36 protein-coding genes and 2 pseudogenes (1 of these 38 running past the window's edge) are annotated in these 55,984 nt (G+C 51.6%); 23 read left to right on the top strand and 15 right to left on the bottom strand.

The window, feature by feature from the left end; translation table 11 throughout:
- Positions 1 to 506: 506 nt before the first annotated feature.
- Both ABY42_RS18780 and ABY42_RS18770 read right to left on the bottom strand, forming a co-directional pair.
- A complete protein-coding gene (locus ABY42_RS18780; protein ID WP_156224487.1) occupies positions 507 to 3,692 on the bottom strand; it encodes a hypothetical protein in 3,186 nt (1,061 codons plus the stop codon).
- Between the two features lie 77 nt (positions 3,693 to 3,769).
- Positions 3,770 to 4,183 (bottom strand): helix-turn-helix domain-containing protein, encoded by a 414-nt coding sequence (locus ABY42_RS18770; protein ID WP_050460486.1) that lies wholly within the window; start codon positions 4,181 to 4,183, stop codon positions 3,770 to 3,772.
- A 960-nt stretch (positions 4,184 to 5,143) separates the two neighbouring features.
- On the opposite strand from ABY42_RS18770, the gene ABY42_RS18765 reads away from it, so the two are divergent.
- The 5 genes from ABY42_RS18765 (at position 5,144) to ABY42_RS20190 (ending at position 10,214) form a co-directional block, all read left to right on the top strand.
- Complete coding sequence (locus ABY42_RS18765; RefSeq protein ID WP_050460485.1) at positions 5,144 to 6,523, top strand: AAA family ATPase; 1,380 nt, start codon at positions 5,144 to 5,146, stop codon at positions 6,521 to 6,523.
- Positions 6,524 to 7,132: 609 nt separating this feature from the next.
- A complete protein-coding gene (locus tag ABY42_RS18760) occupies positions 7,133 to 7,990 on the top strand; it encodes a ParA family protein (protein ID WP_050460484.1) in 858 nt (285 codons plus the stop codon).
- On the top strand, positions 7,990 to 8,427 hold the full coding sequence (locus ABY42_RS19935; protein ID WP_050460483.1) for a hypothetical protein: 438 nt from the start codon (positions 7,990 to 7,992) through the stop codon (positions 8,425 to 8,427). The genes ABY42_RS18760 and ABY42_RS19935 overlap by 1 nt, the downstream gene beginning before the upstream one ends.
- 108 nt (positions 8,428 to 8,535) lie before the next feature.
- A complete protein-coding gene (locus ABY42_RS18750) occupies positions 8,536 to 9,933 on the top strand; it encodes an ATP-binding protein (RefSeq protein ID WP_050460482.1) in 1,398 nt (465 codons plus the stop codon).
- A gap of 128 nt (positions 9,934 to 10,061) precedes the next feature.
- Positions 10,062 to 10,214, top strand: coding sequence for a DUF7837 family putative zinc-binding protein (locus ABY42_RS20190; protein WP_439331326.1), 153 nt, complete (start codon positions 10,062 to 10,064; stop codon positions 10,212 to 10,214).
- A 10-nt stretch (positions 10,215 to 10,224) separates the two neighbouring features.
- On the opposite strand, the gene ABY42_RS19270 is transcribed toward ABY42_RS20190, so the two are convergent.
- Both ABY42_RS19270 and ABY42_RS18740 read right to left on the bottom strand, forming a co-directional pair.
- Positions 10,225 to 10,710, bottom strand: a complete 486-nt coding sequence (locus ABY42_RS19270; RefSeq protein ID WP_082220749.1) for a hypothetical protein — start codon at positions 10,708 to 10,710, stop codon at positions 10,225 to 10,227.
- Between the two features lie 5 nt (positions 10,711 to 10,715).
- Complete coding sequence (locus ABY42_RS18740) at positions 10,716 to 11,261, bottom strand: DUF7342 family protein (RefSeq protein ID WP_231608428.1); 546 nt, start codon at positions 11,259 to 11,261, stop codon at positions 10,716 to 10,718.
- 248 nt (positions 11,262 to 11,509) lie between these two features.
- On the opposite strand from ABY42_RS18740, the gene ABY42_RS18735 reads away from it, so the two are divergent.
- Together ABY42_RS18735 and ABY42_RS20185 are read left to right on the top strand one after the other, a co-directional pair.
- Positions 11,510 to 11,833, top strand: coding sequence for a hypothetical protein (locus tag ABY42_RS18735; protein WP_050460492.1), 324 nt, complete (start codon positions 11,510 to 11,512; stop codon positions 11,831 to 11,833).
- A 257-nt stretch (positions 11,834 to 12,090) separates the two neighbouring features.
- Positions 12,091 to 12,207 (top strand): annotated as a pseudogene (locus ABY42_RS20185) (DUF7342 family protein); the annotation flags it as partial.
- A 493-nt stretch (positions 12,208 to 12,700) separates the two neighbouring features.
- On the opposite strand, the gene ABY42_RS18730 reads toward ABY42_RS20185, so the two are convergent.
- The 4 genes from ABY42_RS18730 to ABY42_RS19605 form a co-directional block, all read right to left on the bottom strand.
- Positions 12,701 to 13,543 carry a DUF6036 family nucleotidyltransferase gene (locus tag ABY42_RS18730; protein ID WP_050460479.1) on the bottom strand — a complete coding sequence of 281 codons (843 nt, stop codon included), beginning with the start codon at positions 13,541 to 13,543 and terminating at the stop codon, positions 12,701 to 12,703.
- Positions 13,540 to 14,466, bottom strand: coding sequence for a MarR family transcriptional regulator (locus ABY42_RS18725; protein ID WP_050460478.1), 927 nt, complete (start codon positions 14,464 to 14,466; stop codon positions 13,540 to 13,542). Before ABY42_RS18725 ends, ABY42_RS18730 begins: the two co-directional genes overlap by 4 nt.
- Positions 14,467 to 14,875: 409 nt before the next feature.
- Positions 14,876 to 16,357: a hypothetical protein gene (locus ABY42_RS18720; protein ID WP_156224485.1), complete on the bottom strand. Its 1,482-nt coding sequence runs from the start codon at positions 16,355 to 16,357 to the stop codon at positions 14,876 to 14,878.
- A complete protein-coding gene (locus ABY42_RS19605) occupies positions 16,350 to 17,714 on the bottom strand; it encodes a hypothetical protein (RefSeq protein ID WP_156224483.1) in 1,365 nt (454 codons plus the stop codon). The genes ABY42_RS18720 and ABY42_RS19605 overlap by 8 nt, the downstream gene beginning before the upstream one ends.
- A 105-nt stretch (positions 17,715 to 17,819) precedes the next feature.
- On the opposite strand from ABY42_RS19605, the gene ABY42_RS18710 reads away from it, so the two are divergent.
- The 8 genes from ABY42_RS18710 to ABY42_RS19600 all read left to right on the top strand — a co-directional run bounded on the left by ABY42_RS18710 (position 17,820) and on the right by ABY42_RS19600 (position 35,464).
- Positions 17,820 to 21,914, top strand: coding sequence for an ATP-binding protein (locus ABY42_RS18710; protein ID WP_050460475.1), 4,095 nt, complete (start codon positions 17,820 to 17,822; stop codon positions 21,912 to 21,914).
- Positions 21,911 to 23,371: an AlbA family DNA-binding domain-containing protein gene (locus ABY42_RS19260; RefSeq protein ID WP_082220747.1), complete on the top strand. Its 1,461-nt coding sequence runs from the start codon at positions 21,911 to 21,913 to the stop codon at positions 23,369 to 23,371. The genes ABY42_RS18710 and ABY42_RS19260 overlap by 4 nt, the downstream gene beginning before the upstream one ends.
- A gap of 727 nt (positions 23,372 to 24,098) precedes the next feature.
- On the top strand, positions 24,099 to 27,392 hold the full coding sequence (locus ABY42_RS18700; protein ID WP_050460473.1) for an ATP-binding protein: 3,294 nt from the start codon (positions 24,099 to 24,101) through the stop codon (positions 27,390 to 27,392).
- A complete protein-coding gene (locus tag ABY42_RS18695; protein WP_050460472.1) occupies positions 27,389 to 28,006 on the top strand; it encodes a DUF7680 family protein in 618 nt (205 codons plus the stop codon). The genes ABY42_RS18700 and ABY42_RS18695 overlap by 4 nt, the downstream gene beginning before the upstream one ends.
- A gap of 9 nt (positions 28,007 to 28,015) precedes the next feature.
- Positions 28,016 to 30,877, top strand: coding sequence for a DUF1156 domain-containing protein (locus ABY42_RS18690; RefSeq protein WP_050460471.1), 2,862 nt, complete (start codon positions 28,016 to 28,018; stop codon positions 30,875 to 30,877).
- Positions 30,877 to 34,506, top strand: a complete 3,630-nt coding sequence (locus ABY42_RS18685) for a DEAD/DEAH box helicase (protein ID WP_050460470.1) — start codon at positions 30,877 to 30,879, stop codon at positions 34,504 to 34,506. The genes ABY42_RS18690 and ABY42_RS18685 overlap by 1 nt, the downstream gene beginning before the upstream one ends.
- 129 nt (positions 34,507 to 34,635) lie before the next feature.
- Positions 34,636 to 35,055: a MarR family transcriptional regulator gene (locus tag ABY42_RS19255; protein ID WP_082220746.1), complete on the top strand. Its 420-nt coding sequence runs from the start codon at positions 34,636 to 34,638 to the stop codon at positions 35,053 to 35,055.
- 43 nt (positions 35,056 to 35,098) lie between these two features.
- Positions 35,099 to 35,464, top strand: a complete 366-nt coding sequence (locus ABY42_RS19600; RefSeq protein ID WP_156224481.1) for a type II toxin-antitoxin system PemK/MazF family toxin — start codon at positions 35,099 to 35,101, stop codon at positions 35,462 to 35,464.
- A gap of 117 nt (positions 35,465 to 35,581) precedes the next feature.
- Here the strand turns inward: ABY42_RS19600 and ABY42_RS19595 are convergent, their stop codons facing one another.
- Positions 35,582 to 36,598: a DUF6735 family protein gene (locus ABY42_RS19595; protein WP_156224479.1), complete on the bottom strand. Its 1,017-nt coding sequence runs from the start codon at positions 36,596 to 36,598 to the stop codon at positions 35,582 to 35,584.
- A gap of 347 nt (positions 36,599 to 36,945) precedes the next feature.
- Between ABY42_RS19595 and ABY42_RS19250 the strand changes: the two genes are divergently transcribed.
- Positions 36,946 to 38,295, top strand: a complete 1,350-nt coding sequence (locus tag ABY42_RS19250) for a restriction endonuclease (RefSeq protein WP_082220745.1) — start codon at positions 36,946 to 36,948, stop codon at positions 38,293 to 38,295.
- 16 nt (positions 38,296 to 38,311) lie between these two features.
- Here ABY42_RS19250 and ABY42_RS19590 read toward each other — a convergent pair whose 3' ends face one another.
- Positions 38,312 to 38,911 (bottom strand): hypothetical protein, encoded by a 600-nt coding sequence (locus tag ABY42_RS19590; RefSeq protein WP_156224477.1) that lies wholly within the window; start codon positions 38,909 to 38,911, stop codon positions 38,312 to 38,314.
- A gap of 527 nt (positions 38,912 to 39,438) precedes the next feature.
- On the opposite strand from ABY42_RS19590, the gene ABY42_RS18660 reads away from it, so the two are divergent.
- Positions 39,439 to 40,725, top strand: a complete 1,287-nt coding sequence (locus ABY42_RS18660) for a Cdc6/Cdc18 family protein (RefSeq protein ID WP_050460468.1) — start codon at positions 39,439 to 39,441, stop codon at positions 40,723 to 40,725.
- Positions 40,726 to 40,982: 257 nt separating this feature from the next.
- Here ABY42_RS18660 and ABY42_RS19245 read toward each other — a convergent pair.
- Positions 40,983 to 41,488 (bottom strand): annotated as a pseudogene (locus ABY42_RS19245) (transcription initiation factor IIB); the annotation flags it as partial.
- A gap of 121 nt (positions 41,489 to 41,609) precedes the next feature.
- On the opposite strand from ABY42_RS19245, the gene ABY42_RS18655 reads away from it, so the two are divergent.
- Positions 41,610 to 42,509 (top strand): hypothetical protein, encoded by a 900-nt coding sequence (locus tag ABY42_RS18655; RefSeq protein WP_156224475.1) that lies wholly within the window; start codon positions 41,610 to 41,612, stop codon positions 42,507 to 42,509.
- A 34-nt stretch (positions 42,510 to 42,543) separates the two neighbouring features.
- Here the strand turns inward: ABY42_RS18655 and ABY42_RS19240 are convergent, their stop codons facing one another.
- On the bottom strand, positions 42,544 to 44,544 hold the full coding sequence (locus ABY42_RS19240; protein ID WP_082220744.1) for a hypothetical protein: 2,001 nt from the start codon (positions 44,542 to 44,544) through the stop codon (positions 42,544 to 42,546).
- 65 nt (positions 44,545 to 44,609) lie between these two features.
- Here ABY42_RS19240 and ABY42_RS19585 point away from each other — a divergent pair, with 65 nt between their 5' ends.
- Positions 44,610 to 45,560, top strand: a complete 951-nt coding sequence (locus ABY42_RS19585) for a hypothetical protein (RefSeq protein ID WP_156224473.1) — start codon at positions 44,610 to 44,612, stop codon at positions 45,558 to 45,560.
- Positions 45,561 to 45,647: 87 nt separating this feature from the next.
- Here the strand turns inward: ABY42_RS19585 and ABY42_RS18645 are convergent, their stop codons facing one another.
- Positions 45,648 to 46,457 carry a hypothetical protein gene (locus tag ABY42_RS18645; protein ID WP_050460465.1) on the bottom strand — a complete coding sequence of 270 codons (810 nt, stop codon included), beginning with the start codon at positions 46,455 to 46,457 and terminating at the stop codon, positions 45,648 to 45,650.
- A gap of 169 nt (positions 46,458 to 46,626) precedes the next feature.
- Between ABY42_RS18645 and ABY42_RS18640 the strand changes: the two genes are divergently transcribed.
- The 4 genes from ABY42_RS18640 (at position 46,627) to ABY42_RS19575 (ending at position 53,142) form a co-directional block, all read left to right on the top strand.
- Positions 46,627 to 48,042: a DUF5677 domain-containing protein gene (locus ABY42_RS18640; RefSeq protein WP_231608426.1), complete on the top strand. Its 1,416-nt coding sequence runs from the start codon at positions 46,627 to 46,629 to the stop codon at positions 48,040 to 48,042.
- 241 nt (positions 48,043 to 48,283) lie between these two features.
- The gene (locus tag ABY42_RS18635) at positions 48,284 to 49,915 is read left to right on the top strand and encodes a hypothetical protein (protein WP_050460464.1); all 1,632 of its coding nucleotides are present in this window, start codon (positions 48,284 to 48,286) and stop codon (positions 49,913 to 49,915) included.
- Positions 49,916 to 50,119: 204 nt separating this feature from the next.
- Positions 50,120 to 50,851, top strand: a complete 732-nt coding sequence (locus ABY42_RS19580; RefSeq protein ID WP_156224471.1) for a hypothetical protein — start codon at positions 50,120 to 50,122, stop codon at positions 50,849 to 50,851.
- 59 nt (positions 50,852 to 50,910) lie between these two features.
- Positions 50,911 to 53,142: a DEAD/DEAH box helicase gene (locus ABY42_RS19575; protein ID WP_156224469.1), complete on the top strand. Its 2,232-nt coding sequence runs from the start codon at positions 50,911 to 50,913 to the stop codon at positions 53,140 to 53,142.
- A 140-nt stretch (positions 53,143 to 53,282) separates the two neighbouring features.
- Here ABY42_RS19575 and ABY42_RS20020 read toward each other — a convergent pair whose 3' ends face one another.
- Complete coding sequence (locus ABY42_RS20020; protein WP_231608424.1) at positions 53,283 to 54,815, bottom strand: hypothetical protein; 1,533 nt, start codon at positions 54,813 to 54,815, stop codon at positions 53,283 to 53,285.
- 192 nt (positions 54,816 to 55,007) lie between these two features.
- Positions 55,008 to 55,984 carry the 3' portion of a tyrosine-type recombinase/integrase gene (locus ABY42_RS18620; protein WP_050460489.1) on the bottom strand. It continues 223 nt past the right edge of the window, so 977 of the gene's 1,200 nt are visible here — the last part of the coding sequence; its start codon lies beyond the right edge, outside the window; the stop codon is at positions 55,008 to 55,010.

The raw sequence follows: 55,984 nt of genomic DNA, 5'->3' as shown, positions 1-55,984 counted from the left end.
TGGAGAATCTCTCCTCTCACTTTGACTGAGAATTCTTGTTTGGGGCACACCACCTCTCCATCGAGTTCGGGCGTGCGGCTCTGCTCCCATCCCGCCAACGGTTCAATATGTGGGGTGAAAGCGCAGACTCTAAAACTACAAATTGCGTTTCTAAGTATTATACGAATCTGCCAATTTAGAAAGATTGCTGAGATACACTCTGGGGGCGGGGTGATAGAAGGGAAATGCCACATCACTTCTGTTCGATTTCACTGTAAGTTCTTGGCTTCCAATTGCCGATGTTCGCCACCGATTTAGTGGGGGGTCTCGGTGGCCATCAGTCTGAAAAAATTTTCAACCACGACGCATCTGCTATAGCCAACAAAAAAATTTCCACCCCTTGTCGTGGATGGCCGTTTGGATGCTCCCCTGCCTCGGTTGGGTATGATTTCTGTTGCTCCCTGTGCGTTGGGCGACATCAGAAAATAATGGTCTGGAAGTTGATGCTTCAGTGGGAAACTACTAACCTATTCCTCACCCTCTCGGAACATCTCGTACAACTTCCACCCGGAGTTCGTGAGGGTCGCACCGTCGAAGATTGGCCGCGCGTCTTCTTCCCCGATTCGACGCCGACTCTTTTCTGACCCTGCCGCTTCGATCATCTCCCCAATGTTCCACATCCCGTATGCCTCAACATCGTTCGCCTCACAGAACGCTTGGTATGCTTCGTGGGCGACCGTCGTCTTCACGTAGAGGAAGTCCACAGGGCTATCCTCTGGAACCTCTTTCTCATCAGTAATGTGATACTCGGCGAACCGCTCCATCGAGTTCTCTTTGGTGAGTCCGTCGACGACGAAATCTTCCTTCGTAACGATGCGGCTGTACCCGGAGTCAACTCCGTACGTGGAGGGGAACTGTTCGACCGTTTCGTTCCACAGTTCGACGGGCAACTCTTGGCGCGTGTAGGTACTCCCACTGCGCGTCTCACGAGTGACCGTTTCGATGTCGTCGGCGGTCGCAATCCCCATGTCTTTGGCGGCGTAGATGAACGCTCCTCGCGGCACTCGATCATCCTCAGAGATGAAGTTGTGTTTGTCCTTGACGCGCACCCACGTCTGGAGGATTTCCTCGTCGGTAAAGGGTCCTTCAATATTGTTGTCTCCGCGCACTTTCGTCAGGTGTGCGAAGTAGGTCAAAGCGTTGAATGTGGCCTTCCGTTTGTGGTCGTAGGCGACCTCGTTCGAGAGCATCACGAAGTAGTTCTCGGAGTCACCGAAGTGCTTGTGCGGGTGGGGTCCACGGTAGCCTTTCGTCTTGCCCGTAATCTCTGCGAGCGAGTATCCGAACAGGTCACTTGGTCCTCCACTCGTGCTCGAACTCGCTGCGTCTGTGCCGGCGTCACCGAAGCCTTCGTCGCCCCACTCGTCTTGGCGACTGGCCACGTCGCGCTGTCGCATCCCTGCGACCGTCTGGGCGTAGTCGGGGTGCGAACGTGGGTCGAACATCGTGAGGCCCTCGAACAGCGGCGTGACGCGAGAGAGAGCGCCCTCGTCGTCGCCCACCCAGTAGGTCTCGGCGGCACGCGACTGGCTGGCGTCTCCATAGACGTCCTCGACGGCGGCGACGTGGTGGCCGAGGAGCGGGAAGCGACCGAGGCCGAGTTCGACACCAAGCGTCAGTGGGTCGGTCTCACCAACGTCGGCGTCCTTCGCGGCGAACGTACCCGCCGAGAGCGCCCCGGTCTTCTTCGAACGCCACTCGTTGTAGAGTGGGTAGGACGTGTGACCCTTGTCGCGGAGGATGAACGCCCAGTGGAGCAAGTCGTCGAACATGAAGTACATCTCTTCGGAGAGTTCGTCCGACTCCTCACGGGTGAGGTCTTCCTCTGAGGTGGGCGAGATTGGGTCGATACTCACGTCGCCGTCTGCTTCGTGCCACTCGTCGTCGCCTGCGGATGGTGGGCCGGCGGTGAACCAGTCTGGGTAGGCGTAGTCAACGTAGCCGTCGTGCCATGCAATCGACTCGTTAATCCACTGCAGGACGGGTCGCTCGTCGGGGTGGTTCGTAATTCCATCGAGGTAGTCAGCGGGGGCTTGTGGCCCCGTCTCTGCTTCGAGACGCCACGTATCAAGCAGCGTCGTCAGGCCGGGCGACGGTGGGGCTACCTCGTACAGTCGGTCGGTCAGATAATCGTCGAGGTCCACTTTGCGACCGGCAATGCGTGGGAGTTCGACCATGATACAGTCCACCCCACGCTCGGTGAGGTACGCCGCCGTCGCGAGCGCTCCTTGTTCGCCGGGGCCACCGTAGCCAATCTCCAGGGCCTCGCCGATGGGACCGCGACGAGACGCCCCTTCGTCTCGCTGGTCGCGGATGTACTCACGGAGGTCCTCACCAGACAGTTCGTTGCGAGCGACCATGCGCTCGGTAAGGTCGTCCACGTCGATGTCGGATTCATCGAGCAGGTTGAACGACGCCGCTTCGTTGTCCTGTATGAGGAGTGTCGTGGACACATCGTGTTCGGCAAGGATATCCAACAGGCGGAACTTGACGGCGTCTTTGAACTGCGTCGTCACCGGGGAAATCGCGGGCAGCCCGATTTCGTGAGCTGCGATTGCGTCGGCAATTCCCTCGGTGATAATGACTGGCTGGCCGTCCTCGATGGTTTCCACACCGAAGATGGGTTCCTCGCAGTAGTTCGCGTCGGTGAGTTTCTGCTTGAGGTACTTCGCGTCACTGCGGTAGTCGTTGGGGTGTGGGCGTCCCTTCTGGGTTCGAGACATACAGTAGCGAACCTGCCCGTCTTCGTCGTGGTACGGGAACAGATAGCGGCCACGCCACACACTGCGCACCTTCTCACGGTCGGGGACTTCCGAGAGGTCGTACTCGGGGAGGTCTTCCATCTCGACCGTCGTCTCGTGCTCGTCGCTCAGGTAGCGTGCGATACGCCCGTAGTCGGGTCGGAACAGGCCGGTCGCGATGAGTTGTTCGGGCGTGTAACCTTCATCGAGAAGGTGGTCAACACCGGCTCGCCATTTGCCGGGAATCCAGCCGAGTTTCTTCTGGTCGGCAGTGTGGTCGGTCCATCCACGTCCGATGCTGTCTCGGTCCCCAAGGTGTCGGTGGGCGCTGTGTGATTCGAGGTCCGACGTAACGAGGTCGGTTGCCTCGTCCAAATCACCGGGGAGTCCACGGGCAGGGTCCGCTCGCTGTGGCCAGTCGGGGCCGGCGTAGTATTCACGGGGCGTCTCGGGGAGTCGGAGTAACGGCGTCAGGTACGTGTTCGTCTCGCACCAGCGACACTCAGCGCTCTCGTCGGTCCATCCACGGTGGTCTCTGCAGCCGACGTGCTCGACGACGGTGACGTCCTCGGGCACGGCGCCGTGTTCGTCTTCACCGTCCGTTGCGACGTCGGCGCACTCCGCGCAGGTCACGACTTCGGCACAGTGGTCGCATCCGGGTTCGACCGCGTAGTGGTAGGTGTAGTCCTCGTCGTTGTCGTTGACGCAGGGCCGCCACTCCACGCGAGCGATATGTGTCTCGTCGCCGCATTCATCACATGGGCCAACCATGACGCAGTCGGCACACCCCTCGACGTAGGTGGGATGTGCCTCACACGCTTCGGTGTATTCGTCTCGAAGGTGGTCCAAGAGGTCGTTGAACGCGGCGTTCTTCGGGATGGGCGCATCAATCTGGTCGTGGTAGTAGTCCACTGCCGCCGTGAACGTCTTGTTTTGATGAAGGTTGTCTTGCCAGTCATCGAGACCGGGAGCTTGACCGGGGGGTTCAATTAGTGCTGTTCTGGACGGGGCGCGTTCTCGTACTTGACCATCTTCTCGGGTTTGTCGGAGATGGTCTCGTAGATCTGCTGGAGCGTCTCCTCAGCGGCGAGCAGATTGTGTCCCTCAAGGAATGTTCGACCTTCCTCGGTCAGGCCGTAGAACTTCCAAGGGTAGCCCTGTCGGCGCTGGTCGCCGTCAAGTGCGACTTCCTTGACGATGCCGGCGTCGATCAACTTCTGGATGTGCTTGTAGACGGTGGCATCGCTGACGCTGGGGTTGAGCTCCTCGAGTTCGTACATCGAAGGCAACTGCTCGGGGTGCTGGAGGATGTTGTTGACGAGCGCGAACCGCGTCTGCTGGGTGACAAAGTGGACGAGCTCGCGGGACCTCTCTCCGCCAGCGGTTCCCAGATCGGTACTCATACATCACAGTTCATAATCTGACGCAAAGTAGTTTACTCTTGAGTAAATTACTCTCGAGTAAAATTGGGGCAATAAACAATCGACGGTAGTCGAAGTTCCCGAGACGAATGGCCGTGTCGTCTTTTGGGAACCATGCGTACCAGGAAATCACGACACCCCCTCCCCGGATTTCAGATGAATTCAGCTCCAAGAGAAGTGGGGGGTCTGTCCGTGAACACTTGCAACTACAGAGTCTGAGATGGTCGATTTGCTGTTAACAGAGCGTCTCCCGTGTGAATAGTCGATGTTACTGTTCTCATGGAAAACGGATGTGTATTCCTGTTATAATATAATTAACTGTATCGGTAAAGTAGTAGTAGTAATAAGTGGCTTAGAGTCCAAATTTCAGCCAATACAGCAAATTTCTACAAAAGAGATCTTGGGTTCCTAATTGCCTTTATATACTAACCGCGAGTTTGTAAGTGGATACCAACGTAAATGTCCCATGTAGTCTCGCTTGGCCAAACTGAACACCACATTTCAGATGATTTCTCACCTACAACGACTCTAACTGGTGTTTCTTAGGACTTCGAGAAAGAGACCAATACCTCGGAACTGCTCGAATTCCCCTCTGTGACCGTGTGAATTCATCTGAAATATGGTGTGGGTGTGTCCAAGTCACTAATTCGTGTTACAGGATCTCAAGAATTCATCTGAAATATGGTGTGGGTGTGTTCTGCATCTCGTGAATAAGTCACACTATCACGAGAATTCATTTGAAATACGGTGTGGGACCTCGAGCACTCTACCTGTCTACGGATTCATCTGAAATCTGGTGTTAATTCATTTGCTTCCAATTCTGACTTTCTAAGAGACAAGTACGTTAGAATTCACTGGATAGAATCGTTTCGCTAATCATATTCTACGTTTGAGGGTGTAGTAAGGAGAAGAATTAAGGCAATTTCATCTGAAATGTGGTGCATGCCTTCAAGCACGGAGCAGACGAGAACGCTTGGCGATTACGCTGCTGAGCACGGTGCTGTCGCTCACTCTCGCTCCGGATCTCGAGATGACCCCCTCTCAGTCCTTGATGAGGTGGACCCAATCTTCGCCAATGAGAACCTCCTCCGCATTGACCATATCCCAGAGCAGGACAAGATTGTTGGGCGGAATAGTCAAATCGAGACTGTTGCTCGTCGACTGAAGCCGACAATTACTGGAGGGTCGGGTAAGGGAACACTTCTTCTCGGGAAATCTGGGTCAGGTAAGACACTCGTGACCCGATACGTCAGTCGTGAGGTTGAAGAACGAGGGATGAACAACGATGTCCGCATCGGTCGCGCCATCATTGACTGCGCACAACGGCGCTCAGAGGTTCAAACAGTCATTCATCTCGCGAAGAAGCTGAACCAACCTGAGAAGACTGGTGTCAAGATTCCTCACTCCGGCATTGCGACTGGGGCGTATTACGACCGACTGTGGACGGTCATTGACGAGCTCTACGATGCGGTCATCGTTGTTCTTGACGAGATTGATCGTCTTGCACCACCTGACGACGCGAGAAGCGTCCCTCCTGAAGAAGCTGAGGACAGCAAGCTCCTCATGCAACTGTCTCGGGCAGGGGAAGAGAACGATGTCGAGGCTAGCATCACGGTCGTCGGTATCAGTAACGACCTCAAGTATGGTGATCGGTTAGACACTCGTGTTGAGAGTTCATTTGCGCCTGATGAGATTGTGTTCCCCGCATACGACGCAAACCAACTCGGAGATATTCTTGAACGACGTCGCGACGCCTACCGACCAGGCGTTCTCTCAGACGACGTCATCCCACTCTGCTCGGCGTTTTCTGCTCAAGAACATGGGGACGCACGTCGCGCACTCGACCTCTTTCGACTTGCTGGCGAAGTCGCTCGTGACGATGATGCCGAGCAAGTTCGTGGTGAACATGTCCGAACCGCCAACGACGACGCTGAAGTGACCCGTATTCAGGACCTGATCCGTGGCTGTCCAACTCAGGCTAAGATTGCGATTGCTGCACTTGCCGCGATGGACGAATTCACAAACCATTCACATTTCAAAGCGGCAGCAATGTATCAGGTGTATCGTATGTTTGCTGAAGCGATCGGCATGAAAGTGCTTGGACAGAAGCGTATCACTGACCAACTCCGTGAGTACGAGACGTTGAAGATCATCGATATGACTCGGACGAGTGACGGATACCGAGAGGGGACATATCTCCAACTCTCGTTACTGGATGAGGCAAGTCTCCTGTTACAATCGGTTGGCCTTGACGATCGTTGTTCAAAGATTCCTATTGATTCCCGGATACGCCAGCAGATAGTCGGTATTACTAGGGGATAAATCGCCTCGGGCCAAGCCGAGACATCCGCACTGTTTTGAAACACCCCGCCTAAGGCTACCATCGCGGTCAAAGAGATCAACGACAGCCACTATTACTGGCAGTGGAAAAGAGCTGACCAAGCCAAATCTAAAGGTCCTGTCGACGACAACGAAGTAGGGTGTGAATATTTCTTGGTGGATTCTCGTGGCTGTATTGTCTCTTTTGAGACTATAGTTATATAGTATAGCTATGGTCGTTAGTTTCGCCTCACCGTGCAGGGGCGTGGTTTTGGTATAGGTGTTAAGTATAGCTATAAGATATAGTTCTCATTGTGTGGTGTGCTATTCGTCTAAGTACAGCACAAACACGAGTCGGTATAGTTGAAGAGTATAGTTAGATAATATCGCTCGGCGTTATCGGTGGTGTGTATATCTGTATGCCTAATACTAGATCTGATCGCTTATAACGCCAAATAACGCCGATGGATGCGACGAGGTATGGTTGTGATTTATCGCTGGCTTGTGTTGGTTTTCACTATAATCATACACTATAGCTATACATTATAGTTGGATGATGTCGCTATAATTTTTGACCTAGATTTATATTCATGTCTTCTGAATACTCTTGATATGCTCACCTATGCTCCCGTCTCGGAGGCTGGCGGCGTCGGAAAAACGACAACTGCCGCAACACTAGCGGCAAGTCACGCACGCGCAGGACATGATGTCCTCGTAATCGACATGGACACACAAAACGGGAGCCTCACGTACTTTTTCGGCCCTGACTATGACCGTGGGGATCCGGAGGTCGATAACCTCGTTCGACACTTGGTCGGGCGTCCGAAAGGTGATCTCCACGACCTCGCCATCGAAGTTGAAAGTGGGATCGACCTAATTCCCTCGCACAACATGCTCGAGGACCTCCACGAGTTCCTCCTCAACGAGAAACAACAGGCCGAGAACTTTGGTGAATCCTACAGTATGTACCACCAACTGCACCGTGTCCTTCGTGAAGCAGATGTCCGAGATGAGTACGATGTAATCATCGTAGACTCTGCTGGCAAGGCAGGGCCCATCCTGTACAACGCTCTTGTTGCCGTCAGGAACGTCGTCATACCGTTTGAAGCGACTGCAAAAGGACAGGAGTCGATTGAAGGGCTCGACGACCTCGTCGACGGTCTGGAACAAAGTATCGACGTTGACGTGGGTGTTCTGTCAGTCCTCCCCATTGGGTACAAAGACACACGTGATCAGCGAGAGATTCTCGAAGAACTTCGTGAAAGCGGATTCCCTGTCCCAGTCGTAATCGGAGAACGCGGCTCTTTGATGGAAGGGTGCTGGAAACAGCAGTGCAGCCCATACAAATACGTTGAGGAACATCGCGACCGAAAGCGTGACTACGAACTTGAGACGCTCAGTCAATTCGATGAACTGGCCCGCCATCTCGAGAAACAAGCTGGGCTTGAGACCCCCGAGGTGACTGCGTGATGGGACTCAAGTCCGGCTCACGAGATGCTGGTCTCGACGACTCTGAAGACGATGTTGAGCAATCTGTGGAGCAAGAACAAGGGGTCAGCGAAGCAGAAGCTGAGCCTTCTCCCGAACTCATGTCTACTGAGACAGAGGATACTGACACGGAGTCTAAAGCTGAGTCCGAGAGCGAATCCGAATCCCAGCGACCAACAATGGCTTCGATTCCGTACAAGCTCCGCCGCGACAAGGTGAACGAAGGCCGCGAGCAAGTACCATATTTCCTCCGCGAGGAGATAATCGATGGCGAGACGGAGCTTCAAGATACGCTCGAAGAATTACTGGATGAGAAGGTCTACAAATCGGATTACCGAGAGGCGGCGATGGTCGTCGCCCAGCGACACCCTGAGCTTATCGCAGAGGTACTTCGTGAATGGGGATACGATCTCCAATGACCCGTTGAGAGCTCCGTAAACGGTGGACTCTCTGACCTTTTGAGCCTGTGACCTGAGGGGTTTTCCCGAAACGAATAAGTCATTATCGTAGTAATCATTATCTAGAGTATGACCTTCTATAACCGGGTAGACGAGTTGGACGCGCTAGCTTCTGCGTTCAGGTCTCCTGGATCTGATTTCATCGTTGTATACGGCCGACGTCGTGTCGGAAAAACGGCGCTACTAAAGGAATTCTGTGCTGACCGACCACACATCTACTTTCTTGCGGCCCAAGAAGCCGAGCATCGGCAGCGTGAGAAATTTGTTGAGAAGTTCGCAGACTATTTCGACGAACGCGTCCCACGGATCGACGACTGGGATGAGGCCTTTGAGTACCTTGGAGAGACACTTCACACTGAAGATCTGGTAGTTGTCATCGACGAGTTCCCGTATCTCGTTGAGGAGAACGACTCTGTTCCCTCCTACTTGCAGGGGTTCGTCGATGAGCAACTTCAAGAGACAGATTCGATGCTGGTGCTTTGCGGGTCAAGTGTGAGCACGATGGAGTCAGAGGTTCTCGGACACGAGAGCCCGTTGTACGGACGGCGTACAGCGCAACTCGATGTACAGCCATTCTCCTTCAAACAGGCGCGTGAGGTCATCAAGTACGATACTGCAGACGCGATTCGTTCGTACGCGATAACCGGTGGAACACCAATGTACCTCACACTGTTCGACTACGGGTACTCTCTCTCGGAGAACGTACAGTCCCAGATCCTGTCGCCGACGGCGGTGTTGTACAACGAACCAGAGTTCTTGCTTCGGACGGAGCTCCGGAATCCTGCCCGGTACATGAGCATCCTCGAAGCAGTGGCACTGGGACATACGACGCCGAACGAGATTTCCGGTGCGACGGGAATCGATTCGGGCCCACTATCGAAGTACCTGCAGACACTTCGACGCCTCCGGCTGATCGACCGGGAAGTCCCTGTTACCGCGTCAGGCAAGAAGTCGAAGCGGTCACGGTACCACGTTGCGGATGAGTTTCTTCGATTCTGGTTCCGGTACGTCGAGCCGAATCGCTCCAGTATCGAAGAAGCACCGGAGGTCGTATACGACGGGACAATTGAACCTGACCTGCCGACTCACGTCGCCACTACGTTTGAAGAAGTATGCCAGGAAGCCGTCTGGGAAGGTATTCGGCGGGGCACCTTCGACCCATACTCGGCGGTCGGGCGCTGGTGGTACGGCGAAGATGAGATCGATATTGTCGGTCTCGCGCCGAACGACGACCGACTCCTACTCGCGGAGTGTAAATGGACGTCAGAACCTGTCGGCGAAGCACTCGTTGAAAGCCTCCGGGCGAAGGCAGCGAACGTTCGGTGGGGGCCAGGGGATCGAGAGGAGCGGTTCGCTCTCTTCTCGAAGAGTGGATTCGTCGATGGCCTCGAAGACGGGCTTTCCGAGAAGTGGTCACTGTTTGACCTCGAGGAGATTGACAAACTGCTAACCCCTGAACAGGGCTGACAGTATGACCTGCGTCTACGACCAAAGCTGGCGCTATAGTGACCATTTCTCAGCCAAACATCTTTGCTGTGGCATCGTGTGGACACTAGTGGAGACAGACTGTGTCACATGCGTCTCCACAATCCCCCATGACGAGTGATTCGACGGCGCTTGGTCGATGTCCTGACTGCGGCGAAGAGATCGAAGCCTATCAGTCGATTATTGAGTTCGAGGACGGCGATGGGACAACTGGCGTGTTCGCAGAGTGCTATTCATGCGACGAAGTCGTCCGTCCAGAGTGACGAACTGGCGTTACTTGTCGACAAGGTAGTCTGCGCCGTACTCCTGTTTGAATTCGTATTCCGACGGAAAAACTGGATCTGTTGTCGCCCAGATATCGTTGATTCGTTTCTCGATAGTTTGGAGAACTACACGAAGCACGTCATTCGGATCATCCGGGTAGACTGCATCGACCGCACTCTCTTCTTGCGGTTGTGGTGGTACGTGGTAGTGGTCGTGTGTGTTGTGTGTATTTGGGTGGCGGTCCCATCGACACGACCAGCGCTCACCAGCCCATTCCTCAAAATACTGAATATTGAACTCCCCATTCAGTCGAAGACGGATTTCGAGAGTAGCAGTATCCACGACGTCGGGATAGTAACTCGACTGAAGAGTAGCAACAACACGATCTTCCTTTCCAGACGGGAAGTGCTGGACGGTATCGATTACCGAGAGATCTGCGAGTCGACCACCGAGAATTCGCATCCGTTCTTCGTTGAGGTCATCTGTGCGTCCCATCGAGGTTAGGGGAACGAGGAGGCAGGACTTCCACTGACATTTGATTCGAGACGGAATTTGGCTTCTCGGAGTTCACGAAGGCGGCGAGTGACAGTTCGCCATTCACTCAGTCTATCGTACGCCTCATCGAGATCGTCGTACGTCGTCTCGGAAAGGACAACTGCCTCAGGCGAAGATTCCTCAAAGTAACTCGAGAGCTCCTGTTCTCGGGCTCGGTACTCGTCGATTGCTTCCTCGGCCGCTTCTGGTGTATTGAGCTCCCGGGTCAGTTCCGTGATACGACGGAACTCAAAGTAGGCCTCGTTTCGGACGAAGAGTGCAGGGTTGTCCGCGACTTTTTCGAGGACCCCGACTTCGACGAACCACTCAAGATGGGGACGAGCGCCTTCTTTTGTACAGTCAGCACGCTCTGCGACGTCCGCAACAGTGGTTGGTGAGGTGAGCGTCGTCGCCGCTTCGTACACACGATCTTTGACCGTCCGATTCTCGACGGCTTTGTCCCACTCATCGGCCAGATTCATTTCCGGCGGAGACGGTGTATCCTCAGTCATTGTCCTAGAGACGGATTGCACTCATATTAGTTTGCGGGTGCAAAGATATGTTTGCAATCACGTTAACATACTTTAGAGTATGATACTTTAAAGTACGATAATCCTGGGTTGGCGCTTCGACCCGTGGATGGTGAGCTGAAAAAGAGGGTGTGGGTTTGTTCTGAGTCTTAGATACGATTCGCGGCACTGACTTAACCAACAAAATTTTTGATTAGCGACTTGTGTTGGTTAACACGAGGCAGCAGCCGATGTCCTACGAACCACCAACGCCGCCGCCGAACCTCCCCACGGAAGTCGTCAACGCTCTCAATCAATCATCGCCGACCCGTCTTCGGGACGTTGCCCGCTATGCCGAAGAGCTGGCCGAACACAAGGAGCGGGAGGCTCGTCTCGAGGACGAGTCACCGGAAGGCGAGCTCGAAGAACGGTCGGACGACCTTCCAGACGATGTCCCCACGAAGGCGACGATTACTGTCAAAGATATCAACGACAACCGATACTACTACTGGCAGTGGCGAGAGGGAGACAAAATCAAGTCGAAGTATAAAGGCCCAGTCAATCCGGACGGGTGAACAAGAGACACGCTCAAGTACGGTTCAGCACCCCGTGTGCAAGATGAAAAATTGAGGAAGAGAAGACTACCCATGAAGGGCTCTTGCGTAGGGATAGTGCACATTTACATTTTGCACACTGGGTGTGTGTTCGCATAGTAGACGAGTCAGGACTTACACTCGTGACTGGGGGTGTGCGTTCGGGTAACTCCTCAAACCACACAGACGGAATATACCGTGCTAGAAAAATTGATTGCCGAGAATCACGTGGTGTGGGTATGAAACACCCACGCTCTGAGCTCCGTGCTGATGCCGAAGAGCGAACTGAAGCACCAGACTTCGATGCTTTGACCCCTCCAGAGGAACTTGTTCGTGGGGACCGAACGCGAGACGATAGGGCTTGACCCCGAAACACTCGCCTTGCTCATCTGTAAACTTAGGTTCGCACAGAGTACAGTTTTTGTACGCTCGCTTGACAAAGACCGACAGAAAAACTATCTTTGCGACAAATCAGCGGGTTCTACCGAGGAAACCTAGGCGTTGGGTCAGCGGTATAGTAGTCACTGGCTCTGTTGAGATACTATTATTTCTACAACTTTTTCGCAGGAATAGCGTTAGGTAGGTGTGCGAGTGGATTAGCTTAGACGTCAAATCCGTTTCGCCTGAGTGCCTCTGCCAGCTCCCCGTCAGGCTCAGCCGCAAACTCAACCAACGATGATTCAGGCCTTGTTGTCGTATATAAATCAGAGTCAATATTGTCAGGGATTTCGTTCGTGTGCGTCTTATCTACAACTGCAACTGATATTTTTGGTCTCGTGTCCGCGTCTTTTGACCCGCTCATTAATTGATGGTACGGGGAAACGATGTTTGGCTTTTACCATTCGAGTATCAAATTTTCTCTTGGAGGACGAGTGAGCCGTCCTCACCGTATCTTACGAGCCCGATCTGTTGGAGCCATTTAATACCAGACGTGGCTGTCTCCTCACCAACTCTCGATTCAACTGTCCGTTCGGGAACTCCTTCGTACAGGTCGTCATCGTATTCGGTTTCCGCAAGTAGTCGAATACACTGAGCGACCCGTTCACCGTCGACGGTTCGCGAGTGCAAACGTTCGATTTCATCTTGGATGTCGAATGAGTACCCTTGCTCTTTGAGACGGGCAAGTTTGTGTTTCATGGCACCGACGAACTCGTCTCGACCAATAAGCGACAACTGGGTGTGCACCTCTTGGACGATTAACTCCTCATCGATTCCTGCTTGTGCGAGTACAACCATGTCGTCGACGTCATCGTCTCTATTCGCGACCGATTTGAAGAGGAAGATATCGTCGAGTGACACCATCCGGACAGTCAACGGTCCGTCTTCGAAGAGGTGCTGGCTTCGGGCCTCCATATCGTCACTCAGCATGAGTACGCCGGCGACTTGTCTGTGGAAGACGTCGAATCGACGCTTACCGTTCTCGAGGATGAACGCCGCATCAAGTTCGTCATACTCTTGTTCGAGATCTTCTGGCGGCTCATATCCTGCCGTGGTGAGTGCTGCCCAAAGCTGCTTGAGTTCGTACTCTTCTCTGACGATGAGGTCGATGTCTTTTGTCGCGTTCTTGAGCTCTTGGAGCGTAAGAGCACCTCCTCCAATGAGGTAAACCGTGATCGGCTCGTTGATCAGGTTTGCGAGTTCGTGAAACTGTTCTCGGATCGCCGTGTATTCCAACGTCGATTCGCGGGTCATATCTCTACCTCGTAGTCACGAGCGAGCGATTCCATTTCAGACCAGGGCGGGGTTTGTGCTGAGGACTGTTCGCCTTCTGTTCGTAGGTACGTCAAGAGAGGTGAGATGATGTCTTCGACTCCGTAGGATATTGCGACTTCGCGAACATCTTCGTGGGATGTGTTGGTTGCGGTAATGAGAAGCATAGCGTACTTTCGGTGGCGAGCGTCGTTCTCGATGAGGAGTAGGTGACAGACCAAGTCGGCCGGTGAGAGTGACTCTCGACTTTCTGAGTAGAAGTAATAGTTCCCCGAGCGCGTGAAGAACTGCAGACCGTATTCGCTGAATGCATCGAGTCCTGTCAGCAGGTACTGACTGTCGTTAACAACCTCGTCTGTTCGCACAATGAACTCGTCATATGATTCCCACAGAAGTGTCCCACTCCCGATGTCGGTCTGGACTTGCATACGGTGGTGTTGGTGCCGGAGTTCTACAGCGAACTTATGAAGTCCTGAGAACTGTTCGGTGAGGCAGTATCTCGTTCCTTGCTTAACAGCTATTGCCCGGTTTGTAAGCGTCTTGAGCGTCCGATAGACGGTTGCCCGTGACACATCGGTTCGTTGGGCAAGCTCGGCTGCCGACACCGGTTCATCGGCGTGGAGGTAATAGAGGACGCGAAGCATCGACGACGTCAGCAATTCCGGGAAGTCAACGTGGGGATTGGTTGCCGTGAGGTCCTGGTACACCTCGAGGCACTTCGCAGATGTAGGGTGTATTATCGTCTCGTTGCCTACCCGTTCGCGGGTGACCAATCCCAATTTTTCGAGATGGACCACAGCGTTCGTGATGGTTCCTGGCTCATACCCCAGTTCAGCGGCAAGTGCTCGGCGCTTTTTAGGGGAATCAAGTGTCGCCATGATTCGCAACTCATTCTCCTCTAGCATGGTGTCTCAAATTGGATGTACTTGTAATAAAGCACTACATCGGATATGAGACTTTTGGTGATGATTGTTGAGAAATTCGATTGTTCTCTGCCGTAGAGAGCACACTGTATTCAAGGACAATATTGTGGCTCTGAAATTGCGTCCGACAAAGACGTTGACTGTGTCCAGATAGCCTCGCTTAGGTGGAAAAGTGAGGGTACAGTCGGTGATTGAGTCGAATAAAGATTGACCGTCGCATTCGGGACAATATTATCTGTTGTACGATACGTCTTCGTCGAGGCCAGTGTCGTAGATACTCATTGTAAGACTGAAACCCCTATATCATGACCGAAAGCAATGTGATTGTGTTATGTGTTTCACCCCTCCCTAAATGATCGACAAGGTCAATCAAATACAGATAGAATTTTAGTCAATCTGACGAGTCGACTCGGAAGATTGGGTCTGTGCCGTGTTCCCTTGATCGTGACCGATTCACCCAATCTAAAACCATCTTCTGAGTCACAATTAACAGTTCATCCTCGGCTCCATACCGGCTCTGAGTATTTGACTCAGTTGCATTCCACCTAAATAAATCCGGCATGTCAGCAATATCAGCGAACTCCGGTCGCGTATACAGTTGAGGGTCGAAAAAATAGCGGAATACGTGACGTCTATCAACTGCACCACGATTAACCGCTGAGAGAGTCAGCAACGACTGATTCAAATCCACCATTGACCGAAGAGCCTCAGCGGTCAGCACCACCATACCAGTCCCATCTGGATAATGCAGTTTAGCAGTTTCATACCAGTCGAGCATCTTGTCAGCATCAAAGTCGAATACAACGAAAAGATGGAGCTTGGTGAACGAGTGGTAGAGCTTATTCCCCTTAATCTCGTCAAAATAGTCCAACTGCTTCGAAACCGCCTCACTGTCGAAATCCGCTTTGGAAGCCGACTTCGCATCGACAATTCCATGCAGCCTTGAAATCTCCACACGATCCGGAATCTTCATCGTTGGATACCCAATCACAGCGTCCGCCACTTCACTACCCTCATTATCAACACCCCCCTGACCAACCTCCAGTTCAAAGTCGAGATAAGCAAAAGCCGCTTTGCACACCTTCTCAAACTCCGTCCAGATTGTCCGCCCGATACCTGCCTGTTCGTTAATGCTGTTCTCGCGGAGGGTCCGCAGCGTTGAAAGCTTACTTTTAATCAGCGACGGATGGTCTTCCAACTTCCACCGGATGTCTTCTTTTCCGATGCCCTGTTCGTCGAAAAGCTCCTTTTTGTACTCGTGCTCTGCCGTCAATGCCTTCACGAGTTCTTTAACGTAGTCTTCTTCGGAGAACGTGTTCAGTGTAAGCGGCAGGATGATGCCGGCGACTGCGTAGGACTCAATCAAATCATGCAGCTCTTCCACGGACTCTCTCGGGGTAATGACAATTGCTGGAACCCGTTTCTCAACTATGTAGGTAACCGCTGATTGAACCGCGTTTCGATAGTTCTTTGCAGGGCCAATCAGGCAGATTAAGAGGTCTTTCTCCGTTCGTTGGGCAGCGAATTCAGGGAGAAGCTCCGCTATTTCACCAGTTGCTGTAATATTGGCTGTATTAGCGAGGTCGTTGAGTAATGGAGAGAGTTCTATTTCATAACGAATCAGATCCTTTTCCGAAACAGTCGTTTCGTGACCTTGGGAGTCGAGGCAGACTAGTCTAAACTCCTTGTCCGAGTCCTCTAAGCCATAGAGAGTTGCTTCCCCGCCACATATAGGACACCTGTGCGATTTCGGGATTGGCTTCTTAGATATGTATTTTGTATCCAGAAGCTGCTTCGGGGCATCCGAAGAAGAAATTCTCTCTGGGTTGGACTGGAGAATCGAACTCAGATTATCCAACGTCTTTCTATTCATTTTCCTCATCGAACAGCCGTTTTAGGGTATCGTAGACATCTTGGCTTACTCCACGGAAGTCCTTCCAGTCCCCGTGGCCGACTGTAAAGAAGCTTGGACGGTCTTCATCGGGCGGGTCCATTCTGAAAGCAAGTCTGATATTCTCCTTATCCGCTTCCCGGAGCAGCGACCGTGTGGCCTCATTGAATTCCTCTATTTGTCCTCCAAAATCCGCAAATGGGCCTTCCGAACGGACTCTGAACTGTTCGATGCCAGTCGCTTGGTCGTTCTCAATATTGAAGCCGACAAACGTCGGCGTATCATTCTCCAATTGACGTTTCACACTTTTGTCTCCTTCATCTACTTCGTCGAGATTGGATTCTACATCGTCAGAGATTTCATCCATCTTGTCTTGGAGATCGCCAGCGACGTCGACATCCTCTTCGTCTTCATTAGCAGCACTCTCAGCGGATTCAATGAGTGACTCTACCAAATTCTTGGCGTTGGTAGATTGCACCCGATTCCAGTTTTCAAACCCACTTGGGTCATCGGCCAATCTTTGTAGTAAAAGACGGAACGACTTTTTCATACCACTCCGTTCCAATTTATCGAAAGTTTGGATTATCACACCATCCTCTATCTCCTTGACTTCTGCTGCAAAGGTCTTGACCGGATAAGTTGATTCCGTTGTTACCTTCGGTATATTGGGTTGGTTAGAAGTCGAGGGCTCGAAATTATACTTACTCTGCCGGTTCTGTTGTCTGAATAATTTCACCCAGAATCCATTTTCGACCAAACCGTGCCAGGCGGCTATCGTTTTTCCCTCGTTGTTTTTCTGCTGAAGGAATTGGTTGAGTCTGCTTTCTAGCTTATCACTGTTATTAATTGGGAATTTGGTTTCGAACCGGTATCGAGCGTCTGTACGTTCATGGCGAATCTGGGCACGCCCCACCATGATATCGAAGTCTGCTGAGAAAGAATCGTCAAGCGGGTCGTAGAAGGCGTCCATTGAGATGAGTAGAAGCCTTTCAAAAGAACCAGAGATATCCTTTTTATTCAATTTTTGTTTGTCGTAGCCCTCCTTTTCTAAAGAGTTGATTATACCTGTGATTGCGACCTTGCCTGGCTGAAAGTGCAGGTCGCTCATCTCGATAAATCGTTGTGCTGCTTCAGGGTATTTCGAGACAATAAATTCGGCATCTGAAGTAGAACCAAACACAGATGGGAAACCGATAAAATAGTCTTCAGGTGGTTTAGTGTCTTCCTCGCAGACATCAAGGAGATACTTGACGCCATTTCCGTCCAGTCGTCTAGCAATTCCTTTCTTTAGTTCATCTACTGAAATTCCGTTACCTTTGGTGACCTTTGGAGCTCCCATCTTATATGTTCGTTTTTTGTCTCATATCGGCTTAAACATTGGCTCGTTTGGAACAGTCGTGTCCAGGGGAAGTTTCAAAGGAGATTCTATTTTACTAATAACTCAATGAGATCTGGTGGCTCTGAGCCGGAACATTACGTTTCACGTCCGGAAATAGATGAAAAACTATTCGGACTCATTGATAATGGGGAAAGCTTGATCCATATCGCTGGGGAGCCGGGCGTAGGAAAGACCTGGGCGTTAGAGAAGGTGAACCGAGCCTACAGTGGTAGCCAGGACGTTGAGATCGCTTCAATTGGGGGTCATCTCGATGTCGAAGACTTCTTCGGTATCATCTATCGAAGTATCCTCACCCAACTTCCAGAAGACAAGAAAGAGGATGGATGGCGATTGACTGGGCTGGGTGGCAGTGCAGTTGGGTTTGGCGCAAGTGCCTCTTGGGACGCCGAATCAGCCGAAGCACCTCAAGTACAATTCCGATATAGGGACATACTGGAAGAAGCCGCCGAAATCTATCCTGCAGACCAACGCCTATTGCTCTGTATCGACGACCTTCACAAACTCAATATCAGTGAGGACGCGATACGGGATGCTATGCGAGAGGCAGCCGATCTTCTAACCCAAAACATCACTCTCATCACTGCGGGACAACTTGCAGTCAACCGATTGGACACTGCAGTCACCATCTCGACTTTCTCGGAAGAACAGACCAAATCCCTGTTACAAGACGAATTCAATCACCTCTCCGAAGACGACGCAGCGGAGATACACCAAGAGTTGCACGGTCATCCACTCTACATCGGACTACTCATCGAAGCCAACGAACCGGATGAGGTACCCGAAATACCGAAAGGAGAGGTCTACGACGAGATACAAACACGGTATCTCCACTCTCTCTCAGAAGATGAACAACGGTTCCTTCGACTCACCTCTCCCCTCCCTGAACTCAACGAACGGCTATGTGCAGCAGTCATTCCTGTCGACGATTCGTTCAGCAGCGTGGGCATTGACCGTCTACTTCGCGGACTGAGCGACCGAGTAATCACACGGGATCTCGGATGGAACGACGACAGTACCAAATCCTACCGAATTCACGACACCTTCCGTGAATTCCTTCACCAGCGGCTTGACCCGATGAAGGAAACACAGGTTCGTCGAAGCACATTCCGGTACTATAGCAAGCGAATTCGCTCACTCCTCACTACCAACGAAGTAGATATAAACACCGAGGTGGAACTCATCTTCTCTTGTCTCGACTACCTTACAAAAGATATCGAAACCGAAGAACATCAAGAACTCCGCCAGCTCATCAAATCTGGGTTCGGCCAAGACGGACTATCGTACTACCCCGCATCCCTGCTGGCGGAGGAACTCAAGACGTGGGCACCTGAAGAGCTACCTGACGACACAGTTGATGCAAACATCAGTTTGCTTCATCAACGTGAAGAACTTGCACGAGCCTTCTATGACGAGAACACACACCCCAGCTGGGGGGAAGAACTCCTCCAAAGAGGCCGTTTTAACGAGCCGGACGGCTATCTCCTCGGCTATCTGAACCAGATCGTCGACGACCAACCCGACTTCGTCCTCAGAGTTATTCAATCTGCTACCACGGCCAACCCCCACGCTCGAAGATTCTTCGCCAACATCGCCACAGATCTACCACCAGAAATAGCAGCCGTCACCACCCCAACTGTCGCAGACTGGATACGCATAACTGAAGGCGGACACGCCTTCGAATACCAAGGACTTCAACTACTCGAATACCTGTCCGAAAACGGTAGAATTGACGCGGCACTTGACATTCTCGAATCAATTCTCCACCCCAAGCAACGCGATGCAGAGGAAGAGCGACGTCAAGAGCGGCGGTTCGAACGATACAGCACCATTGAGACACTAGACGACACGTTCGACCAGTTCGCTGCGGAAGCTGGCGAAGATTTCGTCCGAATCCTTGAGGACACGCTCCGCGAGACACTCCAGTCAGAGAAAGATGAGACAGGTACGGTTCATTATGAATCAGTTGCCTACCGCAAGCCAATCAGAGCTCTCGATTACGACGAAACCAACACCGGTGAGCGAAAGCATATAATCTATACCTACCTCTCACGCGCCGCCACAGAATGGGTCGACGGTGACTTAACAGACGCAGCCCGGAAGCAGTTGTTCCAAGACTACCTCGATGATGAAAATCCAGCTTTCCGTCGACTCGGTTTCTTCCTACTGAGCAACCATCCTGAAGTTGATGTCGACCGTACTGCGTTGGAACTTCTCAAAAAAGAAAACTACCACCAAGGGAATATTCAGTTCGAGTTCTACCGGTTGCTTGAACAAGGATTCCAGCACCTGTCCAAGGATGACCAAGAAAAGATATGTCAGGTTATTTGTAACGGGCCATCGGACACCGAGCAGGTGGAACAACGAGCAGAATATTTAGCTGAGGGAAGCGACGACCCCATAGACGCGATCAAGCAACGTATCATCAAAAAGTGGCACTGCAGTCGGCTCTACCTAATCGAAGACAATCTCTCCCAGAAATATCGAGAGTATCTATATGACCTCCTTGACGAATATGGGTCGCCAGAACGTCTCCCAACAGAACCACTCGCACCGGAGAGCCACGGAGGGATAGTCAAACAGAAAGAACCCGACGAACTCAACCAGATTCCCGGCGACTCGGCTGAAGAAGTTCTCCAGTTCTTAGCCGAATGGGAACCACCCGAAGAGGAGGTGTGGGAAAGACGAGTGGAAGGCGGATTCGAAGAGGTCAGCTTTCAAGGTGTCTGTAACAACCTCAAAGAGCGTATCCGAGATTATCCGGAAGATTACACGGCTGAAATCACGCTCCTGAAAGATGTCAAACCACAGTACGCCGACATCGCGCTTAACACGTTACAAGATGTCCTTGACGACGGCTACACCTTCCATTGGGGTCCTGTACTGGAGTTATGCGAGTACATCGCAGAACATCCTGAAGACTGGAGTGACCGCTGCAGATACGACATAGCAACCCTTCTCTATAATGCGATAGTCTTGGATACGACCGATTTTCCAATGGGTCGCTTTAAACGTACTAAGCAGTTACTCTTGAATCTGGTCGCTAAAGTAGAAGTTGACCCCGATGAGCAGCCGCAAAGTTGGATTGGTGGGGTTGGGACAAGTCAGGAAGAGGCACGAAGCCGAGCCGTTGAGGCCTTGATTATTCTCGCGGTGTGGCAGCACGACGATGAAAACGGATCTACGTTGGACACGGGGATCAGGGAAGCAATCCGGACGAAACTCAGCTCTGATTCTGACCTCGAAGTTCGAACGTCGCTAGGCCGTCAGTTCGGCAATCTCTGGGCTTTAGACGAAGAGTTGGCCAAAGATGGTCTTGAGAATCTCTTCCCAACCGGCGATAGTCTTGATACGAAGCAACGGTTTTCGAGAGCTTTCAATGGCTATCTATCACGGCACGGATGCAATGGTCCGGCCTATAACCTCATGAGACCATACTACATCCACGCGATTAGAATCGTAACCGACGAAGAGGCCGATCGAGACTTCGTTAACTCCGATGGGATTGCCGGTCACATTGGTGCCTCGTATATCTTCCAAGACGAATCCCTGGATGACGAAGGCAGCCTGATACGGCGGTACTATACACAGAGCTCACCTGAATCCGCTGCAAAAGTCGCTAATGCAATCTATCGCACACTGCAAAATGGTAATGCTTTGGACGGAAAATGGGAGTACATTAGTTCGCTCTGGAAATGGAGACTTGAACAGGCCGAACAGGATATTGAGAGTCTCGAAGAGGAAGAGAAACATCGGCGTGAATTCCACCGCTTCCTTGATTGTCTGAAGAACACGGATGAGGCAGGGCTTCTTGAAGAGCAGGAGCTTCTCGAACGCTCAGTTCGGTTCATCATCCATGATTCGTTCGGCGTCCGTTCCTTGGAAGAATGGTTGGCTGATCAGTCCATCGAGTACCCTGTGGAAGCAATTTCGGTGTACGAGCAATTTACCGAAGCTTCATCACCCGATAAGTGGCCGGAAATAGTTCGTTCAAGTCAGGACGAACACCGCGAGCAACTGTATACGAACGCCGCCGGACACGGGAATTCAGCAGGCAAAACCGCCGTAAAGATAGCAAATCAATTTGCAGCGCAAGGCGAAGAGTATGATCGGAACTTCCTTGATGACCAACTCCGAAAATGAATCCTATAAGACAATCCGGAGGTGGTTCCACAATTCGTGAACCGACGGATATCCTCGTTGAGCGGTTTTTGAAGTCGCCAGGGGTGGAAGGCGAGCAACTTGAGTTCAAATCTAAGACGAAGGTCGAGTCGAATGCTGGGCGTCGAGAAGTGGTCCAAACCATCGTCGCGATGGCAAACCGATGGGGTGGAACAATCATTATCGGAGTGAATGAAGACGGAGACGCCCGCATCGAACACTTTTCAACGGATTCAGAAGCGAAACGGGATCTGATTAATCTAATTCGAGATAATACTGAACCCGACCTCTCCACAAGTGTCGAGATCGATTTCGACCACGTAGAGAACGGAAAGCACGTTCTCCGTATTGATGTCGAACGAACGGACTATGAGCTCTACAAGTTCAACAAGCAGGGGAACGATGGCTACGTCCCATATTGGCGTATAGGGGATACGACACGCGAGATGACGCGAGAGGATAGTATCGAATTTGCCGAGTCTCGCCGGAGTAGTTCCAGTCCGATAGGGTACGCTCAAACAGAGACGGTCGAATGCCTACCGAGATATTATTCACCGACCACAGATGTTCAATCACCGGACCATCGGGTCATATCTGTTAGTAATGAAGGGGTTCAACCGGTGTTCGGAGCCCAGCTCTTGTCCCACAACAAGCCACTAGTTTTCGAATTGGATACCCAGCTTGGGATTGAAACCTTAGACGAGGTGGAAGGCCTTCTTGACCGGGCTATCGAGTATCTGAGTTTGGATCCGAACTCCTTGGTTTACTCTATCCACCAGAGTACACGAGCTTGGTGCGGTAGGGGAGTTGATCGTTTGAATGCTGATTTCGAACAAATTGATTCAGTTGTCGAACAGATGCTTGGTGGTCATCCGAGGAACATTGACGACGAGATCACCCATCTCGACGATATCCGGGCAACGGTATCAATTGTTGCCGATTGTTACTTGGGGCTGTTCCATGCAGAACTATACTGGAAACACGGCCGTGTCAGCAAGGCCCGAGTCGGTGTTAGACTGGAGGACATCCCGTTTGACGACGAGTTTCTCCATGAGTTCTTTAGTAGATCTCGGTCTTCACCGACAGTATATGACCAGCGCCGGAATGCCAGGAATCACTTCGTCTTACTCGGTGACCTCGAATTGCAGAACTGTGCCCCGGTAAATTTCCAGCAAAAGAGCCCATTCACGTCATACGTAGTTGCGGATAACCCGTTCTACGGACAACGAAACGAAGTTCAACGGCAGGCTGAAGACCCGCTCCCGGAACTTCCACTGGAAAAGTTCTGTAGCCTTGAACGCATTTTATTCCGCATTTCAGACAGGACAACCAATCCAGAACAGAAGGGATTCCAGATGAAGAACGTAACAATTTGGCCAACGGACTACCTCTTCTCTCCATTTTACATTGAAGCAGAATGCAATGGTTACCTGGATTGAACTACCTACCCCGGAAGGGGCCGGGGCGTCACTCTCTACCATCTACTTGAGGACTCAGATATCGTACAGGCAGTCATCCTTCGGGACTCGCGATTCGAGCCGCTTGGTGGGCAACCATTGATTCCCTGAAAGCGTCCATGTCGCCTGATTTTACATTCGACGTATGGGGTGTGGATTGTCGCAATTCCGCCAGACACTTTCCAGACAATAGACAGGTTGATTAGTGAGTTGACCAATCTGAAACTGCTGTTGTCAGAGGCTCCCCTCCCAAACAAGTCCACGGTTTGGTCGTCCGCTGACGCCCTCATCTCTCGTGTTTTGGTCAGTGCGTAGTTCAAATTACCGTGTGGAGGATATCTTTGAAGCTAAACACGGTCTGCTTTTTCGACTACAGGTTACTCTCAGAGCACTTCTGAAGTCTCTAGGTCAGCAGTACGCGAAGGGTCGTACCCCGGCACTGTGTGGCGGTTTTGACTTCTAGCTGTTACTGAAATTCAGGATTATCCCAATGATTAAGTTAACCGTCTGTTTACACAGCGATAACCCACTATGCTGGTAATTCGTGATAACATACATTTGAGGAGACAGTCATGCCAATGATACGAGTAAAAGGCTGGACAAAGGACCAGCTGGATGAAATCAAAGACGAGGAGGACCACACGTCACTTGATTCTGTCATCAAAACGCTCCTCAAGGAACGAACCAACAACACCCAATCTCCAAACGAATGAGCGACTCTTTCACTACTCCCTCCGAGACAAATCAGACGCCAAGTATTTTTGAGACATGTGAACCACGCCAAGACGTCCTTACTGGCGAACTTGCCGAGGACCAATTCGCCGCGAGTCTCGCCGACGTCGCCCACAGTAGCGACGCCCCCGAAGTCTATGCTGACCCACGCCTCTTTTTCGAGAAGACGTACCCCACCAGCGGCCTTCAGGAACTCCTCACGCGCCTAGCAACCCGTTTCGTTGGCGCACACAACAACGACTACACCGGCACCAACGGCATCCTCCGTCTTGACACAAGCTTTGGTGGCGGAAAGACTCACAACCAAATCGCAGCTTACCACCTTGCTGAATCGCCCGGTTCCGTCCCCGACCTCTCTGAGTTCATTTTCGAACAGGAGATTGCCGACAAGTACACTGATGCCGCCGCACTCGGTCTTGACGTCAATAGTGCTGTCTTCGTCGGGACGCACGTCGATGCCGAAGACGCCCGCTCGAACTACGACGACCCCGACGCCCCAGCGACAAAGACCATGTGGGGCGAGATAGCCTACCAGCTCTTCGGTCGGGATGGCTACGAATTCCTGCGGAAAAACGACGAAAACCAGACTCCGCCAGGAACTACCAAACTTGAGCGCCTCTTCGATCGTAACGATAACCCCTCACTCATACTTATTGACGAAGTAGCTGCCTACCTCGAGCAGGCCGCTGCCGTTGAGATTGGTGACTCGACGCTTGCGAAGCAGACGAACACGTTCCTGATGTCTCTGCTGTCAGCGACGCAAAACAACGACAAAGTCACGGTCGTCCTCAGTATTGCGGATACTGCATTCGCAGACCAGGCTGAAGACGTCCGTGGTCTCGTCTCTGAATCAATTTCCGAGTTTAACAGAATCAGTGACCGTGTCGAGGGATCTATTACGCCAACTGAGGACAACGAGATCTCTGCGGTTCTCAGACATCGATTATTCGAACAAATCAACTCGGATGGGCGTGATACCACCGTAGACGCCTACGCATCGTACTACAGAGGGGACCGGAATTCATTCCCAGATAGTGCTGCTGACCCAGAGCACCGTGAGCGACTCAAAGACAGTTACCCAATTCACCCGACTGTCATTGATACACTCACCGAGGAACTCGATTCACTCCCTTCGTTCCAGCGTACTCGCGGTGCCCTCAAGCTCCTCTCGCGTGGAGTGTACCGTCTCTGGCGACAGCATGATGACAAACAGGACCGCCACTTTGTCCGACTGTTCGATCTCCATCCATCCGATGGCGACGTCCGCTCGACACTTCTTCGATTGTTCTCGTCGGTGGACATGGATTTCGAAGCCGCGATTAAGGCAGACATTTACTCCGAGGATGGCACGGCCAATGCTGAAGAGGAAGACCGGAACTGGATCAAAAACAGCCACCCACCCCTTGGCACCCAAATAACCACGGCGATTCTCTGGAAGAGTATCGTCAAGGGTGCTGACGGGCGAGGTACAACTCGACGGCCACTCAGACATGCCATCGCCAATACGGAGGTTGAGCTCGCACACTACGATGACGCGCTCAACAACCTACTTGGCGAAGGAAGACTGTCTGCCTGTTTCTACCTCCATGGCGACAACGGGGAGAAAATCCAGTTTAAGTCGGAACAGAACCTGACTAAGACTGTCAATTCCGTCGTTGAGCAACTCCAGGATGGACTCGCTCGCCGTCACCTCGAGGAAGCCCTCGAAGCTGCACTTGGGCAGGGAAGTCTCAACGTCATTGTTGGCCCCGAAGAACCGCACGAGATCCCCGATACGGCTGACGAGGCACATCTGTGCGTGATGGACTTCGATACGGTCACTATCACCGACTACGAGACCGTCCCAGAGACGATCCAGACGTTGTTCAAGAACACGGCATCGTCAAGTGGTGGGCAGAAGACTCCACGCGTCTACAAAAACAATGTTACGTTCCTCGCAGCTACCGCAAACGACGTGACGGACGCAAAACGAACCGCGAAACGCGTCGCTGCGATTAAACACATCCAGAGTAACCTCGGTGACCAGTATGAACTAAGCACGGAGGAACAGGATAAGCTCGCTGAGCGTCTTGATAGCGCGAAGGGCACGCTTGACCAGGACATCAAGAAAGCCTACACGCACCTGTACTTCCCGACTGCAGATGGCCTCGCTCACCGGAACGTAACCACCGACAGTACCATCCATCAGAGTGTTATCGAGAAACTCGACGAGGCCGGCGCAATCATTCCCGAAGGAGAGGACGCCTATGGTGTTGACTGGTTCGAGGCGACGATCTGGAACGTTGGTGCAACGTCGATGACGACACGGGCGCTCGAAGAGCAGTTCGGAAAGCGCCAGGACGCAGAAATTCTCCTGTCACCGATTCCACTGCGTAAGACGATTGCTCGGTTGGTCCAGGAAGATGGTTACGCGTACTGGGATAGCGAGCAGAATGTCGGCTACTACATTTTCGGCGCGACGCTTACGACTGACGAACACGAGCTTGACGATGCGAAAAACCTCTACACTGGTGTTAGCTATCAAGACGTTAAGCTCTCGCAGTCGCACACTCTCTACACATCCATTGATGAACTGGTCGACAACGTCGGTGATTCTCTCGAATGGGAAGAACCCGATGAAGAAGATGTTGTAGACACGGGAACGGGCGATGATGATGGCGATGGCGAGATGGGTGGTGGTGGTGACGGTGATTCAACTGGCGGTGATGATCCCGAACCGTTCAGTACACTCATTGAGGTCCAGACCTCGGAGCCAGCACATGTCTCGCGTGCGCTCCAAGAGTTGCGTGCAGACATCGCCGATGAACTCACTGCCGCGCGCAAGGAGTACAAGGGTCACCCCGACGAACTGACGCCACTTGCCGAGGGTATCTGGATTCGTATCGACGGTGCTGATGCGTGGAAAGGGACGTGGTTCACCGCGAACAAGCTCAGCAACTCTGAGGACTTCGCCGAGAATTCTACGCTCGACTTCGATTACTACGCTAACGACGGCGCCGACGCGAAATCACAGTTCGAAGTCGACTTCAACGGCCACCCCGGTGTGTTTGCGAGTCATCTCCGGTTCAACATGGAACCAGAGGATCTCTCGAATCCGGACGGTGGTCGAACCGCTGAAGCCGAGTTTGCCATCGTGTTCGACGACGGAGACGCTCAGTTGTATGGTGACACATTCGACGCCCTTGACGACCTCCTCGCAGTAGACAACGCGTTCACTGTTCGGATGAACGCCCAAATTCGAGTTGTCGAATCCAGTGAGGTAACCCAATGAGTCACGGACTGGCAGAAGGCAACTCGTTCGCCTTCACCACCGGTGCGTACGGGAACCGTCCAACGTTTGTGCTCACACGCGACCGAGTTGCGGATCAGCACGAAATCACGCTCTATGAGCTGGCCCCCCGTGATATCGCCAATGCTCGCCGTGAGCGGTTCAAGCGTGCCCACAAGTCTGTGAACGTCACCGTGTGCGAGCTTGATGATGCGATTATTGGTGAAAAAACACCGTCTGAACTCCCCGGTGCAGCTGATACAGCATACGATTGGGACGACTGGTGTGCAATTCGCATCGCCACATTGCGAGGCGGGGCGTTCAATGAGGTGAGTTATCTCATTGAGTCTACCTTCCGCGAGTTGAGCCTCGATCCCGAGATCGTCTGCACAGGTTCGCCGGCGAGCGTCAGCCTTCCCGAGGCTGCTGGTGTTCGGCTTTCAATCGCGTTCCGTGCGATGAAGCCGATGCGCCGTCGGGACCGCCTCCGCGAGGTCGCAAAAGGAATTGACCAGATGAGCCTTGGGGAGTGTTATTACTGGCACGCCAAGGCTCGGTCTCCTTCCTCTCCGAGTGGAACCAAGGCGCTTCGAGTACTGCTCGCTGACCACATCTAATATCAACTAATGTCTGAGAAACCAACCCTCGACGATGCCGACGTTCCAGAACGTGTCGCAATCGAGTCGAACCTTCCACTGAATGCAATCGACATTGAGAGCCAGAAAGATATGGAATCTGGGCGCTACCACGCGCTTCGGAGCCTTCACAAATGGTTTGCTGCCCGTCCTACCCCTGCGGTCCGGCTTGCTGTGCTCGCCTCGGTGTACCCCGGCGAGATTGATTCTGACGAGCTCCTTCGGCTGATGAAAATTGGGCCGAAAGAGATGGATACCGGTATCGCTGACTTCGTCGAGAAGAAGTTCACTGAGAAAAAGAGCTCGAATGATACGCTCGACGACCACTACGGATACCCAAATCCCAACACTCAATCCCCGACTGAAGCCGAGATTGAGAAGCTTCAGTCAACCTTGCGTGATGCATGGGGTGGGGAACTCCCGACGATTCTGGATCCGACTGCAGGGCGAGGTATTATTCCATTTGAGGCAATTCGATACGGGATTCCGGCGAAAGCGAATGAGTTGAACCCCGTTCCATCGCTCATCCTGAAGGCTGGTCTAGAATACGCACCTGAGGTTGGGTCGCTTGACCCAGATATCCGTGAGTGGCGAGATAAGATTCTGGAGACCGCGAAAGAGAATATCGAACCCTACTATCCGACGGAAGAGCCCGGTCGGCAGATTCTGAACTCGGCGATGACGTACATTATTGAGTGTGACTCCTGTGGTGGGAAAATTCCGCTTGTCTCCAAGTGGTGGCTCAATAAGGATTCTGATGGTGGTGATGCAATTATACCCATCTATGAAGAGGGCGAAGTGAGCTACAAATACACCCGTGTAGAAGATTCTCCAGACAGTTACGATCCAGAAGATGGCCCACTCCATGGAGAAAGCGCTGAGTGCCCACATTGCAAGGTGACTAACGAACAAAAAGACGTGCAACAGAAGCTCCATGACGGGGGTTTTGAGTTCAGTATCTATGGAGTGAATTACGAAACGCCAGCTGGCGGACGAGGCTATCGTGCAGGTAATGAGTACGACGAAAAAGGTATGCATAAGGCAGCTGATAAGGTTGAATCCGATTTCAACCTCCTGACGTTCCTCAGCGAGCCAGTTGATGTGAGTAGCCGGATTAGTGACCCCAGTAGTTATGGGATGCACGAGTGGCGAGACATCTTCACACCTCGCCAGCTCGTTGTTCAGTATGAGTTCCACCAGGCGTTTATCGAGTACAAGCCAAAAATCTTGGAAAAGTACGATGGTCAACGATCAAAGGCGATATTGTCTGTGTTATCCCTCGCTGCGAGTCGGTCGATGTACTACAACTCTCGGTTGAATCAATGGCACGACCTGAGAGGATATGGAAGCCACATCTTCACAGACAATAATTTTGGTTTGAAAAAAATGTCCGTAGATAACAATCTAACTGCTCCACGCAGGGGGTACCGGAAACACTCGGAGCATGTTATTGATGCCTACGAGAAATTAGTATCTTATGTACCTCATTCTGAGTCTGCTGAAGTAGTTTCCGGCGATGCTGGTAAGTTGGCAACAAAGTTCGAACCTGAATCGGTTGACGCAGCCATTGTTGATCCACCGTACTACGACAGTATCATGTACGCCGAGCTGTCGGACGTGTTCTACGTCCTCCAGAAAGAGTATCTGGAAGATGTTCACCCCGAAATATACACCTCGAGCCTGACTGACAAGGATAACGAGGCGGTCGCTAACCCGTATCGATTTGAGGAGATTGCGGACGATAAGCAGTCGAAGAAGGACCTTGCCGACGAGCACTACGAGAGTAAAATGGAGGAGATCTTTGCAGAAGTGCAAGAACTCCTCAACCCTGGTGGTGTGATGACCGTGATGTTCACCCATCGAGAGATGGACGCTTGGGACACACTCACATCTGCCCTTATCAGTGCTGGGTTCACTATCACGGCAACGCACCCAATTAAGACCGAGATGTCTGATCGGGTTGGACTTCAAGGAAAAGCAAGCGCAGACAGTTCCATCTTTCTTGTCGCTCGAAAGCAGGCTACTCGGTCGACAGAACGGACACTCTGGGAAGACGTTCAAGATGGTATTCAACAGGCTGCGCGAGATCAGGCAGAGGAAATCCTCGACTCTGGATACAACATCTCCAAAACGGATACTGCAATCGCTGCATATGGCCCGACGCTTCAGAAATACGCTGAAGCATACCCCGTTGTGAATAAGAAGGGGGAAGAAATCCGCCCCAGAGAAGCGCTCGGCCAAGCACGTAAAGCCGTGACCTCCGTTCTTGCTGAGCGATTCCTCAAGACAGAGGGTCTTGACCGAATCGACTCGCTCACACGATGGTACATTCTCTCCTGGTTGATCTATGAGAACGACACCGTTCCCTATGACGAAGCACGACAGCTCGGTATGGCTGCGAACGTAGATATCGACAACATCAAGCGGTCGACGAAAATCTGGGGGAAGAGTCAGAAGGACATCACCCTGAAGGACCATGATGATCGGGTCCAAGACATTGTCCTCCTGAAGAGCGACACCGCCGACAACCCCTCTACTCGGAAATATCGCGTGAACCCAACCGACATGCGGTTCACCTACACAATAGACGCAGTGCACGCAGCAATTCACGTGTATGAACGCGAAGGGGCTCGTGCAGCATGGGAGTGGCTTTCGGACAGAGACCTCAAGTCGAACCGAGAGTTCAAGGCTACCGTCACAGCGCTTCTGGAGGTGCTTCCTTCAGATTCGGACATGCGAAAAACACTTGTGAATTTGGTCTCTGGCGAAACGGGCGACTATCTGGACATCAACCTCGACCACATCGATATGTCCGGTGAAGAGAGACAGACCGAACTCGGTGACCACCAGTAATGACGCTTCAGGACGTCTCATGGCACCCAGTGTACGAGAGTGAGTTCCGAACCAACCGGACGCTCATGGAGACGTTCTACCGGCCATTCCTCAATGAAATCATCCGGTATGACCGACTCGCTGGATACCTCAGCTTACGGAGTCTTGCACACGCCCTCGAAGGAGTTGATTCCTTTCTTGAGTCCAGCGGAACTGTTCGTGTAATCGCAGGTGCAGACCTCCAGAAACGCGAAAAGGGTGCGATGTTCCCCGATGCGGATGAGCCACTCGAACCATGGGTTGAATCCCAGCTCACGATTATCGCCACTCTCCTCGATCGAGGCAATCTCCAGATCAAAGTTGGTGACCCAAAGGGTGGTGACGGTCTCTTCCATCCGAAGCTCGGAATCGGCGTTGACCGCGAGGGCAACAAAATCAGCTTTGAGGGGAGTGTTAACGAGACGCTCAGTGCGTGGCAGTACAACTACGAACGCTTCAAAGTCCACCGGTCGTGGAGTCGTGGCGAAGCAAAATACGTCGAGGAGGATATCTCTACGTTCAACGCCCTTTGGAATGGCTTCCATCCTTCCGTCAACGTCTACCAGCTCGACGAGGCCGCACGCCAGAACCTTATCGACTGGAAGGACACTGACGGCTCGCTTGACGAACACGTCGAGCGGGTGAAAAACCATGATCCACAGAGAACAGTCCCTGAAGACGAGACTGCCAGCGTGGTCTCACTTGCAGGGCGCACCCCCGGTGGAGTACACCTTGCTGAAGAGATCAGTACCGTCACGCCCTGGCCTCATCAACGAACGATTTCCGATACTGCCGTCAGCGTCTACCCGAACAATCTGCTGTTCTGCGACGAAGTTGGCCTTGGCAAAACTATCGAGGCGGGGCTAACGCTGTCTCGGTTGATGCAGACCGGTGAGGTCGAGTCCGCTCTGTTTTTGGTCCCTGCTGGGCTCGTCCAGCAGTGGCAGAACGAACTCCTCGACAGGTTCAATGTCCATGCCTATTACCACGAACGCTCCTATGACGGTGACTACATGGTCGGCCCTCTCGGCGACTCACAGGAAAACCGAATCCGCACAGGCGGTGCCATCGACGCAGATACATGGAAAAAAACACCGATCGGGTCGTTCGTCAATGGACGTGATGAACCGACCGTTATTATCGAGTCTTGGCACACTGCCCGCCTTGAGAACAACCAGGAACACGTCGCCCCACAAAACGCCGAAGACGCGTGGGATCTTACGGTAGTAGACGAGGCACACAGCGCTCGCGAAGAGACGAAGCTCTACGATCTCCTTGGGAAGGTGGAAGACGTTTCTCGGTGTCTCTATGCCCTTACTGCAACGCCAATGCAACTGAACATCGGCGAACTCTACGACCTCCTCAGACTGTGTGATCTCCCTGAGGGCTGGGACGACAAGAACCAGTTCGTCGAATTCTTCGAGACACGTCGTGCACTGGAAGAGAGCCTGAATACTGTCGAGTCCCGCTATCAGAGCGTCACTGACGGTCAAAAGCAGGTTCTCCAGCAGTTCCAGACGGAATTGGATCTCGAAGAGGGCGAGGGGCGACGAAGAATCGAACGGTTTGGGAAACTCCTCCACGAGCACCTCATGTCGAATCCCGGCTATGACGAACAGACAACCGAACTAGTCAATTCAACAGACACAGAATCGATCCAGCACCGCAAGGCTCTCGAGAAACTTGTCGGCGTACAAAAAACCTCAGCCCGATTCGATAATCCGCGTTCGCTCATGTTCAACTGCGGCCCAACTGAATGGGATGCGCTAGTTGAGGCCTCCCAGTGGGCCACACCAGTTCAATCGCGCATCTTCAGGAATACACGACTAGTTCTCGAGCAGTGTCAGGAACTTGGGTTGCTCACTGATACGGTCCCGACCCGCGATGTCGAGACAAAACGTATCGAATTAGCAGAGGCTGAACCTCTGTACGACCAGGTTGAGAAGTATATCGACGAGACCTATCAGGAATCACAGAAGGTCCTAACTGGAAAGGAAAAGCTTGCACTGGGATTTGTGATGACGACCTACCGTCAACGCCTCACGAGCAGTCTGCATGCCATCAAACAGAGTCTTCAGCGACGAATGGCGAAGCTCGACAAAAAAGTCGGTGACATGACCGAAGAGGTGTCCGAGCTCAGCAAGGACTCCGGCGTGACAGAAGCAACCATAGACGAGGCAATCGGCCAAACTTCCCTGGACGCATACCAGCCAAGCAGTCGTGGCGCAAGGGATGTGATTCAGGTCGAACAGGCGGCCCTCGAAGAGTTCGTAGACGATCTAAAACAAGCTCATACAGATCCGAAGATCGCACAACTTCGCAAAGACATTCGCTCACTCCGCCAGAACGCACGTGATAATATTATCATTTTCACGCAATATCACGATACGCTTGAACACATCCGCGAGACCCTCACTGATACACACCCGAACGTCGGGACATACAGTGGCGCGGGTGGGATGCAGTATGACGAGACAACCGGCGAGTGGGTCGATGTTGGCAAAGAAGCTATCAAACGTGACTTCACTGAGGGAGATACCAACATCCTGATCTGTACAGACAGCGCAAGTGAGGGGCTGAACCTCCAGACTGCTCACGCACTGATCAATTTTGATCTGCCGTGGAACCCGATGCGGGTCGAACAACGAATCGGTCGAATCGACCGTATTGGACAGGAGAATCCGGTAGTGCAAATTATCAACTACGCTTACAAGGACAGTATCGATGGAGACATCTACGAAGAGTTAGAAGGCCGGTTGCAGTTGTTCGAGAACGTAGTCGGCCCGATGCGTCCTGTTCTGAACAGTATTGAGCAAGATATCAAAGATGCTGTGATGGGTGGATTCGATGTGGATGCTGTCGGTGAGCATGTTGTTGAAAAAGCTGACACACGGGCGCAACGTGCACAGAAGAAAGCTGAAGAGACGGGCTTGGCGGGAGATGCTGTCGATGTCACAACGCGAGAAGCGATTATAGAGAGTGCTGGACTTGATGGGTGGGAACCGTATTGTCACCCCGCATTCGAAGCCATTGGTACTGGAAATCGTGCACATGAACCGATGCTGGGCTTAGAAACAATAGAGACGCTCTTGACACAGAGTGACCGCCTCGAGGAGACAGAGTGGTCATTCACCGCTCTCCGAAACCATACTCACGCAGACGACTTTGACGACGTTGTTGATGACGCCTACGTGCTCGAGTCATCTGAGAGTGACGTGGTAGCCATCCCAGAGTCACTGGGCGAGACTGCGCAGTCAGAACTTGGAGGTGGGAATGGTCTTGTTGTGACGTTCAAGCCCGAGATTGCTGAGAAGTTCCCATCGATTCGATTACTGCTGCCGGGAGACCCGCTGTTCGAAGCCCTCGTTAGTGAAGTAACCCCGGAGAAAGTGGATGGTTTAGAATTTGTCTGCGGCCAACATGGTGAAAGCGGAGCGGTGGTTACTCGAGAACACTCTGTCGAAGACGCAAAACAAGCGACTGTAGTCGAACCAGCAACGACAAGCGAGAGTGTGAATGAATTGCTTAGTGGTACGAGGCCGCTTACCTCTTCAGATGACGCTGAGCAAATTGTCTTGGACTGGTTGTCCCAATCTCCAATAGCTGACTAGAAGCAATTTTCTTAATTCACTGGAGTCTGCAGTCGAGATCCGAGTGAGAGCTCATCCGTGTTATCGAAAATTTTTGTTCTAGAATCCCGATTTTATGACCACAATACTAATGACAGTCGGTGACGAACTATGACATTGGTGACAACGATGCCAGAGCCTATGCGTGTCGAGGATTTAAAAGACCGAGAAGAATCCCAATTTGAATTTCCGGTCGAACCTGGCACAAATGAGGAGACTGCTCTGCGGTTTTTAGCTGCGAATCCAGATTTTGGTTGGCCACCAAGCAAGATCGCTGAAAAAACTGGAATTAACCCAAACAGTATCACAAAGACTGTCAAGCGGCTGCAAGAGAAAGGGCTGGTAGAGTGTATCTCCAGTCGCTATTTTGTAGATCCAGACCAGTTTGATGAGATTACGGGAATGCTTGGTGATCTTCAAGGTCTTGATCAAATCGATTCGCTACCGGACGCAAACATTCAGCAGAGCGACTCTGTTGACGTCGGTGAAACCTACGCGTCTGAGAGTGAAATTGACGATATCATTGGATAGACCGGAACAGTAATTTCAATTCGATCTAATTAATTACCAACTGATGTCGAAGACAAAATTCGACCGCGGCGAAGTTGTTTCTCTTGCGGATCCTTATGGGAATAACAAACCACGGTCGGCTGTAATCGTTTCTGACGGCCGCCGACCGTTGCATAATGATGGTGAAATGCGATATAATGTCGTGATGTTATCGTCGAAAGTTGGTGAGTTTGGAGGTCACGATTGGGCCCAGACATTAGACGCTCAAAGTGATACAGAAAATAACCAAGAACTACTGAGCGACTCCGTTGTTGAACCTTGGGGAACCTTTGTTGTTAACGAAAGAACGCTCAATGGCCCCCACGCGAAGCTCAACAGTAGTGGGATGAAAAAAGTAGCTCGCGCACTTGCGAACATGGTCCTGCGGTAGCTTGAGTTGGTGTTTGTTCGGTTGTTCTCGATTGTCTATCTGACAATGAAGGCACCTGTGTTCCGGGTGTCAGAAAATAGCGCAGCCGATGTATGGGTGACAATGTTGCTACTGTCGTCAAATCTTACCGCCTCCGAATTCGTCGAGAAGACCTTGCGGGGTGAATTCCTCTGAGATGTGTTCTTGATACCTTTGTTTCACCAGTGTTTCAAACATTGTTTGGCCACTATTCTCGGCTTGATTGAGTGCCTCCAGTGCGCTTAACGAAAGTCCGTCGAGACGAAGCTTTGCGACTTCACTTTGAAGCTCAGTAACTAGTCTTCGACTCGATTCTAACCGAACGTCGTTCAAGAACATCCGTGGGAATGTTTGGGTCCCATCATAACCCCAAGAGTAGGTCGGATCCACAGCGCTACCCGGCCATACTTCAATAAAGAGTACTGACCAGGGAACCAGTCTTGCTGTATCTGTCACTTCATATTCCAAAATATATTTCTCGTCAACGACTGACTGCGGGGGTTCATCAAATTCATTTGAGCTGTGGCGATCTTGGACTACGTTGTTAATACCATTGATAATGTCCAGTTGGTACTGGGAAAATGAATAATGCATCCTGTCGCTCAATTCATCATAAAAGGCCATATCAAAAAAGTCGAACCCAGATAGCGCATATATCGGTTGTTGATTTGAACTTCGATTTCCACCTATTGGATTACTGAGTGACTGACGGTCATAACATTCTAATGAAATCGATTGAGCGAAGATCGGTAGTATACTCGGTGTGATTGGAATAATGCCAAATACATCGACTTGCCAGTCCCTGACGACATATAGCATCTCTGCAGAGATATCCGGGATTCTCCGGTGAATGTCCTCGATATCAACGTCCTCTGCAAATGCTTCTGTCTCGATTAGTTCGTACTTCTGTACCTCGATATCTTGGTGTTCGGCAGCGATCTCCGCCACCTCTGTTGGCAGTAACCCTGGCATATTCCCACCAGATTTATCAAATTCACCCTCCAGATATCGTTCCAGCATATCTTTTAGCTGGTACTGTTCTGAGCCATTCCTGCTGTAGTGTAAGTCAAATGTATCATCTTCATTTTGATATGCGACAATCGCTGGATGGCTCATGTCTGTGAATTCAACTACAGACTGAAATATTCAACTATACTATAGACTGAGTCGGCACTGGTGACGAGCATTTCGTGGACTCGTCTTGAGATGTACCGTTCATAGCATCAAGCGTACCAGAATATAGCTAAATCAACCGCAGTACGGCGATTCACCAGACCCGAGTATTCTTGATCTGCGTCAAGAAAGATTTCGGTGAATACCTCGTCAAATTTTTCTTCAGCTAAATTGGTGAAATTGCTGACCAGGTACATATTGCGCTCTGCCAGACACAACGATTCGAGAATGAAAAACTGTGGATGAGGGGCTAGATATTTGCTGCCTCCAAAATATGTGGGACTGTCAAGATGACGGGAATTGTCATATTCACAGCGGGACGTCAAGATGCGTACGAAGATTACAAGAAATCAGTCAAGCAAGGCCACGAAATCAACGAAGTTTCTCCCTATCTCTCTGACGAGGACGTTGAAGAACTGCGAGCCACTTCAGAGGACGATCGAGTTCATCTATGGGGGAGTTCGGTTGCGAGCAAATGGAACAATGTCGAACCCGGTGACGTCGCTTTCGTCTATCATGACGGTAAGTTCGTAGCCAGAGGACAGGTGCTGATGCTGCGTGAGAACTACGACTTGGCCGAGTATCTCTGGAAAGATGGCGTAAACCACGATCGTTGGGACTCGGAGAACCCATGGAAGTACCTCACGTTCCTCACCGAAGTAGAGGGAACCGACGTCGACATTGGGGAGTTCAATAATTTGGTCGGCTACGACCAGACGTATCGGCCTCAAGGATTCACTCGTGTCGCAGACAGCAGGCTTTCACGCCTCACAGATGAATACGATTCTGTCGAGACTGCCCTCGCCGAACTCACCGGTTCCGGTGAAAAAGTGCATCAAGTGGACGATGATGACGTAGAGCAGACGCCGAATATTTCTACACTTCTACGTTCGGCTAGCACCGATGGCAGCCGTGCCGAAGAATTTGAGCAACTCGTCGCAAAGGCGTTCACTCGGTTGGGTTGTGAGACAAAATGGATCGAAGGTGGTGGAGACACTGACGTCGAAATTAATTCTCCGATGCACGTAGTTATCGAGGCCAAAACCCGTAGCTCTGGAAAACTCAATACCTTAGAAGCAACCAACATCGACAAGCACCGCCGGCAGAAGGGTGCTGATCACGCTATCGTGGTCGCGCCGGGATTCGCACCGAAGGTCATCGAGAACGCCACAACGAACGAACTCACGACGCTGACTGTCGATGACCTAATCGAATTGTTGGACCGTCGGGACCGTTACGCCGTTACTCCAGAACAGATTCTTGACTTGTTAGCCCGACCAGGAGCATTCCAAGATGACCGTCTCGACCTCTTGGACGAGAGTATCGACGACCGTCTCGATGCTGGCGAGACGATATTAAGCGTGGTCAGTGCGCTTGAGCGTGCAGATTCTCCAGTGGCGAATGCTGCAGATCTAAGATGGATTGTCGTTGGGATGCACGATCCAAGTGACGTACCCAGCGAGAGGGACATTACTAGGACACTTCAACTACTCAGTCACCCCAGTATCAGTGCAGTTGAACAAGTCGAGGATGGGTACCGACTTGTCACGAGCTATGAGAACGCTGTCAAACTCGTACGATCTCTCAATACTGTTGTGCAGAAATCTTGGAAGCCTGAATTGTCCAACAGCTCAAATTGACTTCGCTGATAGTTTCTTAGAATACCGCGTTTGGTGGCGTTCCAACCTCCTCCTCGAGCCGATTAGAAAGTTCATCGGCGAGTCGGTCGGCTTCTCCGTCTGGTATCTCTGCAACTTGTTGACCTCCGAAACTTCCGAGCGATATACCGATATCATTCGCGACGGTGCGTATGTCGACATCACTTGCTCCGAACCACTTTGATTCGTTCGGGTGTCCGACTAGATGGTTTGTAACGCGACCTTGAACAGTAGAGATGTTCTCGTTTCCATTATCTAACAAGTCGTCGATAAGGTGCCCGCAGTCTGCGAGGTCGATTTTGAAGCGCTTTGTCCACTCCTCACTGAATCGGTCATCGTTGATGATTTGTCTCGCGTCGAGTTTCTCTTTGATTTTCAACATCCCGGCAATCTGGTGCTTTGGCCCGGATGTCGTCTCTCCCACTTTCGGGACATGAAATATCCAGTCACCAGTGTCTTGACCTGCACGAATAGCCGGTTCACAAATAGCCATAATGGGATGTTCATTTGACCAAAAATCCGGTTCCGGAAATGGGCCAACTCCTGGGAGGAGAGCACTCTCTTCGAGGATCTCGTATCGATGGATTTTTCCACTCATTCTCAGATTCCTAACAATAATCTACAGTTGTATGAATCTTCTCCCGACTCCTGAGATGAGTGGTGCTATCCTGCAGATCCCAGGGGTTCGGCGTCGATATATTCACCAAACACAATCGATGTGCATCCCAGCACTTGACATCTCCTTTGCCGTTGCAACTAGCGCTCAGGGAGAGAGGGGTGCGTCCAGTGTAACGAGACGCACGGAAGTAACCCAGAAAATTACCCCTCAGAGAGGGGGGTGCGTCCAGTGTACTCAGCTGAGCGTCTAAGTCGCCAACAATTCAAAAGAACCACCCCCACATTCAATTCTCTACCCAATACGGTGACGGTTTAATCGGGTGTGACTTAGTATTTTCCTCGGGAATAGACACCGACTGCACTCTCTTCAACCTTCGAGAGTGTACACTGGACGCACCCCCTCCCCCTCCTATACCAAATCGGACCTCTTTGTCAGTGGATGTACCCCTCCCTCTTTGGCGTCATTGGACATGGGGGTTTTATATAGTCACCACCGAGAAATCACCTATGCGAGAGTTCGGCGAGGAGCAGACAATCTTCGACGATATGGACGTGTTGAACCCAAACAAGGGGTACCGTCCTCGTGAGCTTCCAGAGCGCGAGATGGAACTCGACGAACTCCACAGTGCCCTCCGTCCCGCCACGTTGGGGTCAACGCCACTCAACGTATTCGTCTATGGCCCCACTGGGCAGGGGAAGACGGCCGCAATCAATCTCAAAACTCACCAACTACAGAGTTTCGCTGATGAGCAGGGAATCGACGTCACTGTAGTGAACGTCAAATGCAAAGGGCTGGACAAGTCTTACCATCTCCTCACCCACTTGGTGAAAGAACTTCGAGGCCCTGGTGCTGAGCTTCCGAAAGGCCACCAGAAAAAAGCGCTCTTCCAGATGGTCACTACGGAACTCCGAAAAATTGGTGGCACAATCATCGTGATTCTCGACGAGATCGACGCCATCGGCGACGACGACTACGTACTCTATGAGCTTCCTCGACTCGAGCTTGATGACGTCCGACTCTCCATTATCGGGATCACGAACGACCTGCAGTTCCGGGAGAACCTGAACGCAGACGTCCGCTCTTCACTTGGAGAAGACGAAATCGAGTTCTCACCCTACAACGCGAACCAACTCCGCGCGATTCTCGCTCGCCGTGCAGCGAAGGGGCTCAAAGATACAGAGTTCGTCGACAGGACTGCTGAAGACTCCCGTCCTACTGTCGCGACTAACGGGATCGACGGCAAAGTCCTGGTCAGTGATGTACTCGAACCGGACGTCATCCCGCTGGCAGCTGCTTTCGCGGCAGCCGATTCCGGGGACGCGCGCCAGGCAATCAAGCTGCTCTTCCGTGCCTGCCGACTCGCCGACGACGCCGGAGAGCAATCAGTGACAGAGCAGCACGTTCGCGATGCACGCGATTACATCGAACGGAGGGCCGTCGAACGAGGAATCCATTCCCTCCCAACACACGCGAAAATCGCACTCATGGCCGTCACGTACTACACAGTTCGCGACGACGCAACGTGGATAGAGACGAACAAGCTCTACGACTACCACAAACAGATTTGCGCTCAGTACGGTGTCGAGAGTCTCTCTGACCGACGCTACCGGGAGAAGCTGAATAACCTCTCACACTCGAACATCCTCAAGAAGAAGACCACTGGCCGGGGACAGGGCAAGGGCGTTACGAACCGCTACTCGCTCGCTGTCGGCATCGAAACCGCTATCGAGAATCTTCCCAACTCAGACGACCGACTCGGTGGCGGCGCTGACGTAATCCGCGATATGGCGTAGTGGATACCCAGCGAGTCAAACTCTCACTACTCCGAGCAATTCGCTTCTGTACCGTTTCAGTATCCTCGTCAGCGACGCGGTGAGGTCGAATGCCGTGCTACTCGTATCGTGCCGGAAATTCTACCCAGCAACGTACCCGACTGCCTCCGCTTCGACTTCGCTCTCCGCCGTTGCTTCTCTTCACGAACCTCACTGGCAACCGAGCGAGAGTGAACTCGTGAATCACCGTCCTACCACTCGCCTCCAGACACCACTTCCGCCTCGACCAATCGGCCTCGAAGCAGGTCTTCATTCTGAGCGCACCGGAACAGATGACACGCCAGATCCCGAATCGAATCTGAGAGTTCGAGGACGCTCGCGATTCTTCAAATTCACCCAGCCCCGTGTGCGAGGTTTCGCCCGGCTTTCGACTGAAACCGCCCACGATTCTGTTCCCGCCGCATTCGGGACAGTCGCTGGCGCTTTTGCTCAGAGAGTTCGTTCCCGCTCGCATCTTCCCCGCGACCGATTACTGTCGACAGCTCTCGGTCATGGAGGGCCGCAGTGAGTGGTGCGCCGTACGCTCGTATTTCTCGTCGTCGTACGTCCGCCACTCCGGCCCGTGATCAATTCGTTGCTCATCGATGACTAGGACACAGCCCTCACAGACCGTTTCGCCCGCGTTTGTCGTGACCCGGCCGTCGAACTCGGCACACTGGTTCGCGCTTGATTATGTTTGGACGTCTTCGTCGAAGCTCGTTTCGTAGATGTCTCTAATTGCCATCGTTCTCACCGTATTTCGGAACCCGCCAGTGCGGCGAGGTCCGCACCCATTGAGGAGACAATAGACTCAATGCGGGACCGAAAATTTACACTAGGAGTGGGGATTCATTTTAACTGGTCTGATGTCCCACAAGACCAGAACTATACTTCAGTCAAAACAAAAGTTAGTCAAAATGGACTTATCGCAACTATCCTTTTCCCCCATCCAAATCCTAACCGGCCTTCTCTCTGCGGCTATCGTCCTTGCAGGTAGCTACCGAATCTACCGCCAATCAAAACGTGACGAAGAAATCCGATGGCGGATCGAGAACATCTACGAAACAGGACTCGAAGAACTCAACGCAGTACTCGACGAAGGCCAGTTCCCTGGCACAACCCGGAACCGTCAGGAAGCAACCTTCTGGGACGACATCAGTAACTGGGAGAAACTTCGGCTCAACCCTCAGCTCATCAAACAAGGAACCCGGTACTACCGACTGCTCGAAAGTCTCGAGAAAGCAGAACGCAAGTTCACACCACTCAACCAAGATATTGTAGTCCAATTCCCTGACGACGTCGCCAAGATCGAAGGCACAGAGGTGCAACTCCTTGTCGGAGGTACAGCCGACTTCGACGAAACTGAATCCCACGGTGAGAACCCTCCGGAAATGCTGTTAATGTCGAGATGGTACGGACTGGGCACAGTACTCGAAGATATCGACACTGCCATCTTGAATGCTGACTCGCCGGAAGAGGTTCGGGATTTCATGGTGCAGGATGAGGATTTTGACGAGAATCCGTATCCTGACGAACCGACAATCTTCATCGGTAGCGGGCTTCGACCAGAGCAACTCAGCTTCTGGGAAGACGAGTTCCCGGAGTGGGCGGAATACCTGTACCAAGCTATCGAGGAAGGCTACGTGGAGCAGTACTTCAAGGCCCGTGAGCAGGAGTACAATACTCAGCAGGAAATCAAGGAAACGGCTAATGAGCTCCGAGAAATCATGAACAGCGAGATTGAGTCCCTGAACACCGACAAATAGTACTTAAATATTCTCTCAAAGAAGAAGCTCTTGATCAGTAGGTCAACTCACGGCCTTCCCACTCAGATGGTGGATCAGGATTCACCTTCTCCTCTATGTCCGTTCCAACAGACCAGGTGTCATCTCCAGATGGGCCAATCCGTGGATAAGAAGTATACTCACCAGGCAATTCACGTTGATTGCCTGTCCTCAGAATATCGATTGTCGCAATCAAATCAAGCCACTGCGGTTTGGTCAAAGTAACATCTACTCCAGCTTTCTCGCTCTCACCTAACCGCAATCTAGCGGCGACTTCATCATCCATCTGCGACGTGACCTGGAGTTTCATGTTGACCTCCTTGCCCGAGCTTCCAGAGACGCGATGCGGCTCGTTCTCTGAATGGTTGAACGGATAGGTTTCAAGATCCAGCGTCTTTCCTTGGCCTGGTATTTCCCCGCCAGAAATCGTTTCGATCGAGTTCAGTACGTTTTGGAGCTGATCTACCTCCTCACCGACAAACCAGATATAGCCACCTTCCCAAGATCCACGACCAAAGTGGAACTTCAAAGCATCCTGGTTATCAACGGTAAAGTCAGTTACAGTCAGACGAACATATCCCGGCTTCATATCGTCTGGCTCTACACCTTGTGAACGGTCCTGAGTATACGGATCAGCGGAACGTCCTTCTAATAGATATCCACGGGCCTTCTTGCCTTGATCAAACTCGCTCTCAGGCTGCCGCAGAGAATCCGCAGTGCTGGCTCGAATCCATCCGTCATCGTCCGCCAGCTCTGAGTTGTCCATTATAATATTCTGTGCGTACGCAGCAGCGTCTGAGTTCTTAAGCCGTTCTGCCTCCTCCGCAGTCACGTACGGGGATACAACGTCTTTTCCAGAAGCAATCTCAACGTTACCGTATCCGACTTTCCGTTCATCATACCGCTCAAGATACCCGTCATGCTCGGGTTCCATTCTTTCTGCTTCCCGCTCTACCTCCACATCACCATACTCAGTAACGGTCAGTATACCGACTTCGGAGAGATCCTCTGAGGAAAGCAAACTGTGGGCCTTCTCCGCTAGTACGGTTGGAACTGCTAAATACAGTCGTGATAGAGTTGAAGTCGCTAGGAACTCTGAGAGTTGCTGAGCAGTACGCTTTGACGTGAACGAAGACCTACCTTTGGCCTCAATCCCGATTACTTCGTGCTCACTAGGATTTTCAACTGCGTCTGTAGGATCATAACTCCCCTCAAAGCTTAGCACGTCGATTGGTCGATGGGGTTGGTCAGACTCCATCGGGTTCGGAATATGGCCCTCTGGGAGTCCACCATACTCTCGCCACACACAATGCCGGACCCATGGCTCCTCTTCTCGCGAAAAGTCAAGGGTCCCGTCTCGTTCAATCCGGTCTGCCTCTTGGAAGATCCTCGGCTCGTATGCCTCCTCCGGAGATAGGTTCTTCTCGATATCTCTTAGCGTCCCAGCTTCCAGATTAAACGGGATATGGATAACGCCTAACTCAGTCGGACAGGATGCTCGTGACAGATTTGTAATCCCCTGATCGAGAGAGATAGAGTCTTTAGTGTTCGAACCTGTTTCCACCCTCTTCCGGATGTATTCTCGTAGTGATGGTGATCCAGAGAGCTGTTGATTTAACATCTCCTCTGAAAACTCAGAGTCAACTGCCCGCATAACTTCCTCTACCGAGTATTCCCCCTGTTCAACTCCAACACCGAGCTTCATACTATTCTGGTTTAGAGTTGATACGTTCAGAGGTGCAGGTCCAGAAAGAGCTTTCTGGAGGGATTCAATCCGATCGGTAGCAATGTAGAGGCGGTCAATCTTACCGCTCTCAATATACCGATTGGCCTGCTCATATTCTCCGAAGCCCTGTTTCTTCAACTCGATTCCCCAGACTTCCCCATCTGAGGCTTTAGCAACCAAGTCGATCCGTCCTGTACCTAGATTGACCTCTCCCTCCACCTCCATTCCTCGTTCTGTTTCCAGCCAGTACCAGAGTCGTTGCTTTAGAAGTGCTTCACCGAAAGATGCCATCTATTTGTAGACTATTTATTGGATAGGTGGAAAAGGTTATTCCTCTGCCAATCAGTGTCAGGAATATGCGAGAATGGTGCTTTCGGATTTACCTCTATGAAAACGAGGAGTTAGTCTACGAAGATGATGATGAGCGTTGGGCACTATATGACTCAGACGAGTTTCACGACTTCTTCCCTGATGGATATCGTTCTATGTCTGGTAATCATTCCGAGGATGGACATTACACGGTATCTTGGTATCGGAAATCAAGGGAGAGAGGCGATACAGTAGTACCTGCTGGATTCTGCATTATTGAGGATGGGTCAGTTAGCACCACTGTCGAAATAGATGGCGTATCCAAGGCCGAAATAGCAAATGATGGAACTGTAGCTCTCTTCCGGGAATCCAACCAGTTCCTCGTTTTCAATTCAGACGGTGAAGAAATCTTCCGAGAATCATTCGAGAGCAACGTGATGATGGTCAATATCTCCCGAGATGGAGAGTATGCCGCTCTCTGTACTGCACATCCGGATAACGCGGTCCATATGTTTGAACCCCGAAGTGGACAGTACCTTGGCCGAGTTGAAAACACAGGACAGGGTGTAATTCAGTATATGGATTTCACATCTGACAGTGGGAAAAAGAAATTGCGGACGTACAACAGTACACCAAATATTCGTGATGACGTCCACCCTAATCGACGAGAACCAATGGCGGAAATCTCTGTTAAACCTCAGTTCGATATCACAGAAGTAGATGGTATCGGAGTTATCTCTGACAGCAGTGATGGTATCTGGCATCACATTCCTGAAGATGAGGTTCAGGGGGTGGAAGGAAGGTTACGAATCCCAGGTGTTACCCTGCAGAGTAGCTGTGATAAACAAATCTCACTGATTGATTCACACCTGATATACAACGATGTAGATGAAGCTCTTAACGAATCGATTGATTTCTGTAAACAGTGCCAGGAGTTTGTAGCTGTGTATCCTGATGAGAAGGTAGAACGGACACCCAAGAATCGAGTTGGTCGGTAGTAATAGAGAACTCCGCTCTGCCTATTTTAGTTTTCTCAAAGTACGTATTCGAGTGAGAGACCCCGATCCGGCGGCGTACCCTTCGGATCACGGTGGTATATCTAATCCGGGACCGTCACCGCCAGCGTTGACTGCGATATCGCAGGCTATCTCAAGCGACTCAACGAGAGCCTCGACGTCCTCTTCGCTGGAGATCACGCTTCGGTTCCCGTGCATCACCTTGTTCCGGTACTTCTCAACTGTGTCGAACGCCTGCTTACATTGAGTTTTTGAGGGAAAATCCAGTTCATCCAGGAGATCTTCGTTATCCCGAACTACTTCTTTCAGGTCCGCGATGGACATGAACTCGACTGGATGAAGATTCACGTTCTCGTCGACAGCGTCACTCCATCTATCTATCGCCCCTCCTCCTGGACGGGCATCCTCGTAGACCTCTTGAAGCTCATCAATAGTGTAGTCCTCCTTGATCAGATCGGATACTGCCTTCGCCATCTCAGCATAATAGGTGAACAAGAACTCCTTTGCAGTCCTCGTATTCAAATCGGCAGGTGTCACAATCCGCCAAGAATCTCTATCAGGATGCGTAGCTAACGCAAAGGGATACTCGGTCAGGATATTAATGCAGTACAGCATTATCTCGTTGTATCTGACGTACTGATCCCCATCGGTAGAGTTGACTTCTCCGGTCTCCACCTCATAATACTCGCGTGAATTGTAAGGTCTGAGCGGTGCGTAATCGTATCCCTTCTCCTCAAGGTCGTTGATTAAATCCTCCATCAACTCCTCCTGCTCAAGCTCATTCTGCCCAATAAAATAGATCGGAGAACCAAGTTCCTCTGCACTTCCTTCACTCGGGTAGCGAATGTAATCCTCGACATCTTCCTCGCTCCAATACATATAGAAAACGGCGAGACCAAGATTCAAAATACTACCTGTCCATTGACTATTCTAATTCTTGGGTCTTTAACGAGTCGTCCCTGAACCCTGTACCTATCTATGTTAAAGAGGATGAATTCCAACGCAGGGGAAAACTAAACCACTCAATCAGACAATAACCCAGCAAAGCATGGACGAGGACCTCATAGACGACATCAATCTATCTGAAGATCCACTTGTAGACGCAGTCCGAGACGAGCTTGCTGAACAAATCGATGAAGACCAATTGAACGATCTCAGCGAGGGAGACATTCAGCACGTCGTTCAAGAATCAATGGAGGAATCCATCAGGGAGCTAGCTCTTCACACCTATGAGCGAATTCTCTCCGATGGCGAAGGCCTCGAACGCTACCACGAAACAATCGAAGGCTTCCAAGAGAGACTTGAGGACCGATGGGGTGAACCACTCGAACTACTCGAACGGCTCATCATTTGGTCAATGGAATGCGGCAGAGCAATCAACCAAGACCTCGGATTCCAAGCCCAGAGAAACGAGAACTACCAGTTTCAAGCCCTCGTACACCTACACTCCCGCTCAGTCCAAGTCGCTTTAGAGATCCACCACCTGCTCGAAGGAGGTTTCGCGGACGGAGCCTTCGCCCGCTGGCGATCACTCTACGAACTCTCCATCACCTCCTCATTCATCTCTAACCACGGCGATGAAACCGCAGAACGCTTCCTCAGCTATCATAACATCTGGGAGTACTACTTCGCTGAGACCTACCGAGAGCACCAAGATAACCTCAACATCGAACCACTCGAATCCGAAGTCCTCGAAGGACTCGAGGAAATAAAAGACGAACTCGTAGAGCAGTTCGGTGAATCCATCGACGACAACGGGTACGGATCTGGCTGGGCAGCTGAAGCTCACACTGGCAACGGCGGTCCCTCACTCCACAGTATGAAAGAAGAGGTCGATTTAGAGCACCTCACCCCGTACTACATGCTGGCTTGCGAATCCGTCCACGCAGGGTCAAAAGGAACACTTGACCGATTAGGAATCATCCGCCACGAAGACATCGAGCAACCTGGCGTACTGCTTTCAGGTCCGTCGAATGCCGGACTAAATCTTCCAGGCCAACTAACCGCGATCTCCCTCGCACAGGTTACAACCGACCTATTGATGACACATCTAAATTCCCCGTCCTTGGCCGATATGCTGGGGATGCAGATGCTCGTCGACAATATAGAACAAGAATTCGCTGAAGCATCTAAAGCCCTTGAACAGGACGACCGCGAGGCCACTGAGGAATGGGCGAATCAGGACATCGTCGATATCTCGTTGAATTACATCGACCCGTCAGACCTGTTTTCCGAGACCTTCTTTGAGAACCACACGGAGTTTGACTCGCTGCCGGAGTTCAGAGACGCACTCCCTGTTGACCTTGACGACGTGAAAGACGGTGACTCCGTTGATCCCAAAACTGATGAAGTCGTCCAGGCTGGTTCGGAGTTCGACTCTTTCCAGGACTTGGTTGATACAGCACTGGAGGCCTGGGTACATCGAAATGTCGTTCCGTCGGAGTTTGATATCGACGATAACTAGCGAGGGTTCATTCTCTCGTTTTCCGGCATAAATGTTGGACTAGTATCCGAGGTCGTGGCTGCGCGCGCAGCGAAGCGAGCACGGAGCGGAGGGCGGGGCGGTGGGGTCTGGGTCGGTCCGGTATACTCTGGTAAACGGGTCAGCGAGGGGGCCAGCTAATAGGATTACCAAATTATAACGTATCTACAGATCTACTGAATACATAGAAATGCCCTGTTCTACATGTGGTCATCTTCTACTCGTGAACCGCGAAGAAGAGAAACTACTGTGCCCAAACTGCCTCAATATCGAGATAGCAGATTTGGACGTTGTCGAAGACAAAGTTGAGCGTGACCGCCAACTCTTGCGGGACGAGAACCTGATCCGACTATTGGAAGACTACGATAAGGACCACCTGCTCCTCTATCTCATAGAACGTCTCAACATAATCTCGTACGAGTTCTACGAAAATCGCCGCCTGAATATGCGGGAATTCGCCTACATTATCTATCTGATCAATATCGTCTACACGGCAGACGAAAGTCAATTCGGCAACGATCAGCTGGATCGTGGTGACGATCCTGACGATATTATCGACGCACTGCTCTCTACCCAGGCTGAGCTCGTCACGGCACTCAATCACATCGAAGACCGATTCCGGGTCTGTCTGGAGTACCCTGTGCCAATGACTGATGGGAAGTTTCTGTTCGGTGATTACGATCTTCGCGACACGGAATACCGGTACTGCTTCGAACGATGCCTGCGGAGCCTAATCGGTGGCAGGGAGGAGGATGTCGAGCGATTCGACAAAACGCACGAGGAGATTCGGGATTTCGAGAAGCCGACGAGCGACGAAATCGACACGCTGGAAGACTTTGGAAACACGTTCTACGGATTTATACTCTCGATGCTCTTCGTTGCCTCGGCCGACAGTACTGTCGGAGATATCTACGGAACTTCGATGCCTGACAACGTGTCTGTGTTCGACCTCACGGAATTTCTTGATCGGATTGACAGCCAGTTCGCTAACGAAGAGGGAGAGCTGATCCTTCAGGACAGTACGCTCGCGATGACGAACGAGGATGGCCTCGCGCAAGCTGGGGAGAAAACATTCAGTGATGACTGGGAAGATGTTCGGGAGTTCGTTGTGGTCGGTGAGGAGAATCTCGATGCCCACCCCTTCCTGTTTGAGATTTCGGTCACGGATGTCTACTACCAGCAACCGGGTCGCCCGCCGAAGACTCGGGAGCTCACTAGGTTCGTTTATCCCCGGTGGTACGCCCAATTGCTGCGATTCCAGATTTTCCCGCTCCTCCAGAATGGCGACAAGAATAGTGGCCACGAGATCCTGAACAAAGTCGCCACGTGGCGTGGAATAGAGTTCGAGAAGAATCTGTACGGATACCTTGCTGGCCAAGGGTTTGAGTGCTATCATAGCGCTGAGATCCCCGGTGAGGACTCCTCGGAGATCGACCTGCTCGTGGTGAACGAGGATAAGGACGAACTCTGGTTCGTTGAATGCAAATACCTGATGCCGGAGCTCTTGATGAACACTGCCGAGGGAATAGAGGCGCTGAACGGCAAGTTCGATCACAAGGTCTTCAACATTATGGTGGAAGGGTACGAGGGGTCACCGACCGGACTGCCGTTTCCCGAAAAGGTGGATCTGTGGCTTGGGCTCAATCCGGGTGACCGATTCACCGCCCTGGATGGACAAGGCGAAAAAGTAGGGCACGAGTTCCCCAGCGACTGGCAGAATCTGGTGGTGCGAAAGCTAGTGGTATCGAACCTCGTTCCGTCGTACGTCGAGAAGAACTCGGTAGAGTTCCGAACTGATATGGAGTTGTTGGAGATGATCGAAGAGGAGGATCGTGTGTTCGCTGTAAAGCATTGAGACGTCGTGAATGGGAGAAGCGGCGGTGTGCGAGAACCCGAGGCCATAGTTCGGTCAGGTAATGTTAAGTGTTGACCGCCTCCGTCTCGGAGTACGACACGCTCCCGAACATCTGCACCGGAACGGTAGGTGCAACCAGACGCCAGAATGAGACTCACAGATTATTATACCCAACTCTTGAGTAAGTAGAATGTAGGTGAAACGATGGATTTGGATAAAGGGTCTGGGTGGCTGATTGCGTATATTGTTCTGTCTCTCGGGCTAGTTGGTGGAATGGTTGGTGTCAATTTTGGGTACATTACTGTCCAGAACCCAGTAAGCGTGACGACAACCCTTCTAAGCGCCCTCCTTACTGCAACCGTGATTCTTCTCACCCAGCGTCAGCTTGAATTGAGCAAAGCGCAAGTCGAGATGGAAAAACGATTGCTACGATTTGACACTGAGCCCTCTATTGAAGTTGTTGACCGTTGGTTCGAAGGTGACGATGTCTATCTCAAACTTGCCAACTACGGCCACGGTGTAGCACAGAATTTAGCACTTACTTGTACCGTAGATTGCCCAGAGATAGACTGGTTCCGGTCTGCTGTGAGTCAAACACCTCTTCGACGTTACGATCCTGAAGACAATCGTGTTTTAGAAGACACTTCTGCCCGTCCACAGGAGGAACCAGCTACGTTCGTCGCAAAGAATGTCACTGTCGCTCGAATCCCTGAGGGTGAGGGTACCCCAATTGAAGAAGAATTCCAGACATCCTTTCGGTCGCTTGTGTCCAATGGAAGTGGAAGAGTCACTGTGGAGTATCGGCTCATCGGCGATGCAAATGTCATTGAGGATTACGCGATCGACCGTGCAGCTGGGGATAGCATGACTGTCGAATTATCTGATTTGCCTGATTCCCCGACTGCAGAGGTCGTATATCGTTACCAGTCAAACTGACCGAATGCTATGGTAATTCTGGGGCGAGAATATTTGTCACCACAAGAAAAAGAATCTGCATGGGCAGTTCGCCGTACAACATCCCCAATAGAATTGCAACAGGGGAACACAAATATCTCAATTGTCAAGTTGGTGAAAACGTCCGACCAGATAACGACAGTGAGCGGACTGTCTTGGCCTGCGTCGAGGAGTCACTATCTGAGCAATTTCTCCAATTATACTACAAATATCCTCAAACTGGACGTGGGGACGCCGAGTATATCGATCTCGTTGGTTTGGCTTCTTCTGGCTCCTTCATAATGCATATTGTTGATGTCCAAGTCAGTGACATCGAGAGTATCACCGGTCCCGATTGGAAACTTGTAGGTGAACCAACCTCAATTCGGCCGGAAAGTACGGCGGGTGACGCGATGATCGCAGTTCGACGTCAATTCGAAAATCGGGAAGAACTACGCACCAGTGACCGACAATCGGTAATTCCTGTCTCTGATTTTGTCGTCTTGCCGGAAATTACAAAAACGGAGTGGAGTAACGCGTTTGAGGAAAGCCCATCTGAGCGGCTGATATTTAAAGACACGCTGACTGACCGTGCAGCGTTACGTGATAAGCTGATGGCGTCATCCCAGTCGGTGCTTGATGACGAGATTCTCCGACATGGCTTAGCAACGTTAAAGTTCAGCGACAGTATTAGTGGCGGTCAACTCAACGTCGCGATTAAGCCGAAGTCGAAACGTGATCTCCTTGACTTTTTGGACCGTCGGCTAAAAATCCTGACTGATCAACAGCTCAAAATTGGACTCCAGGTGCCAGATGCTCCACAACAAATTCGAGGCATCGCTGGGTCTGGCAAGACTGTAGTTTGCGCGCTCCGGGCAGCTAAAATTCATTGGGAACATCCTGACTGGGTCGTCGCCGTCGCTTTCCGAACACACGGACTCAGACAGACGCATGAGGAACTGATTGCGGCCTTCTACCGAAACTTCTCCGACGGAGATGATCCGGACTGGGACAAGCTACACGTTCGACATGGTTGGGGTGGACGACGAACTGGTCCAGGGATGTACTACGAAATCGCGAGAGAATCGAACGAGTCACCACTGAGCTATGATGATGCTAGAATGAAATTTGGCCGGTTCACTAAGACTCCCAAACTGCTGGACCAATGCTGTCGTGACCTTATCAATACAGGCAACATAGAAGAGTTGTACGACGCGATCATTATCGATGAGGCGCAAGACCTAACACCACATTTTTTCAGGATGTGCCATCTGGCACTCGCTGAACCAAAGCGTGTCTACTGGGCATATGACGAAGCGCAGAATTTAGCCTCCCTTGAAGCCCTTTCAGCTCGTGACCTTTTCGGAGTCGATGAGAACGGTAACCCCTGGGTTTCGGTTTCACGTAAACTCCCTGGAGGGGTTAACGGAACTCATATAATGCGGAAGTCATTCCGAACGCCTCGATCTATTCTTATGACCGCCCACGCGTTTGGAATGGGCTTGTATCGTGAGGGTTCTGTTATTCAAACGTTGACCACACAAGATGGCTGGGACCGACTTGGCTACGAAGTTGTGGAAGGCGACTTCAAACCGTCATCAGTAGGTGAACAGGTCGTGATCAAACGGCCGATAAAGAACTCACCTCATCCATTCTGGGAATTTCAAGAACCATCCGAGCTGCTCCGACTATACTGGGGCGAAGGTTGGAAAGACGAAATTAACTGGGTAATTGACGATATTCAACAGAATCTTGAAGAAGAGAATGTACTTCCTCACGAAATTATGATTACACACCTATGGCCGTTCAAAAAGCGACAGGAACCGCTTGACCAATTGAAAGCAGGTCTTGAAGAGCGCTTAGGCGGATTGCGAGAAGATCGCGATCCGATTGTTCACCACGTTACGGAATCTGTGAGTCAACAGGGGCGAAAAGCGAATTTCAAAGAGGAGGGTAAAATCACGATTTCTGAGGTCCATCACGCCCGTGGAAATGAGGCTGGCATCGTCTATGTTATGGGATTAGATAGTGTCGCTGAGGAGGTCTCCAAGAGTGTGTCAGAAAGCGGTTGGCGTCGCCAGCACGTCAGGTCACGGAACAAAGCTTTCGTTGCACTGACCCGGACGCAAGGTTGGTGTCGACTCACCGGAACAGACCCAACAAATAAAATCGCGGGTGAACTCAATCGTGTCATCAATGACACAAGAAACACAGATCCCAAACTGCAGTTCAACGTGCCCGGTGATGACAGCCCATTCAAGAATATGGATATCGTTGATTACATTGAAGATTGATTTTCCTCATCAATCCCTCTAAAGCCGTTTTCGTCTCAGGTAGCAGCAAACTCGGCTTTCGTCTGCAGGTGAGTCTGCTGTCCAGCCGACCAGAATTTCTGCAATGCTGACTGAATTTCAATAATATCCAATAGAATCTATCATCCGTTATTGGTGAGGTTTTCTAGGTGTGATTTGTCGTTGAACCGAGCGCTGATGTAGACCGTGATAATGTCTTTTTCCGCTGCTTCTTCTACACCCTGACGAAATTCTTCGTTAGTCCGGTAGTTGTCAAAATAGAATGCCCAATATTCTCGCTCGCTGAATCCCCATACCGGCATATTACCTTCGTACCCAGTTCGCCAAAGCAGGAACTCGTCGAACAGGTTTGTTTCCTCCTCCTGAATGAGCTGGTAGAGGTCGTAGAGTGTGATGACCACCATCAGTTCGTTCTCTGCGATGTGGTCGTGGAGATCGCCCATCCCCAATTGTTGATCAGCACGCTCGTTACCAGAGTACAATGTTGGAAGAAACCCGTCAAGGATGATTATACCGCCCGTGTCCATCTCATCGGAGTTCTTGTTGCCGGTGAGGTTATACACCAAACCGAATTCATCGTCCAGACTGTCAAGATAGCCCAGGGTATTCTGTATCTGGTCGGCAGCCTGAGTCACCTTCTGTGTAAATCGGCTCTTGATAAGCTCTACACGATTCGGAATCTTCCGAAAGATCGGATGGGATTTTACTTCGGCCACCCAATATGAATCCTCGAAAAAGAGAAGTCCATCTGCTTCTCCAGGATTGGGGTCATGGATATACTCGAACTCCTTGACGAAGTTTCGACTGGGTATCTGTTGTAGTAGTTCTTGAGCTAGTTCCTCAACGACACCGCCCTTCTCTCGGTTTTCTACTGCTTGGACTTGTTTGAACTGCCCAACGTACTCCTCAATGCGGTACTGCGCCGTAGTCAACAACACTTCCGGGAAGGGAACAACGATCTCGCGCTCCTCACCCTTTACCTGGAAAACAGGATTCGAAAAGAAGTCTAACGAAGAGCTGTCTCCCGAATATGAAAGAAACTCAAGAATATCCTGGGCTGTTTCAACTCGCTCCTGATGTCGCCTCGGATCAAAAGTTGGATCGTCAGGAAGAGTCCCTTCTATGAACGGCTTAATTATCTCCTTGCGACTAAGCGTGACCCTTCGATTCCACGCCTGCTGGAAATCCTTGCTCGGTTCACCGATATTCGAGAGATCAGCATAGTTTTCCTTTGATTCGAAGCGGTTCAACTCAGAAAGGATCGGCTCGGGCTCCTCCAAGATCGTATCTCGAAGTAATGCTTCAAACGAGAGGAGATCATAAATGGCAAATTCATCCTGTTCGGATAGTGGCTCCTCCAGATGACTGTATCGAAACAGCAGGTAACCTTGGAAATCTTGAGGGCTGATATCCTCTGGAAGTGTAAGGAGCGACTCTTGAAACATTTCCTCGAAATTGGGACTGGCTCCCTCTGCCCTCGACTGCTTTTGACTGGCGAACTCCCTAATTTCGGCCACATTGAGTTTCTCGTGGGTGAATTCGCTATTCGAAATACGGTTGGCAAAATATTGCCGTATGACTGGGCGTCGTTCGGTGTTATATCGCCCAAGAGACGAGATGTAGCGGAGGTTTTCGCGGAAAATACCCGAACCCATCGTGTCAAAGCTGGCGGGCCAGCAGAATAAATGCACGTGGCTCATGGCCCCTGTCGACTGCCCTACCTTTGGCGGCGGCCAGCCAAACGACCTCGGATATCATTGGTTATTGAACTACCCTTACTTACTCATGTATAGATGCATCGACCGGTCACACTCGTGATCTCTGAGTCTATGTAATTGCCGTTCAATCTAACGACTAAACGCAATATCCAACTTCTCGTACATCTTCCTCCGCCGAGCTTTCCGCTCTTGCTCTTTCGACAAGTAATTCCGAAGGACGACCTCAGTTGACGAACTGCCCTGGTCTTCAGCAACTCCCTCCAATCCCTCCAGGACCTCCCCCACGGCTTCCTGATACGCCGAGTACCAGAACCGCCGCCCCATCTTCGGCGTTGGCGTATCCCCATCAACAACCACACCAGCACGGTCAGCAAGTTGCTTGAACCTGCGACGTATCGTACTCACAGACATGTGACCCGTCGACGATGACCGAGACGGGAACAGATATCCGTTCCAGTTCTCACGGTCAGAGAGCGAATCAATCCGATCGGCGACGACATCAACCCCATACAACAGCGTCACTTCACCAGGACCGTTCTTCCTCTCACCATCACCGAACGACAGATGTGGGTCCTCTGCATCCAAGACCACCTGGTCGACGTGTAAAGCGGCGACCTCTGAGGGTCGTAACCCCCACCCAGCGAGTGCGACGACGAGCAACTCCGCTTCGGGTGAGTCGACCTCGCTATAGATTCGACGCACTTGCGACGCCGACAGTGCCTGTGGATCCGGCTCACTGGCTTCCCAGCCGAACTCTTCACCGGCCTCCAAGAGTGGGTTGTACTTCGCGTACTTCCGGCGCTTCACGAACGCATACCACGCTCTTGCGACGTGCAGGTATTCGAGCTTCGACCGACCGGTCGATAGTTCCTCGTCGAAGACGTCGAGGACGGCGAGACACCGCTCTATCTCTCGTGGCTGCTGGTCTAATTCAGATAGCGGTTCAAGCAACACATCAGTCCCGTGCAGTTCTCGATATGTCCGAACCCACTTCGCCAATCGCGTCCGGTGGGTCTCGACGGTACTCTTTGCTCGCCCACCACGGGTCTCTATCGACGTGAGGTACGCTTCGAGCGCGTTGACGGTAGCGTCGTGGTCGACGTTCC

Source organism: Haloferax gibbonsii, from assembly GCF_001190965.1.
GTDB classification, from domain to species: domain Archaea; phylum Halobacteriota; class Halobacteria; order Halobacteriales; family Haloferacaceae; genus Haloferax; species Haloferax gibbonsii.
Note: the sequence above shows the minus strand (reverse complement) of the source record. Positions and strands in the feature narration are given on the sequence as shown.

What these genes read in the sequence shown, in the direction of transcription:
- ABY42_RS18770 (WP_050460486.1), bottom strand. Translation starts at nt 4,183, where the DNA reads ATGAGTACCGATCTGGGAACCGCTGGCGGAGAGAGGTCCCGCGAGCTC.
- ABY42_RS18765 (WP_050460485.1), top strand. Translation starts at nt 5,144, where the DNA reads ATGCCTTCAAGCACGGAGCAGACGAGAACGCTTGGCGATTACGCTGCT.
- ABY42_RS18760 (WP_050460484.1), top strand. Translation starts at nt 7,133, where the DNA reads ATGCTCACCTATGCTCCCGTCTCGGAGGCTGGCGGCGTCGGAAAAACG.
- ABY42_RS19935 (WP_050460483.1), top strand. Translation starts at nt 7,990, where the DNA reads ATGGGACTCAAGTCCGGCTCACGAGATGCTGGTCTCGACGACTCTGAA.
- ABY42_RS18750 (WP_050460482.1), top strand. Translation starts at nt 8,536, where the DNA reads ATGACCTTCTATAACCGGGTAGACGAGTTGGACGCGCTAGCTTCTGCG.
- ABY42_RS20190 (WP_439331326.1), top strand. Translation starts at nt 10,062, where the DNA reads ATGACGAGTGATTCGACGGCGCTTGGTCGATGTCCTGACTGCGGCGAA.
- ABY42_RS19270 (WP_082220749.1), bottom strand. Translation starts at nt 10,710, where the DNA reads ATGGGACGCACAGATGACCTCAACGAAGAACGGATGCGAATTCTCGGT.
- ABY42_RS18740 (WP_231608428.1), bottom strand. Translation starts at nt 11,261, where the DNA reads ATGACTGAGGATACACCGTCTCCGCCGGAAATGAATCTGGCCGATGAG.
- ABY42_RS18735 (WP_050460492.1), top strand. Translation starts at nt 11,510, where the DNA reads ATGTCCTACGAACCACCAACGCCGCCGCCGAACCTCCCCACGGAAGTC.
- ABY42_RS18730 (WP_050460479.1), bottom strand. Translation starts at nt 13,543, where the DNA reads ATGACCCGCGAATCGACGTTGGAATACACGGCGATCCGAGAACAGTTT.
- ABY42_RS18725 (WP_050460478.1), bottom strand. Translation starts at nt 14,466, where the DNA reads ATGCTAGAGGAGAATGAGTTGCGAATCATGGCGACACTTGATTCCCCT.
- ABY42_RS18720 (WP_156224485.1), bottom strand. Translation starts at nt 16,357, where the DNA reads ATGAATAGAAAGACGTTGGATAATCTGAGTTCGATTCTCCAGTCCAAC.
- ABY42_RS19605 (WP_156224483.1), bottom strand. Translation starts at nt 17,714, where the DNA reads ATGGGAGCTCCAAAGGTCACCAAAGGTAACGGAATTTCAGTAGATGAA.
- ABY42_RS18710 (WP_050460475.1), top strand. Translation starts at nt 17,820, where the DNA reads ATGAGATCTGGTGGCTCTGAGCCGGAACATTACGTTTCACGTCCGGAA.
- ABY42_RS19260 (WP_082220747.1), top strand. Translation starts at nt 21,911, where the DNA reads ATGAATCCTATAAGACAATCCGGAGGTGGTTCCACAATTCGTGAACCG.
- ABY42_RS18700 (WP_050460473.1), top strand. Translation starts at nt 24,099, where the DNA reads ATGAGCGACTCTTTCACTACTCCCTCCGAGACAAATCAGACGCCAAGT.
- ABY42_RS18695 (WP_050460472.1), top strand. Translation starts at nt 27,389, where the DNA reads ATGAGTCACGGACTGGCAGAAGGCAACTCGTTCGCCTTCACCACCGGT.
- ABY42_RS18690 (WP_050460471.1), top strand. Translation starts at nt 28,016, where the DNA reads ATGTCTGAGAAACCAACCCTCGACGATGCCGACGTTCCAGAACGTGTC.
- ABY42_RS18685 (WP_050460470.1), top strand. Translation starts at nt 30,877, where the DNA reads ATGACGCTTCAGGACGTCTCATGGCACCCAGTGTACGAGAGTGAGTTC.
- ABY42_RS19255 (WP_082220746.1), top strand. Translation starts at nt 34,636, where the DNA reads ATGACATTGGTGACAACGATGCCAGAGCCTATGCGTGTCGAGGATTTA.
- ABY42_RS19600 (WP_156224481.1), top strand. Translation starts at nt 35,099, where the DNA reads ATGTCGAAGACAAAATTCGACCGCGGCGAAGTTGTTTCTCTTGCGGAT.
- ABY42_RS19595 (WP_156224479.1), bottom strand. Translation starts at nt 36,598, where the DNA reads ATGAGCCATCCAGCGATTGTCGCATATCAAAATGAAGATGATACATTT.
- ABY42_RS19250 (WP_082220745.1), top strand. Translation starts at nt 36,946, where the DNA reads ATGACGGGAATTGTCATATTCACAGCGGGACGTCAAGATGCGTACGAA.
- ABY42_RS19590 (WP_156224477.1), bottom strand. Translation starts at nt 38,911, where the DNA reads ATGAGTGGAAAAATCCATCGATACGAGATCCTCGAAGAGAGTGCTCTC.
- ABY42_RS18660 (WP_050460468.1), top strand. Translation starts at nt 39,439, where the DNA reads ATGCGAGAGTTCGGCGAGGAGCAGACAATCTTCGACGATATGGACGTG.
- ABY42_RS18655 (WP_156224475.1), top strand. Translation starts at nt 41,610, where the DNA reads ATGTCCCACAAGACCAGAACTATACTTCAGTCAAAACAAAAGTTAGTC.
- ABY42_RS19240 (WP_082220744.1), bottom strand. Translation starts at nt 44,544, where the DNA reads ATGGCATCTTTCGGTGAAGCACTTCTAAAGCAACGACTCTGGTACTGG.
- ABY42_RS19585 (WP_156224473.1), top strand. Translation starts at nt 44,610, where the DNA reads ATGCGAGAATGGTGCTTTCGGATTTACCTCTATGAAAACGAGGAGTTA.
- ABY42_RS18645 (WP_050460465.1), bottom strand. Translation starts at nt 46,457, where the DNA reads ATGTATTGGAGCGAGGAAGATGTCGAGGATTACATTCGCTACCCGAGT.
- ABY42_RS18640 (WP_231608426.1), top strand. Translation starts at nt 46,627, where the DNA reads ATGGACGAGGACCTCATAGACGACATCAATCTATCTGAAGATCCACTT.
- ABY42_RS19580 (WP_156224471.1), top strand. Translation starts at nt 50,120, where the DNA reads ATGGATTTGGATAAAGGGTCTGGGTGGCTGATTGCGTATATTGTTCTG.
- ABY42_RS19575 (WP_156224469.1), top strand. Translation starts at nt 50,911, where the DNA reads ATGGGCAGTTCGCCGTACAACATCCCCAATAGAATTGCAACAGGGGAA.
- ABY42_RS20020 (WP_231608424.1), bottom strand. Translation starts at nt 54,815, where the DNA reads ATGGGTTCGGGTATTTTCCGCGAAAACCTCCGCTACATCTCGTCTCTT.